Origin of the sequence: Myxococcus xanthus (assembly GCF_013116825.1) — a bacterium.
In the GTDB taxonomy this organism is placed as follows: domain Bacteria; phylum Myxococcota; class Myxococcia; order Myxococcales; family Myxococcaceae; genus Myxococcus; species Myxococcus xanthus_B.
This window is the reverse complement of sequence record NZ_JABFNS010000086.1, coordinates 1-40,963: the sequence shown is the minus strand read 5'-3', so window position 1 is coordinate 40,963 and position 40,963 is coordinate 1. Positions and strand designations below refer to the sequence as shown.

Below are 40,963 nucleotides of genomic sequence, written 5' to 3'. Positions count from 1 at the left end.
GGCCAGGGGGGCTCCAGGGGTTCGGGTGGCGGCCGTCCCGCGGTGGCGCAGGCTCCGGCGAAGGCCCCCGAGGCCTCCCCGCTTCCTCCGCGTCGCCCGTCGCCCAAGTGGTTCTGAGCGGCTGAGGCCAGGCGGCGGCTCCGGCCCGCCGTGAAGTCCAGGAAGGGAGCTCGCGCCACTGGGGCGGGCTCCCTTTCGCGTGTCAGTGGAGGACCATCAGCGCCATGGAGCCGAAGGCGAGCGCCATGGCCAGGATGCCCCAGCGGAACCACTTCTGCGTGAGCAGCAGGTAGTCGTCGAACGAGGCCCCGGTGTCGCCGAGCGCCTCGGCCATGGCCAGCTGCCGCGCCTGGATGGGGCGCAGCGTGAGCTGCCAGACGATGCCGCACAGCATGAAGCAGACCTGTCCCGCGGCGAGCGCCGGGTTCGTCCACAGGGGGATGTCCTGGAGGTGCGCGCGCAGCATGCCGGTGGCGGCGAGCGCGAAGACGCTGGGCACCAGCAGGTACTTGTCGGTGAACTGCACCAGCCGCAGGGCATAGACAATCACCCGGGGCTCGCGCGTCCTGTCCGCGAGCAACCGCCACACGGCCGTCACGACGATGTCGCCCAGGAACACCACGACGGCGATGAGGTGCAGGAGCTTCAGGACGTTGTGGACGTTCATGGGGCGGGTGCCGGACGTGGGATGAGCGCGAGCAGGTGCTGGGCGAGCACCGCCGCGTGCGGATCGCGGAGCAGCGACAGGTGGGTGCCAGGGACGGGGTAGGCCGAGCAGACCTGCTGCGTCAACTGGCTCCAGCCGAGCGTGCCGTCTTGGACGAGCGCGTCGAGCGCCGCCGTGCTGGGGCCACTGCGGTCCTCCGCGCGGAACACCGCCACGGGCACCGGTTGTCCACGGCGGGGCCGGTAGTTCAGGGCGTCATGGGCCCGCGCCACGTTGAGGATGCCCTGCACGTGGACGGGCTGCGCGCCTTCGGGGAGGACCGCCGCGGCCTGGAGCCGTGCGACGAAGAACTGGAGCCGCTCGGCTTCACCCATGGCGCGCACTTCGGGCAGGGCGAGGTCGATCTTCACGTTGAAGAACGCCTCCATGATGCCGGCGAGGTGGAGCATCCACTGCGCCGTGTCCCAGCCCTCGCCCTGCGGCCGGGTGACGTCGGGGAAGGGTGCCAGGGTGTCCAGCATGGCGACGACGCCCACCTCGCGCCCGCGGGCCTTGAGCTCCTGGGCCAGCTCGTAGGCGATGTGTCCGCCCATGGAGTGTCCACCGACGGAGTAGGGCCCTTCGGGCTGCATGGCCAGGATTGCGTCCGCGTACCACGCGGCGATGGCCTCCACCGTCTCGTGGGGCGGCACGTCGCCATCCAGGCCCTGGGGTTGGAGGCCGAACACGGCGACGCCTGCCAGGTGTCTGGCGAGGGACAACAGGTAGAACGGCGTCGAGCCTCCACCGGGGACCAGGTAGAGCACCGGCGTCTGGTTCGCGTTCGTCGCGCCGGCCATGAGCGCGTGGGCTTCGGGGGTGAGCGGCACCAGCGGAGAGGGGGCCGCGTTCTCGGTCCGGAGGACCGTCGTGAGCTGCGCGGGCGTCGGGTTCCTGAACAGGGACACCAGCGGAAGCGGGCGGCCCAGACGCTTCTCCACCGCGAGCTTCATCTTGAGCGCCAGCAGCGAGTGGCCGCCCAGGTCAAAGAAGCTGTCGTGGATGCCCACGGCGCGCACCCCGAGCACGTCCTCGAAGAGCCGGACCATCTCCAGCTCCAGGGCATCACGCGGCAGACCCTCCAGGGCGGTGACGCGTGCGTCGGCGAGCTCCATCGCGCTCAGCGCCCGCGTGTCGACCTTTCCGTTGGGTGCGAGCGGCAGCGCGTCCAGGAGGACGAACTGCCCAGGCACCATGTTCGCCGTGAGCTGCTGCTCGACGAAGCTCCGGAGCTCGGTGGGCTCGGGGGGCTGCGCGGACGCATGGGGCACCACGAAGGCCACCAGCCGGGCGTCTCCACCCGTGCCGCGCACCAGCGCGACGGCTTCACGCACCGCCGGGTGCCGGGCAATGGCGGCTTCGACCTCGCCCAGCTCGATGCGATGCCCACGCAGCTTCACCTGCCGGTCGGCGCGGCCCACGAACAGGAACGTGCCATCCGCCAGCCGGCGGACCACGTCACCCGTCTTGTACATGCGCAGCGTCGGGCCTCCGGGGAAGGCGTGTTCGATGAAGCGCGACTGCGTCAGCTCCGGGCGGTTGAGGTAGCCGCGCGCCAGGCCGGGCCCCGCGAGATAGAGCTCTCCGGGGACACCCTCCGGGACAGGGCGAAGCCTGCCATCCAGGATGAGCGCTTCCATCCGGTGGATGGGTAGGCCAATGGGCTCGGTCGGGCCGTGCGCGCCCACCTGTCCGGGCAGGCACCGGTGCGCCAGCGAGTCGATGGTCGCCTCGGTCGGTCCGTAGAGGTTCCACACCTCCGCCTTCGAACGGTTGAAGAGCGTGGCGACGGTCGCGGAGGGCAGGGGCTCTCCACCCACGCAGACGCGCCGGAGCGCCGGGAGGTTCGCGAAGCCGGGCTCCTCCACCAGGGCCGTCAGCAGCGAGGGCACCAGTTGGAGCACGGAGACGTCTCGCTCGCGCAGCACGCGGGCCAGGTGCTCCGTATCCGCGCCAAGGCCATGCGGCGCCAGCACCAGCCGGGCACCCACCATCAGCGGGGCGAACAGCTCCCAGACCGAGGCGTCGAAGCTGAGCGACGTGCGCTGGAGCACCCGGTCCTCGTGAGCCAGCGGCATGGCGTCGTCCATCCACGCCATGTGGTTGGCCAGCGCGGAATGCTCAATCAGCACGCCCTTGGGCTGCCCTGTCGAGCCGGAGGTGAACAGGCAGTACGCCAGCGCGCCGCTCCGTGGCTCGAACGACTCCAGCATGTCCTCCCCGAGCACCACCACGTCGGTCCCCGGAAACCGCGAGGTGAGGTGCGCTTGCGTGATGACCACCCGCGCGCCGCTGTCCTCGAGCATGAACGTCAGTCGCTCGCGGGGGTAGGCCGGGTCGAGCGGGACGTAGGCCGCGCCCGCCTTGAGGATGCCGAGCAGCCCCGCCATCATCCCCACGGAGCGTTCCACGGCGAGGGCCACCAGTGCTCCCGGCGTGACGCCGCGCTGGACCAGCGCCTGGGCAACGGCGTTCGCGCGAGCCTCCAGGGCCGCGTAGGTGACGGTGCCGTCCTCGGCCTCGACGGCGATGGCCGCCGGCGTCTTCGCCGCCTGGGCCGCGATGACCTCGTGCACGGCGGGCAGTGTCGGTGCCGCCTCCGGTGTGCGAGGCGTGAGCCGGGCACGCTCCTCGGCGCTCAGCAGGTCGACATCCACGACCTTCGACCGCGGTTCAGCGGCCAGCCGCGTGATGAAGCCCGTCAACTGGCGCACCATCGCCTGGATGCGCCAGGCGTCGAAGAGGTCGCGGTCGTATTCCAGCACGCCTTCGAAACCCTGGGCCGTCTCGGACAGCGTCAAGGTGAGGTCGAACTTGGCGGCGCCGCTGGGGATGGCCACCGGGGTGGCCTCCAGGCCCGGCAGCGCCATCTTCGCGGTGTGCGTCTGCTGGTACGCGAGCATCACCTGGAAGAGCGGACTGGTTCCGAGCACGCGCTCCGGCTTGAGCACCTCGACCAGCTTCTCGAACGGGACATCCTGGTGCTCATGGGCGTCGAGCACCTGGCGGCGGACGCGCTGGAGGAGCTCGAGGAACGTGGGCTCGCCGCCCAGGTCGATGCGCAGGGGCAGCGAGTTCACGAAGAACCCGATGAGCGGCTCCGTCTCCGCGATGCGGCGGCCCGCGAACGGTGAGCCGATGACCACGTCGTCCTGCCCGCTCACCCTGCCCAGGTAGGCGCCAAAGGCGGCGAGCCATGCCATGTAGGCCGTCACCCCTTGCTCACGGCAGAGCGAGGTGAGGGCCTGGGCCGCGTCGGGCGCCAACGACAACGGCTCGGTGGCACCCCGGTGACTCCGGACCGCGGGCCGGGGCCTGTCCGTAGGCAGGTCCAGGACGGCGGGCGCACCCGCGAGCGCCTTGCGCCAATGGCCGAGTTGATGCTCCCGCGCCTGGCCGTCGAGCCAGCTCCGCTGCCACGCCGCGTAGTCCGTGTACTGGATGGGGAGGGCCGGAAGCGCCAGGGGCTCGCCCCGGACCTCCGCGGCGTAGAGCGCGGAGAACTCACGCATCATCACGCCGAAGGACCAGCCGTCGGACACGATGTGGTGCATGGCCACAAGGAGCACGTGTTCGTCGTCCGCGCGCTTGAACAGGTGCACGCGCACCACGGGGCCCACGTCCAGCGCGAAGGGCCGGGCGGACTCCTCGACCAGTCGCTGGTCGAGGCTCGCCGCGCCAGCGTGGCGGAGGTCCTCTGTGGTCAGCGTGAGCACCGCGTCGGCCACCCGGGCCACCGGCAGACCGTCGACGAGCGGGAAGTTCGTCCGGAGGACCTCATGGCGCTCCAGCACGCGCTGGAGGCTCCGTCGCAACGCGGCCTCGTCCAGCGAACCGCGCAACGTGAACGCGATGGGGATGTTGTAGGCCGCGCTCTGTCCTTCGAGCTCGGCGAGGAATCGCAGTCGCTCCTGCGCGAACGAAAGGGGCCGGTCCCCGGGGCTCGTCAGCCGGACCAGCGGCGGAAGCTGGGGTGCGGCCTCCTTGGCGGCAATCACCGCCGCCAGTGCCGTCAGCGTCGGCTGCTCGAAGATGGCGGAGAGGGGCACGTCGACGCCGAACGTCCTGCGCACGCGGCTCATGACCTGCGCGGCCAGGAGCGAGTGCCCGCCCAAGTCGAAGAAGTTGTCCTCCGCGCCAATCGGACGGCGCTCCAGGAGCGACTCCCACAGCGACGCCAGCGTCTGCTCGGTGGGCGTACGCGGGGGCACGAAGCGCGTCTCGCTCGCGGACGCCTCGAAGCGCGGCGGCGGTAGACGCCGCTTGTCCACCTTGCCGCTGGACGACAACGGCAGCTCCTCCAGGCGGATGAACTGCGCGGGCACCATGAACTCCGGGAGCTTCTTCCGGGCGTACTCGCGGAGCGCGTGCACATCCACGGGCTGGGCCGAGACGACGTAGGCAATCAGGGCCTTCACGCCCCCCTGGGCGCCCGCGGAATGCACGTTGGCCACGGCCTTCGCCACACCGGGGTAGGAGGCGAGCACCGCTTCGATTTCACCCAGCTCGATGCGATAGCCACGGAGCTTGACCTGATGGTCGATGCGCCCGAGGTACTCGAGGTTGCCATCCTTGCGCCAGCGGACCAGGTCTCCGCTCCGGTACAGCCGTGCGTCGGGCTTGAACGGATGCGGGATGAACTTCTCGCGCGTGAGCTCCTCGCGGTTCAGGTAACCGCGGGCGACACCGACGCCTCCGATGTGCAGCTCACCCGGGACGCCAATGGGCAGCAGTGCGCCGTGGCGGTCCAGGACGTACCCCTCCAGGTTGAGGGCGGGGCGCCCGATGGGCGGAGCACCCGGGTCGTCCTGCCGGCAGTGGCCGAGCGTGCTGATGATGGACACCTCGGTGGGGCCATAGGCGTTGACGAACTGGACGCCGGGCCGCGCCCACGTGTGGACGACCTCTGGCGGAAGGGCCTCTCCCGCGGACGTCAGCATCCGAAGCGAGGGGTACTCGCGGTCGGTGGGGAGCGCCGCATACGACGTCGGAGGCAGCACCATGTGCGTGACGCCGTGAGCCAGCAGCACCTTGGCCAGTTCATCGCCCGCGAGCAGCGTGTCCGCGGGGGCCACCACGAGCCGGCCCCCGTTGGTCAGGGCCATGACGATTTCCCAGACCGAGACGTCGAACGAGATGGAGGAGAACTGGAGCATGACGCAGCTCGCGTCGGCGCCCAGCTCGTGCCGCTGCATCTCGATGACGTTCGCGAGCCCCCGGTGCTCCAGAATCACGCCCTTGGGTCTGCCCGTGGAGCCCGAGGTGTAGATGACGTAGGCGGCGTTCTCCATGCGAACGCCACTGTCGGGATTGCCGGTGGGCGCGGCCTCCGCGGGCTCGTCCAGCCAGAGCGTCCGCACCTGCGGCGCGCGCCACTTCTGCTCCGCCGCATGGGTGCTCACCATGAGCGCGGCGCCCGAGTCCTCCAGGATGCCGTCGAGCCGCTCCTTCGGGTACGAGAGGTCGAGCGGGACGTAGGCCGCTCCCGCCTTCCAGATGGCGAGCAGGCCGATGAGCATCTCGAACGACCGAGGCACGGCCAGGGCCACCAGCTTCTCCGGGCCGGCCCCCATCGCGATGAGCTGGTGCGCGGCGCGGTTGGCCCGGCGGTTCAGCTCGCCATACGTGAGCCGCTCTGACCCCAGTTCGAGCGCGATGGCATCCGGCGTTCGCTCCGCGTGTTCCTCGACGAACCGGTGGGCCGGGACGTGGCGGGTGGGCGCCACCACGCGCCCCTGGGTGAACGCGGCGACGACGCCGCGCTCCTGCTCGGGGAGGAGCGCGAGCTCGGACAACCGCTTCTCCGGATGCGCCACCGCGTCGGCGAAGAGCACCTGGAGGTGGGCGACCATCCGCTCGATGCGGTCCGCGTCGAAGAGGTCCGTGCTGTACTCGATGACGCCGGACAGCCCTTCGCGCGTGGGTTCGAAGCTCAAGGTGAGGTCGAACTTCGCGCTCTCGATCTCCAGGTCGATGGGCTCCAGCGCCAGCCCCGGAAGGCTCAGGTGGCCCTCCGGGGTGTTCTGCAGCATCAACATCACCTGGAACAGCGGGGCGTGGCTCAGGTTCCGCTCGACCCCGAGCGCCTCGACGATCTTCTCCAGGGGAACGTCCTGGTACGCGTAGGCCTCTAGCGCGGAGGCACGGACGCGCGCGACGAGCTCCTCGAAGGTCGGATTGGCGGACAGGTCGATGCGCAGTGGCAGCGTCCCGACGAAGAAGCCAATCAGGGACTCGAGCTCCGCGCGGTCGCGGTTGGCCACGGGCGTGCCGATGACGATGTCATCCTGCCCGGTGATGCGCGCCAGGTAGGCCGCGAAGCCGCCCATGAGGACCATGAAGCTGGTTCCACCCGTGCGCAGGCTCAGGGCCTCGATGGCCTCGCTCAGCGCCTTGCCCAGGGCGATGCGCTCGGTGGCTCCGCGCATGCTCGTCCGGGGAGGACGAGGCCGGTCCATGGGCAGGTCCAGCGCCGACGGCGCGCCATGAAGCTTCTTCCGCCAGTGGTCGAGCCGCTGCTCCAGCACCTCGCCCTGGAGGTGCCGCCGCTGCTGGTACGCGAAGTCCCGATAGTCGACGGGGAGCTCGGGCAGCGTCACCGGCTGGCCGGAGACACGTCCGGCATAGAGCTGGGAGAGCTCACGCACGAGCACGCTGATGGACCAGCCGTCACCGACGGTGTGATGCATCGTCGCGACGACGACGTGTGCCGCCTCGTCGAGCCGGAACAGCTTCGCGCGGAACAGCGGGCCGTTCGTCAGGTCGAACGGTCGCGTGGCCTCCTCCGAGATGAGCAGGCGGAGTGCCTCGGGAGAGGTCTCTCCCAGGGTGACCTGCTCGAACGGAACGTCCTGGTTCGCTCGCGGCTCTTGCCACACGTGGCCATCTCGCTCGACGAAGCGCATCCCGAGCACGGGGTGCCGCCGGACGATGTCGGACAGGCTTTCCTGGAAGGCGCTGACGTCCAATGTGCCTGTCAGCCGCAGCGCCATGGGCAGGTTGTAGGCCGCGGTGCCGGGGTAGAGCTGATCCAGGAACCAGAGCCGCTCCTGGGAGAATGACAGCGGAATGGCGGCGCCCTGGGGCGCCGGTTCAATCCGGGCAAGCGTCAGCGTCTGGCTTCCCCGGCGAGCATCGAGCACCCGGCTCAAGGCGGCGATGGTCGGATTCTCGAAGAGGTCGGAGACGCGGAAGGCAGCGTCCACGTCACCGCGAATCCGCGCGACGACCTGCATCGCGAGCAGCGAGTGCCCACCCAGTTGGAAGAAGTCCTGGTCCCGCCCGACGACGCCGCGTCCCAAGACCTGCTCAAAGGCCCGTGCCACGGTCGCCTCCGTGGGCGTGCGAGGCGGCTCCGACGGGCTCTCGGTCTGAGCTGGCGCGACGGGGGCGGGGAGCGCACGGCGCGCGACCTTGCCACTGGGCGTCCGGGGCAGCTCGGGCAACGGCACGAACAGCGCGGGAACCATGTACTCGGGCAGGTCCCTGGCGAGGAAGTCGGGCAGCTCGGCCAACCGCACCGTCTCCGGGACAACGTAGGCCACCAGTCGCTTCTCGCGCGTGGCGTCCCCGTCGACGATGACGACCGCATCGCGGACATCGGGGTGGGCACACAGGGCGCGCTCAATCTCGCCGGGCTCCACACGGAAGCCGCGAATCTTGACCTGGTCGTCCGCGCGGCCGAGGAACTCGATGCGCCCCTCCACCGTCAACTGGCCAAGGTCCCCGGTCCGGTACGCCCGCACAGGGGGAGACAGGGGCAGGTCGACGAAGCGCTCGGCGGTGAGGTCCGGCCGTGACAGGTAGCCGTCGGCGAGGCACGTGCCCGCCAGGTACAGCTCTCCGGGCACGCCCACCGGGACGGGACGCTGGTTCGCGTCGAGCACGTGGACCGCCGCGTTGGCGATGGGCCGCCCGATGGACGGCAGCCCAGGCCAATGCCGCGGGTCGCCCTCCAATTCGAGCGCCGTCACCACATGCGATTCGGTGGGGCCGTAGTGGTTGTGAAGGCGCTTGCCACCTTCCTGGAACCAGCGGCGGATGGGCTCGGTGATGCGGAGTTGGTCTCCCGCGGTGATGACTTCCGTGAGCCCCGGAACGCGATGCTCGGTGCGCAGCGCGGCCTGTGCCAGATGGTGGAGCGCTACGGCCGGCAGGAAGAGGCGTTGGACGCGCGCCGCATCGAGGAAGTCGGCCAACGCGTCTGGGTCGCGTCGCGTGCCTTCATCGATGAGGACCAACGTGCCACCCGAGCACCAGGTGGAGAAGGTCTCCTGGAACGACACGTCGAAGTTGAGCGGCGCGAACTGGAGCGTGCGCAGGGGGCGGGCGTGTTCGGTCTGCCACTCGATGAGGTTGACCAGTGCCCGGTGCGGCATGGCCACGCCCTTGGGCTTGCCCGTCGAGCCCGACGTGTAGAGGACGTAGGCCAGATGATGCGGCTCCACCCGGGGCCGCGGAGTCTTCGTGGCAGGCGCCTCCGCGTCATCCAGCAGGACCTGCGTCAGGCCCTGTGACGGGAGCAGCTCGCTGTACTTCTTCTCCGTGAGCAGGACGCGCGGCTTGGCGTCCTCCAGCATGTAGCGAAGGCGCTCAGGGGGGTACGTCGGATCGAGCGGCACATAGGCGCCACCGGCCTTGAGGACCGCGAGGAGGGCGACCTGCGCATGGATGGAGCGGTCCAGACAGATGGAAACCCGGACCCCTGGGCCCACGCCCCATGCGCCCAGCCGGTCGGCCAGGGCTTCCGCGGCCTCATGGAGCTGGCGGTAGGTCCGCGTCTCGCCCTGGTGCTCCAGCGCGACCACGTCAGGCGTCTTCTGGGCCTGACGCTCGAACAACTCGGGGAGGGTGCGGCCGGTGTACCTGCGCTCGGTGCGGTTGAGGTCGGCGTACAGACGCCGCTCCTCGTTGGACAAGAGCGGGAGCTCTGAGGTGTGGAGCTCGGGCTCCTCGGCGATGGCCTGGAGCAGCCGGCCGAGGTGCGCGGCCATCCGGTCAATCCGGTCCGCGTCGAAGAGGTCCGTGTCGTACTCGATGCTGCAGGCGAGCGCGCCCTCACGCGGCTCCACGAAGAAGGTGAGGTCGAACTTCGACGTCGAGCTCGCCGGCGCTTGAATCTCGGCGCGAACATCGGGGAGTTGGAGCTCGCCACCGCTCTGACCCTGGAGGACGAACATCACCTGGAACAGCGGGTTGTGCGCAAGTCCACGGGGCAGCTCGAGCGCGGCCACCAGCTTCTCGAAGGGCACGTCCTGGTGCGCGTAGGCATCGAGCGCCATCTTGCGGACGCGCAGCAACAGCTCGGAGAACGTCGGGTCTCCAGACAGGTCGACGCGGAGCGCGAGCGTGTTGAGGAAGTACCCGACCACACCCTCCGTTTCGTGCCGGTCGCGGTTGGCGACAGGCGAGCCAATCACCACGTCCTCCTGGCCGCTGATGCGCCCGAGGTACGCGGCGAAGGCGCCGAGCAGGGTCATGAACAGCGAGGCGCCCGAGCTCCGGGAGAGCGCTTCGAGCCGTTGGCCCAGTGGCGCTTCCAGCACGAAGCCATGGGTCTTCCCGTGGAACCGCTGCCGTTCCGGTCGCGGACGGTCGGTGGGAAGCGGAAGGACGGGCGGGGCGTCCTTCAAGGCGTCACGCCAGAAGGCAACGCTCTCGTCTAGACGTCCTGATTCCAGCCGCTGCCGCTGCCATGCGGCCCAGTCCGCGTAGCGAATGGGCAACGCGGGCAGGGCCGGCTCCGTGCCGCTCACCAGCGAGGCGTAAACGATGCAGAACTCGCGCAGCAGGACCCCGACGGACCAGGCGTCCGCGATGATGTGGTGCTGGTTGAGGACCAGGACGTGACTGTCGGGTGCGAGCCGGAAGTGCCGCGCACGGAAGAGCGGTCCGTCCGTCAGCGAGAACGGCGCGGCGACCTCCTCGGCGATGCGTGCGTCGAGGAGGGCAGGGGAGACGTCCTCACTTACGAGCACGGAGGCGGCAGGTGCCTGGACTCGCAGGACGGGCGTACCGCCACGGTCGTGGAAGGTGCTCCGGAGCGCCTCATGGCGTTCAACCAGGAGTTGGAGCGTCCTTGCGAGCGCGCTGCCATCGAGCGTCCCCTGGAGCCGGAGCACCAACGGGACGTTGTACGCCGCGCTGTCCCCTCCGAGCGCGTCGATGAACCACAGGCTCTCCTGGCCCGGAGCGACGGGCGTGTCTCCCGTCAGCTCCACGTGCGGGATGGGCTCGACCGCCGTGCCCTGTCCGGAGAGCGTCTCCGCGAACTGCGCGATGGTCCGGCGCTCGAAGATGGCTCGGACGGGAATGTCGACGCCAAAGGCCTCGCGGGTGCGCGCGATGACCTGCGTCGCCTTCAGTGAATGCCCACCGAGGTCGAAGAAGTCATCGTGGATGCCCACGCGCTCCTGGCCGAGCACAGCGCTCCAGATACCGGCGAGGATCTCCTCATGGGGCGTCCGGGGCGCGGCCGAAGCCACCTGAGGCTGGGCCTCCAGAGCACGTGCTTCGAGCGCCGCGGTGTCGACCTTCCCGTTGGGAGTCAGCGGAAGCCGGTCGATGACGATGACCCGGCCAGGAAGGATGGCCGTGGGGAGCTTCGTCGCAAGATACTGCGTGAGCACAGCCGCGTCGGGTTGAGGCACCACGTCGCTGGCCGCGAACGCAATCAGCCGAACGTCACCGTTCTGCCGCTGCGCCTCGCTCACCACGGCCGCCGCGGTCACGTCGGGATGGGCCGCCAGCGCGGCCTCGATTTCGCCAAGCTCCACCCGCACGCCGCGAATCTGGACCTGACGGTCCGCGCGGCCGTGGAACGCGATGGTTCCATCTGGGAGGAACCGGGCGAAGTCGCCGCTCGCGTACATGCGCGCTTCGGGCACGCCCGCGAACGGGTCGGGAATGAAGCGCTCCGCGTTCAGGTCCGGCCGGTTCAGGTAGCCCCGGGTGACGCCCGCGCCGCCGATGTAAAGCTCTCCGATGACTCCCGGAAGGACGGGACGCCGCTGGCGGTCGAGGATGTAGATGCGGGCATTGGCGACCGGCCGCCCGATGGAGGGCAGCCCTTGTCTGCCATCCGGCGCAACGGTTCCGGATGTCGCCACCACCGTCGTCTCGGTGGGGCCGTAGTTGTTGACGAACTGGAACGGAAGTCCCGCGGGCGGTGTGGCGTGGAGCCGGTCGCCGCCCGTGAGCACGAAGCGCAGCGCGCTTGGTGAAGGCCACGGCAAGGCCAGCACGGCCTCTGCGACCACCGTCGGCAGGAAGCTGATGGAGATCTGCTGCGCCACCAGCCAGTTCGCCAGGTCGGCGGGCACGCTGGACAGCTCGGGTGGGACGAGGTGCAGCGTGGCGCCCGCGGCGAGCGTCGGCCAGATTTCCCAGACGGCGGCGTCGAACGCGGTGCTGGCGAGCTGGGTCGTCCGGTCCTTCGCCGTGAGCCCGAACGCCTCCGTGTGCCAGGACACCAGGTTCATCAGGTTCCGGTGTGTGACCAGGACGCCCTTGGGCGCGCCGGTCGAACCCGAGGTGTAGATGACGTAGGCCAGGTCATCCAGCCGCACCGGCTCCTTCGCGGGGACGTCGGGCGTGTCCGTCGCGTTCAGGACTCGGGAGACGTCGAGCCGGGGAACACGCGTGTCCGCGATGGGGTCCGCACCCGTGTTGAGGATGGCGACTGGCGCCGCATCGCCCACGATGTAGGCCAACCGCTCAGCGGGATAGTTGGGGTCCAGGGGCAGGTAGGCCGCTCCCGCCTTGAGTACGCCCAGGAGCGCCACCACCATCTCCACGGACCTGCCAATACACACGCCGACGATGCGCTCCCGCCCAGCGCCCAACTGACGGAGGTGCCGTGCCACGCGTTCGGCGCGGCGGTCGAGTTCGCGGTAGCTGATGGATTGTCCGTCGGGGCCCACCACGGCGGTCGCTTCATGCGCGGCCCCGTCGAGCAGGGCCGTCACAGGGCGGGTGACGTCGTAGGCACGGGGATGCTGGCCCCACTCCGCCAGCACGCGCCGGGCGGCCTCGTCCATCAGGTCGATATCGCCGACCGTCTTCGCGCCCGGCAGCGACTCGAGCGCGGCTTCCAGCAACCGCGCGATGCGCTCGGCCATCGAACGGGAGAACGCGTCCGCCGCGTACATGACGCGCAGCTCCAGCGACTCGCCCGGGATGGCGACCAGCGCCAGTGGGTAACTGATGCGGTCGTGTGTGTTGACGGAGCTGATGGTGAGTCCGCTGCGCGGCAGGAGCGTCGAGGCGTCGAGGGGATAGTTCTCGAACACCAGGATGCTCTCGAAGAGCGGCCGGTCCTTCGGCGCGTCCGACCAGTGCTGGATGTCCGCCAGCGAGGCGTAGCTGTACGGCTCGACCGCGCCTTGCTCAGTCTGAAGCCCCGACAGGAACGTGGCGACCAGCGCCGTGCCGTCCAGCCGCGCTCGCAGGGGCAGGGTGTTGATGAAGAGCCCGACAATGGACTCGGAACCAGCAAGGTCGGCGGGGCGGCCAGAGACCGTCACACCGAAGATGACGTCGTCCGTGCCTGTCGCTCTCGCCAGGACCAGCGCCCATGCACCCTGGACCAGCGTGTTGAGCGTCAGCCGGTGCGCCTTCGCGAAGCCCGTGAGCCGCGCGGTCAGCTCGGGCGACAGTCGCTTTGTGACTTCCGGCTGCGTATCGCCCGCCGGTCCGCTGGTGTCCTGTCGATCGGTGAAGGGCAGTGGCGTGGGTTGCTTGAAGCCCTGGAGCCGCTCGCGCCAGAAGGACTCGGCGCGGGAGGGGTCCTGCTCCTGGAGCCAGGCGATGTAGTCGCGGTAGGGGCGCGCGGCTGGCGGCAGCGCCGCGACGCCCTCCTCGAAGGCACCGAGCACCTCGCGGAGGACGATGGAGAAGCACCACCCGTCCAGCAGCAGGTGGTGGTAGGTCCACACGAACAGGTGGCGCGCGTCGTCGAGCCGGATCAGCGCGCAGCGAATCAGGGGCGGCGTGCCCAGGTCGAAGCCCTGGAGCCGGTCCTCGCGCAGGAAGTCGTCAATCCACCGCTGCTGCGCGTTCGCCGGCACGTGTCGGATGTCCTCGATGCGCCAGGGGACTTCAGCCTCCACCGCGACGACCTGGAGCGGCTTCTCCAGACCTTCCCAGAGGAAGCCCGAGCGCAGGATGGGGTGCCGGGCGAGGACGTGCTGCCAGGCCTCCTTCCAACGGTCAATGGGCAGGTCCCCCCGGACCTCGCAGCTCAGTTGCTCCACGTACATGCCCGCGCCGGGCTCCATCAGCGCGTGGAAGAGCATGCCGTGCTGCATGGGGGCGAGCTCGTAGATGTCCTCGATCGACTCTTCTGACGTCATGGCGCTGTCCTGCCCCTCACCTTCCACCTGGCTCATCGCGGCTTCTTGGTCAGCGTGAGCACGCGCTTCAAATCCTTGGCACTCAGACGCGCCGCCGGGAAGTCAGACGCTACCCGGACCGCCGCGGCGGGCTCCGCGCGCTCGCGAATCATCGCTCGCACGTTGGCGTGGAACTCCACGTTCAGCCGCTCGATGGTCTCCTTGTGGAAGACCTTGGCGCCGAAGGTCCAGTCGAGGCGGAGGCGCTGACCCGCTTCGACCACGGCGTTGAGCTCGATGCGGTGGGGCCGGGCGGCGCCAGGCGCGTGCAGCAGGCCCAGTCCCTCCTTGGCGCGGCCTCGCACCACGCCCTGCGTTGGAACGGCGCCCATCTGTCCCAGGTAGTTGAAGACGATGCCCGCGTTCGGAATCGCGCCGAGCCTCGAACGAATCGACGCATCCGGCGACAGCGCACGGAGCACGCCGTAGCCGATGCCGCCACGAGGCGTCCGGCGCAGCGCGTCCTTCGCGCGGGCCAGCGTCTCACGCACGCCTTCCCGGGCGCCCACGTGCAGGCGGAGCGGGAAGAGCGCGGTGAACCAGCCCACCGTGCGGCTCAGGTCCACGTCCTCGAACAGGAACTCGCGTCCATGGCCTTCCAGGTCGATTCGGACGGTGCTGTTGCCGGACCAGCCCGTGAGCGTCCGGGCGAGCGCGGCAATCAGGGCCTCGTTGACCTTGACGTCGTACGCCGTCGGAACCTCATTCAGCAGCAGCTGGGTCTCCTCCGCCTCCAGCCACGTCACGAGCGTGCCCGCGTCGCTCACCGTGTCCGGGGCGTGGGGGTCGTTCAGCGGCAGGTCCTGCGAGTCGTCTCGCTGCGCCGTCGCAAGCCAGGCGTCGAGCTCGGCCCGGGCGTTGGGCGTCGCCGCATACGCTTCGAGCCGCTTCGCCCAGTGCTGGAAGGACGTCGTCTTCGGCGGGAGACCGACCTCCTGGCCATTCGACAACTGGCTGTACGCCGTCAGCAGGTCCTCGATGATGATGCCCCACGACACGGCGTCCACCACCAGGTGGTGGGCCACCAGCGCGAGCCGCGCGGAGTCCCCACCCAGCCGCAGCAGGGCGGCGCGCATGAGCGGGCCCTGCTCCAGGTCCAGGGACTCGTGGAGGTCGGCGAGCGCCTCTTCCACGTGCTCGCTCCCGTCCACGTCCAGCGTGTCCAGGGGAATGCCTGTCAGCGCCTCCTCTTCGGCGTGGAACTGGGTCCAGCTGTCACCGTCCTTGCGGTAGCGGAAGCGGAGCGCGTCGTGGTGGCGCTGCACCGCTTCGAGCGCGCCGCGAAGCGCGGCCAGGTCGATTCCTGGCTCCACGTCGAGCATCACCGCCATGTTGAAGTGCTGCGGCCCGGCGCGGTTCTGGTCGAAGAACCAACGCTGGATGGGGGTGAGGGGCGCGCTGCCCGTCACGAGCCCCTGCTCGGCGTTGATGACCTGGGTGCTGGAGGCCACGCGCGCCAGGTCGGCGATGGTCTGGTGTTCGAACAACTGGCGCGGACGCAGCCGCAGGCCCTGCTGGGTGGCGCGGGAGATGATCTGCAGCCCGAGGATGGAGTCACCGCCGAGCGCGAAGAAGTTGTCGTGGATGCCCACGGACTCCTTCTTCAAGACGGTGGCCCAGATGCTGGACAGGATTTGCTCCTCCCGCGTCCGCGCATCGGCGAAGGCGGCGGGCGCCTGGGCCTGCACGGGGTCCGGCAGCTTCTTGCGGTCCACCTTGCCGCTGGGCGTCAGCGGGAAGGTCTCCAGAACGACGAAGTGCGCCGGCACCATGTAGTTCGGAAGCAGGCCCATGGCATGGTCGCGCAGGGACTGAATCGTCAGCGACGTGCCCGGACGGCCCACGGCATATGCCGCGAGCTGCCCCTGGTGGACCGTGATGACCGACCGCTGTACCGCAGGGTGGCTGTCGACGACGGTTTCCACCTCACCCAGTTCAATGCGGTAGCCGCGCAGCTTCACCTGGTCATCGATGCGGCCCAGGAAGTCGATGCTGCCGTCGGCGCTCCAGCGCGTGAGGTCGCCCGTCCGGTAGAGCCGGGCGTTCGGAGCGTCGGAGTAGGGGTCCGGGATGAAGCGCGTCCGGGTGAGCTCGTCGAGACCGTGGTACCCGCGCGCGAGCGCCACACCACCCACGTACAGCTCGCCGGGAACCCCGATGGGGACCTGCCGCTGGTCGGCGTCGAGGATGCGCGCCACGAGCCCCGGCAGAGGCCGGCCGATGGACGGCACGCCCGTGTCGCCCTGCTTGAGCTCGGCGACCGTCGCGATGACCGTCGTCTCCGTCGGACCATACGCATTGATGAAGCGGCGGGTGTCCGTCACCCACTTCTTCACGAGCTCCGCGGGGAGCGCTTCTCCGGCCGTGATGAGCACGCGGAGATCGGGATAGGCCCCCTCCGGCAGCGTCGCGAGCGCGGAGGGTGACAGCACGACCTGAGTGATGTGCTTCTCCGTGAGCACCGTGGCCAGGGCCTCGCCCACGCGCGCGGTCTCATCCGTGGGCAGCACCAGCCGGGCGCCGCTGGCGAACGCCATCACGATGTCCCAGACGGAAACGTCGAAGGACAGCGACGCCGCCTGGAGGATGCGACTGTCCGGTCCGAGCCCGAAGAGCGGGACCGAGGCCACGGCGAGGTTCGCCGCGCCCCGGTGCTCCAGCACCGCGCCCTTTGGCTTCCCGGTGGAACCCGAGGTGTAGATGACGTAGGCGGCGGAGCCCGCGTCGGGGAACGGGAGGGTGGATGGCTCGGCGTGCTCCGGCAGGGGCTCATCCATCCACAACGTCTGGCCCTGGAAGCCCGGCCGCTCGCCGAGGGCGCGCTCCGTGAGCAGCACCTCCGCGCCCGAGTCGTCCAGCATGTGGCCCAGGCGCGCCTGGGGGTACTCCGGGTCGAGCGGGACATACGCGCCGCCGGCCTTCCACACGCCCAGGATGCAGGTGATGAAGTCCACCGACTTCGGCAGGCAGATGGCGGCCCGCTTCTCCCGTCCGAAGCCCAACGAAACCAGGTGCCGGGCAATGCGCGTCGCCCGCTGGTCGAGCTCGCCGTAGCTCAGGCGGACGTCGCGATGCTCCAGGGCAATGGCCTCAGGTGCGCGCGCGACCTGCGCCTGGAACAACTCCACCACCGAGCCGGGCGCGGGCGGGGCACTGGGGCCTTGCTCCCACTTCGCCACCTGGCTGGCTTCGCTCGCACCCAGGAGCGCGAACTCGGGCACCCGGCGCTCTGGCGCCTGCACCGCTTCGCGGAGCATGACGACGAGGTGCTCGGCCATCCGCTCGATGCGCTCGCGGTCGAACAGGTCCGCGCTGAACTCGAGCAGGCCGGAGAGGCCATCCGCGGACTCCTGCATGGACAGCGTCAGGTCGAACTTGGCGGTGACGCTGTCCAGGTCGAGCAACCGCACGTCGAGCCCATCCAGCGCGGGCGGTGAGAACGGCGCGTTCTGGAGCGCGAACATCACTTGGACCAGGGGCTGGCGGCTGAGGCTCCGCTCGGGCGCGACCACCTCCACCAGCTTCTCGAAGGGCACGTCCTGGTCCGCGTAGGCGTCCAGCGCCGTGCGCCGGACGCGCGACAGCAGTTCCAGGAAGCTGGGGTCGCCGGACAGGTCCATTCGGAGCGCGAGCGTGTTGACGAAGAATCCAATCAGGGGCTCCGTCGCCGCGCGATTCCGGTTCGCCACCGGCGAGCCGATGATGAGGTCCTTCTGGCCGCTCAGCCGTGACAGGTAGGCGGTGAAGGCCGCCAGCAGCGTCATGTACAGCGTGGCGCCTTCCCGGCGGCTCAGCTCCTTCAGGCGCGCGGTGAGGGAACGGTCCACGCCGAAGCGGACCACGCCTCCCCGGTACGTCGGCGTCTCCGGCCGGGGCCGGTCGCTGGGGAGGTTGAGCGACGAGGGCGCCCCCGCCAGACGCTGCTTGTGCGCTTCAATGGACTCCGCGAGCGCCCCGTCCCGGAGGAGCTGTCGCTGCCACAGCGCGAAGTCCGCGTATTGGACCTGGAGCGGCGGCAAGGCCAGCTCACGCTGCGAGCGCAGCGCGTTGTAACCGGCCGCGAGCTCACGCGCGAGGATGCCCACGGACCAGCCGTCCGAGACGACGTGGTGCATGGTCAGGACCAGCACATGGTCCGACTCCGAGATGCGGAAGAGGCGCATCCGCAGCAGCGGGCCCCGCTCGAGGTCGAACGGCCGGGAGACCTCCAAGCCCGCCTGGACCTGGATGATCTCGAGCAGCTCCGCCTCCGAAGCCCCGGCCGGGTGGACCAGCTCCTCCGTGGGCGGGAGCTCGGCCGTGACGTTCGTGGAGATGGCTTGGAAGGGCTGCGCGCCTTCCGCCGGGAAGCACGTGCGGAGCACTTCATGCCGCTGGACGATGGCGTCCAGGCTCTGCCGCAGGGCCTCGTGATGGAGGGGGCCTCGGAGCCGGAGCACCAGCGGGATGACGTAGATGGGTGCCCGCGTCTCCTCGATGCGGTCCACGATCCACAGCCGCTCCTGGGAGGAAGACAGCGGAATGCGCTCCGGGCGCTCCATGGGCCCGGTGAAGTCGACCGCGGCCGCTCCGGGGCGCTGGCGCTGCTGTTGGACGGCCGTCACGAGCCCCGCGACGGTGGGGCTCGCGAAGAAAGTGCGCAGCGGAATATCCACGCCCAGCACGGCACGAATCCTGGACACGACCTGCGTGGCCAGCAGCGAGTGGCCGCCCAGATCGAAGAAGCTGTCGTGCACGCCCACTCGCTCCGCGCCGAGCAGCTCGGCGAAGATGCTGGCCAGGATCTCCTCCTCGCCGTTGCGCGGCTCGACGTAGGCCGTCTCCAGGCCCTGTGAGACGGATGGAACGGGCAGGGCGCGCCGGTCGACCTTGCCGTTCTCGGTCAGGGGAATCCGGTCGACGACCATGATGCTCGCGGGCACCATGTACTCGGGAAGGCTCGCCTGCGTCCGCTTGCGCAGCTCGCTCTCCAGACGGCGATCCACCCGGCTTCGGAGCGGGTCATTGGCGCGGCGTGCCCCCACGACGACTTCCGGTGCACTGCCGAAGAGGGCCACGGGCCCGTGCTCCGACTGCGCGGCCGGGGTGAAGACCGCGTCGAAGGAGCCATCCACGCCGCCGCGGGACCAGTCCAAGGCGACGTTGAGGGACAGGGACTCCGCGAGTTGGTGGAGAGACTCGGGGTCGATGCCAGGATCGGGATCGCTCGCGGGCGTCGTGGCATCGCGGTCCAGCACTCGCCGACGGAGCTTCTCGAAGAACCCAGGCCGCGAGGACGCTCCATCCGTCACGCTCGCCAGGGCGTCCAAGGATGCCTCGACTCGCGCGTTCCGGATGCCACGCAGGCCGACACGCCGGGTGCCGTCCTGGGTCAGCCGGGCGCGGAGCTCGGGCAGGCTCACGTTGCCCGGGCCCCAGGCCACGTCGGGACCGGGGCTGGGCGGGGTGTCCAGATGGATGAGCACGTCGTAGCGGAAGCGCGTCAGCTCGTTCAGGCACGCGCCCCGCTTCGGGCGAATCTCCACGTGGGTGAGGCGGGGGATGCGCTGCTTGAGGGCCCAGAAGAAGTCCGGGGCGAGCACCAGCTCCTCTTCCGCCGCCATGCGCTGCGCCACGCGGGCCTTGAGCACCTGTGGGTCGAGCGTGCCGGACGCCTGCGCCAGGACGATGGACGCGTGGAAGGCCTCCAGCAGGCGGAAGTTCCGCACGTCACCCACAAAGATGACGCCGCCCGTGTCCAGCCGCTGCGAAGCCTTCTCCAGGGCCTGGGCGAGGTACTCCGCGCTCGGGAAGTACTGGACCACCGAGTTCAGCATCACCGCGTCGAAGCGCATGTCGCCGAAGTCGATGCCGTCCAACTGGTCCGCCGCGCAGTGGAAGAGCTTCGCGTGCTCGAGCCCTGCCGACTTCGCCGTGTTGCTCCGGAGCATGTTGACGACGACACCCGAGACGTCTGTGGCCCAGTAGGCCTCCGTGGACGGCGCAATCCGCGTGAGGAGCAGACCGGTGCCACAGCCGATCTCAAGCACGCGGCGGGGCTTCCGCACGAGAATCTGGTGGACCGTGTGGTCGACCCACTCCTTCATCGCCTCCGCGCTGAGCGGTGCGCCGGTGTAGCTGCTGTCCCAGCCCGCGATGTTGAAGCTGGGGTCCAGCTGCGGCTCGCTGGCGGAGCGTGCATAGAGGTCGTCGTAGAGCGCCTTCCACTCGCCCACGTGCGTGTCGCCGACGCCGCCGTCCGAATCCGAGGACAGGAGCGTCTCCGCGGCGTTGTCTCTGGGCACGACGTAGGCGGCGATGCGCCGGTCGTCCGCGCTCCGCTCATGCGTGGTGACGTAGGCATCAACCACCGCCGGGTGCGTGGCGAGCACCGACTGGATTTCACCCAGCTCGATTCGGAACCCGCGAATCTTCACCTGGTCGTCGATGCGCCCCAGGTACGTGAAGCCGCCATCCGGAAGACGGATGGCGAGGTCGCCCGAGCGGTAGAGCCGCTTGCCCGGCGAAGACGGGTCTTCGACGAAGCGCTGCGCGGTGAGCTCGGGGCGCTTCAGGTAGCCGCGCGCAACACCCGCGCCGCCGACGTACATCTCCCCCGGAACGCCGGGCGGTACGGGCTGGCCGTGCTCGTCGAGCAGGTGCAGCTCGAGGTCCGGGAGCGGGCATCCGATGGGGCTCGCGGCGGAGGTGAGGTCGGCCTCGGTCACCCGGTAGTACGTGACGTGCACCGTGGTCTCGGTGATGCCGTACATGTTGATGAGCTGCGTGCCGGCGTCCCCATACCGCTCGAACCAGGGGCGCACGGTCGCCGCGTCCAGCGCCTCGCCACCGAAGATGATCCACTTGAGGCTGCGGCCGCCCTTGCCATCGGCGATGGACGGCGCGCGCGTCAGCGCTCGGAACGCGGACGGCGTCTGGTTGAGGACCGTCACGCCCTCCCGAGCAATCAGCTCACCGAAGGCCTCGGGCGCGCGCGTCATCCAGTGGGGCACGACGACCAGGCGCCCGCCGTACAGCAGCGGCCCCCAGAGCTCCCAGACGGAGAAGTCGAACGCCGCGGAGTGGAACAGCGTCCAGACGTCATCCGGCCCGAAGCCGTAGAGCGGCTCCGACGTGGTGAACAGCCGGGTGGCGTTGGCATGAGTGACGATGACGCCCTTGGGGCGCCCCGTCGAACCAGAGGTGTAGATGACGTAGGCGGCGTTGTCCGGCGTGATGGCCGGCTCGGGATTCGGCGTGCGCCGGCCGCCCTGCCAGTCGAGCGCGTCCACGAAGACGGTGGGCACACGCTGGGTGGGCAGCTCGCCGGTGCGGCTGGACTCAGTCACCAGCGCGGTGACCTCCGCGTCCTCCAGAATCAACGCGAGCCGGTCCTTCGGACTGGCGGGGTCCAGCGGCACATAGGCGCCGCCGGCCTTGAGGACGCCGAGGATGGAGACGACCAGCTCCGCGCTGCGGTCGACGCAGATGCCCACCAGTGACTCGGGGCCCACGCCGTGTTCGCGCAGCGCATGCGCCAGGACATTCGCCCGGGCGTTGAGCTCGGCGTAGCTCAGGTGCGCCTCGCCAGACGTCAACGCGGTGGCATTCGGGCTGCGCTCGGCCTGGGCCTCGAACCAGCCGGTGAGGGTCTGGGCCGTGGTGATGGCCGGGGCGCCTACAACGCGCGCCTCATGCACGGGGGACGGGGCCTTGACCGCCAGGGACAACCGGGCCACGGGCTCATCTGGCGCGCGGACCATCTCCTCGACGAGCTTTTCGAAGTAGCCGCGCCACAGGGCGACGGTGTCGTCATTGAAGAGGGCGCGGTTGAAGCGGAGCACGCCGGAGAAGGCGCCTCGCGTCTCCCACATCTCCAACGTGAGGTCGAACTGCGACTCCTGGTCGCTGATGGGGAAGGGCTCGAGCTGCAGGTTGCCCCAGTGGACGCGGGCGTCCTCGTCGGGCGAGGCCCACAGCGCCATGGCGCCGCCGCCCTCGCGCGAGGCGTGGAGCGAGATGGACGCCTGGAAGAGGGGAGACACGCCAGGACGGCGCTCGATGTTCAGTCGCTCCACGAGCGATGCGAACGGGAAGTCCTGGTGCGCGAGCGCCTCGTGGACGACGGTGCGCATCCGGCCCAGCAGGGTCCGGGTGGACGGCGCACCGGAGAGGTCCGCGCGCAGCGCCACCGCGTTGGCGAAGTAGCCCACGACGTCATGGAAGGCGGAGCCGGGCCGGCCCGCCGTGGGCGAGCCAATCAGGATGTCCTCCTGACGCGCCAGGCGCCCCAGCAGGGCGGCATAGGCGGACACGAGCACGACGAAGGGCGTGGACTCGGCGCTCTGCGCGAGCGCCTTGATGCGGGCCGTCAGCTCCGCGGAGAGGCGGAACGGGCTCGCGCCACTCCGGTTCGCGGCGACCGCCGACCGGCTGCGGTCGGCGGGCAGCGCCAGGATGGGAAGCTCACCATCGAGCTTCTTCTGCCAGTAGTCCCAGTGGGCCCGCCCCGCGGCACCCGACATCGTCTCCGCCTGCTGCGCGACGAAGGCGGCGTAGCTGCCCGTGACGGGCGGCAGGGCCGGCTGCTCGCCGCGCGCGATGGCCTGATAGAGCTGATTGAACTCCTGCTGGAGGATGCCCGCGGACCACCCGTCGTAGACGATGTGGTGGACGGTCATCAGGAGGACGTGGTCCTCGGCCCCCAGGGAGAAGAGGTTCCCCCGGAGCAGCGGGCCGCGCTCCAGGGAGAACGGCTGACGGTAGGCGCGGGCCACCTCGGCCTGGAGCTGCTCGGCGCTCCAGCCCTGCGCGTCCACGTGGGTGAAGCTCGGCTCGAGGGCCGGGTGGCACGTCTGGACGAGCTGCCCTTCCGCGGTGGACGAGAACGTGGTGCGCAGGGACGCGTGGCGCTCGGCCAGCATTTGGAACGCGCGCTTGAGCGACGCCACATCCATCTGCGAGCGGATGCGCAGCGCGAAGGGCGTGTTGTAGGCCGCGCTCTCCGGGTCCTGCTGGTGCAGGAGCCATAGCGCCTTCTGGCCGGACGCGAGCGGTGAGAGGCGAGGGGCCGTTTTCCCGGACTTCGCCATGAGCTCCGCGAGCAGCTTGCGCTTCGCCTCGAGTGAGAGGCCCTTCATGTTGTCAGCCGGGGTGCTCATGCCGTCTCCCTCTCCTGCGCCGTCTGCGCGGCGAGCATGGCCTGGAGGATCGTGTCCAGCTCACCCTCCGACATGCTGTTCACCTGCTGCTCGATTTCGGCTTCCTCCGTCACCGGTTCCGGCGCGGGCGCAGCGGCGGCGGCCGCGGGCCCGTCGAACTTCGATGACAGGTTGGTGGCGACCTCCACCAGACTCCCGGCGCGCAGCAGCTCCAGCGCGGGAATCTCGATGCCGAGCGCCTCGCGGATGGTCCGCTGGACCTGCATCGACAGCAGCGAGTCCACGCCCAGCAGGGACAGGGGCTTCTGCGGCTCCACCCGCTCCATGGGAATCTGGAGAATGGTGGCGAGCCGTTCGACGAGGAACTTCTCCAGCTCCGGCTGCCGGGCCTCGGGGGCCAGTCCCGACAGATGTCCGCGCAGCTGGTCCGCCTCGCTCTGGGCGCCACCCTGGGCACTGCCCAGCAGGTGTGACGTCCTGGCGGACTTGCCCAGGTGTGGGGCGGCGCGGCCCAGCTTGGACCACTGCACGTCGAAGAGGCCCAGCTGCGGCGTGCGCAGGCGCAGCACCCGCTTGAGCGCGGTCAACACGGTGGCGGGCGCCATCGGGTTGAGGCCGAGCGATTCGAGGTAGGTTCGCACCGCTTCGTCCTGGGCCATGCCGAACTCACCCAGCACGCCCCAGTGGATGCTGATGGCCGCCAGCCCTCGCGCGGCCCGGTGCTCCGCGAGCGCGTCGAGGAAGCTGTTCGCCGCGACGTAGTTGCCCTGACGCGGGTTGCCAATCAGCGCGGCGACGGACGAGAACAGGACGAAGAGGTCCAGCGGCCGGTCCTGCGTCAGCTCGTGAAGAATCCACGCGCCGCCCGCCTTGGGAGACATGACGCGCTGGATGCGCTCGAGGTTCAGGTCGGGCATCGGCGCGTCGTCCAGCACGGCCGCTGTGTGCAGCACGCCCTTGAGCGGCGGGTGCGTGGCGTCGATGCGCGCGAACAGCGCCCGCATGTCGTCCATGCTGCTGACGTCCGCGGCGGCCGCGGTGACGCGAGCGCCGGCCGCCTCCAGGTCCTGGACCAACTGTTTGGCTTCCGGTGTGGAGGCCCCCTTGCGGCCGGTGAGCACGAGGTTCCGCGCCCCCTCCGCGACCATCCAACGGGCGAGCGCGAGGCCGAACCCACCGAAGCCGCCGGTGACGAGGTACGTGGCGTTCGCATCGAAGAGCGGCTCGTCCGCCGCCGGCGCGAGCGCGAGCGGCTCACCATCGGCGAACGTCAGCGTGAGCCGGGCCAGCCCCTGGTCCCGCGAATGCTCCGCCAGCCACGCCGATGCCTCCTCGGCGCGGGTGACGGGCCAGGACTCGGACGGCAGCGCCGGCAGGGTCTGGAATCGGCCGAGGACGGACTGGAGCCGCGTGGCGACCTCCTGGGGACGCTGGCGCAGCATGGCCGCGACGTCCACGCGAGCGCAGGCAGCGCCACGGGGCCAGGCGGTGGCGAACAGGCCCTCCGCCGGAGCGAGCGGGCCCGCATCGACGAAGCGGCCGAAGGCCCCGAGCACACTGGTGAGGGTGGGCTCCGCGTCGCAGGACGCGTTCACCAGCAGGTCCACGCCCGCGCCGTCCGTCCACTCCAGGATGTCTTCCGGGAGGGAAGGCGAGCGCTGGTCGAAGACGCGAACGCCCTCCGGCACCTGCCGCGTGTCGCCGTCCAGGATGATGGCAGTCCGGGCTCCCGCGGCGCGGCCGAGCTCGACCACAGCGGTCCCCACGCCCCCGGCGTCCCCGATGACGAGGAGCCGTTCGGAGCTCTGGATGTGGCCATGCACATGAAGCGCGTACTCCGCGCCGAGGAAGGGCAGCAGCCGTCCCTGGGACGTGCCGGCGCTGACGAAGTCCCGGTCCAGGCGCAGCACCACGTGCGTGCCCACCACGGGCGCTTCTTGCGCGACCAGTGCCTGCACCACCTGGCCGGACGTGAAGCCCGGGGTGGCCTCGCCCACCGCGACGACCACGCCGCCCACCTCCAGCGGCCAGTGCGTGTCGGACGCGCGCCGGCCTTGCACGGCCGCGGCGCGGGTCAGTGTCACGTGGGTGACCTTGATTTCGACCTCTCCGCGCGCCGGCTGTTTGCGCGTGGCGCGACGCGGTCGGCGCTCGGCGCCGTCGAGGGCGATTTCGAATACCTGCTCCACACCGGCCGGCGCGGGCGTTCCCTTCGTCTGGGCCTCCCACTCCGGAAGGGGCTTCGCGCTGAGGCGGCGGACGAAGCGGCGGGTGTCGCGCAGCGCGACCTCCTCCTCCTGCGTCTCCGCCAGCAGCTCACGCGCAAGCCGCTCGATCAGCTCCGGCTGCGACGCCGAGGCGCCCTTCGGCAGGTCGATGGAGCGGGTCCGCAGGTGTGGGAACTCCGCGGGGACGACGCGCGCGAAGCCAATCAGCGGCGTGGCGGACAGCGCGCCCAGACCGTCACCCGGGGCCGCGCGCTGTGCGTCGCGGGTGATGATGCGCAGCGACGCGCCATCGCCCGGCGCCAGGGCCAGCACCACGTCGAGCAGCGCCTGCACGTCGTTCGACTCGACTCCCGGACGCGCGTCCAGGCCGGTGAGGTAGGCAACGTGCTGGATGCGGACACGGCCCACGGCCTCCACGAGGGAACGGACGTCCTCCGCGTTCCCGGAACGAATCTGGAAGCGGTGGTTCGACTCGCGGACGAACGAATCGCCCCGCGTCACCAGGACCAGGTCCTGGATGCCGGTCCGCTGGAGTTCACGCGTGAGCTCGGCGCCGATTCCGCCCTGGTCGGCGAAGACGAGCCAGGTGCCCTGGCTCTTCGCGGGTGGCTCCTCGGCGGTGGCCTCGAAGGCGTGCGTGTACGTCCAGTCGTAGAACGCGGGCCTGGGCACGGACTCCTCACGGTCCGCGAGCGCGGCGCACTCGACGCCCGTCAGCTTCGCGGACACCCGTCCATCGCCGTCCAGCAGCGTGATGTCGCACTCGAGCTTGTGGGCCGTGCGCGCGCGAATCCGGGCATGGCACCACAGCGGCGCGTGGGCCGCGGGAGGGGTGGAGAGCTGGATGCTCCGGCAGCCCATGGGCAGGTAGAGCCGCGCGTCGTCCTCGGGAAGCCAGGACACCATGGCCTGGAGGCACGGGTCCAACCACACCGGGTCGAGCAGCATCTGCGAATCCGCGGTGATGCGCGCCACTTCCGCTTCGGGAAGGACAATCTCGGCCAGCAGTTCCTTCTCGTTGCGGCGCAGCGTGCGGATGCCGCGCAGGCTGGGGCCATACTCGAGCCCGCGCGTCGCGATCATCTGGTACAGCGCCTCGGTGTCGAGCGGCGCCTCGGCGTGGATGCCGAGCTCGCTCACCCGGACCTGGGTCTCCGGTGACGTGTGGACGTTCCGGCGGATGCGCGCGGTGGCGTGACGGGTCCACGCCGTGCGGTTGTCGCGCGGCCGGCTGTAGATGGTCACCGTCTGAGCCGCCTCGTCGTACGTGGTCCGGACGACGGGCTCGTCATGGCCGGTGACGACGAGCGCGTTCTCGAACCGCACCTCTTCCAGTGCATGCGGCTCGGAGAGGCCCATGGCGCGGCGAACGGCGAGCGCCAGCTCGACGTAGGTGGCGCCAGGGACGACGAGCGAACCCCGGACGCGGTGGTCCTGGAGGCACGGCAGGAAGCGCGCGTTGAGCCCGCGCTCCCAGGTGGGCAGCGGCGCGGAGACGCGGGAGCCGAGCAGCGAATGCTCGTCCGAACCCCGACGGTCCGTGAGGGCCTCCTCCGACTCGTGCCAGTGCTTCTCACGTTGCCAGGGGTAGGTGGGGAGCGGGGTGTAGCGCGAGCCCTGCGGATAGAGGCCGCTCCAGTCGATGGGAATGCCCGCGACGTAGAGCTCGGCCACGGCCTTGGTGAACGTCTTGAGCTCGGGCTCCTGCCGCCGGAGGGAGGTGAGGACGCGGCCCTCGACGCGGGCCTCCGCGCAGCACTCCTTGATGGACGCCAGCAGCACGGGGTGGGGGCCCAGCTCGATGAAGAGGCGGTAGCCGTCCTTCAGCATCTGCCCCGCGGCCTTCGCGAAGAGCGTGGGCTCGCGGATGTTGTCGCACCAGTATTCCGCGTCGTAGGCGATGCCTTCGATGCGCCCGCCCGTGACGGTGGAGTAGGTGGGCAGGTGCCCGGCGGAGGGCTTCAGCGCGGCCAGGCAGCGGCGCAGCTCGGGCTTCAGGCCCTCCATGGCGGGGCTGTGGTACGGCACCTCGACCTTCAGGATGCGCTGGAACACGCCGCGCGCCTCCAGCTCCGCGGCGATCTCCTCGATGGCCTTCGCGTCACCCGACAGCGTCACCGCGTTGGGGCCGTTGATGGCGGCGATGGACACCAGATCCTCACGCCCCCGGATGGCGGCGCGCGCGCCTTCCTCGGAGAGGCCCACGGCGGCCATCTTTCCCTGGCCCGCGGCCTTGGCCTGGATGCGGCTGCGCTCGTAGATGACGAGCATGGCCTGCTCCAGCGTGAAGCGGCCGGCGGCATAGGCCGACGCGACCTCGCCCGCGCTGTGGCCAATCACCGCCGCGGGCGTGATGCCCGCGCGCCGCCACATCTCCAGCAAGCCAATCTGGAGGAACGTGTTCGCGGGCTGCGCGATGTCCGTCCGCGCCATGTTGGAGGACTTCTCGTCCGCGAGCATCTGCTCCAGCAGCGACCAGCCCGCCAGCCGCTGGAAGAGGGCGTCGCAGCGGTCCAGGGTGGCGCGGAACAGCGCGTCCTGTGCGTAGAGCTCCCGACCCATGGCCCACCACTGGGGCCCCATGCCGGTGAACACGAAGACGGGCCGGGCATCCGCGGCCTGGAGCGTCCGGCCAGAGGCGCCCAGCTCGGCGGGGTTGCCCGACGCGAAGGACTCCAGCCGCGTCGTCAGGTCGGCCACGTCCTCCGTCGCCAGCAGCGCCAGCCGGTGCTCATGGTGGGCGCGCCGCGTGGCCGCGGAGAAGCAGATGTCCGGCAGCGAGGCCGACGCCGGCGCGGCGAGCATCTCCGCGTAGGACCGAGCCAGGGCGCGCAGGGCCTCGGGGCTGCGGGCGGAGAGGGGGAGGAGCAGCGGCGCCGGGGTTGCGTCGGCGCGGGCCAGCGGTACGGCGGACGGGGCCTGCTCGATGACGCAGTGGGCGTTGGTGCCGCCGTAGCCGAAGGAGTTGACGCCCATCCGCAGCGGCTCGTCCTTCCGGGGCGCGAGCGTCTCGAGCGCGCGCGGGATGCGGATGCCCAGCGTGTCGAAGGGAATGGCGGGGTTGAGGTTGCGCAGGTTGGCCTGCGGGGGCAACTGCCGGTGCTGCAGGCACAGGCTCGCCTTGATGAGACCGGCCACGCCGGCCGCGGCCTCCAGGTGCCCGATGTTGGCCTTGAGCGAGCCGACCCACGGACCCTGGCCGTCCTCGCGCTTGGAGACGGCGCCCAGGCCACCCAGCTCCGCCGGGTCACCCACGGCGGTGCCCGTGCCATGGGCCTCGAAGGCGTGGATTTCGGTGGGGTCCAACGCGGCGCTGGCGCACACGCGGCGAATCAGCGCTTCCTGCGCGCGAGAGCTCGGCGCCGTCATGGACTCGCTGTGCCCGTCCTGGTTGACGCCCGTTCCTCGAATGATGGCGTAGACGCGGTCCTGGTCTCGGACGGCGTCGGAGAGCCGCTTGAGCACCACGATGCCCGCGCCCTCGCCACGGCCGTAGCCGTCCGCGCGGGTATCAAAGCTCTTGGAGTACCCGTCCGCCGACAGGAACTTGCCCTTGCTCATGGCCACGAAGATCTCGGGCCGGAACATGACGTTGACGCCACCCGCCAGCGCCAGGGACGTGGTGCCGTTGCGCAGGTCCTGGCACGCCAGGTGGACGGCGACCATCGACGAGGAGCACGCCGTGTCCAGGGAGATGCTCGGCCCCTGGAAGTCGAACATGTACGACAGGCGGTTGGAGAGCACCGTCATCGTGGAGCCCACCGCCGTGTGCGGTCCGATGAGCTCGCGGTTCATCGGCCCCATGTGCGTGAGCATGCTGTCGAGCATGAACCCGCCCACGTAGACCCCCGTGGGGCTGCCCGCGAGCTTGTCCGCCGGAAGGCCCGCGTCCTCCAGGCTCTCCCACGCCACCTCCGCGAGCAGGCGCTGCTGTGGATCGAGCGTCGCCGCCTCCCGGGGCGAAATGGAGAAGAAGGCCGCGTCGAACGTGTCGATGGCCTCCTGCAGGAAGCCTCCCGCCCGCACGTACGTCTTGCCTGGCTTGTCGGGGTCCGGGTCGTAGTACCGGCGGTGGTCCCAGCGCTCCTTCGGGACTTCTACGATGGCGCAGCGGCCCTGGGTGAGCAGCTCCCAGAGGTGGCGTGGTGACTTCGCGCCCCCCGGAAAGCGGCAGCCGATGCCAATGATTGCGATGGGGTCATGCTCAATATTGGACACTGCGCTCATGTCTAAAACCTACGCCAATAGCGGATTGCTCGTAAAGCCAAGGTTGTATTCTTAACTCTCGAGATTGGTTGTGTATGAATGGGTTACAGCATGTGTCACAGCCGTGTGCCCTCTGAGACACGACGTCTCAGGTTGGTGAGAAACGGCCGAGGCCAGGTTTCTTCACTCAATTCCTGTTACGGATGTCGCGTAGGGCTCCCCTCTGGCATTGACGCCCGGGGACATCCTCTCAGGGCTGTCTGACACTTGTGACGCTCCGCCGTGTCCCTTGCGCCTTTACGAGCGCACGTCTTCCGTCATGAATCGGAATGCGGCCGGCGGGGGCGACTTCGGGCTGTTGCTCCGGATTCTCGACGCGCGAGACGTTTGTGTCGCCGCATGTCACAAGGACAGCGTCATCGCCAGATTGGATGGTTCATTCTCACTCGCTGAGACACCGGGAGTGATGTGAGGCATCCATGTCTACTTCACGCCCGTGGCGCTGGGGATGCCGCCCACGGCTGGCCCGGCTCCACCTGCCAGGCCACGGCGGCCTCCGCGGTGACTGAGCGCGGATGTTGACGAGTCAAACACCGGCGGCGCACCCGCTTTCCCGAGCCGCTTGACTCCTCTAGCGTGCCACTCCACCGATGCCAGCCGAAGTCACTGTTCAATCAACGCTGTTCGAATCCCTGGTCCGCGTGGCGCAACCCGATGCGAAGCTCCGGGCCGAGTTCCTGGCCGCGGGCTTCGACATGGACAAGCCCCGCGCCACCTATCCGGCGGCCGTGTTCGTCGGGTGTCAGGAGGCGACGGTGCGCGCCCGCTACAAGGGCATGGACCGTCAGTCGGCCTACCGGACCCTGGGGCGGGAGCTGGTGCGCAGCTACTTCGACACCCTGGTGGGCAAGGTGGTGGGAATTGCCCTCAAGGTGGCCGGGCCCGAGCGCGCCATGAAGCGCGTGGCGCTGAGCTTCAGCTCCGTCGTCTCCCCGGTGGACATCCAGGTGGAATCCCTGGGGCCGGCGGACTGGCGCGTCCGCTTCCGGGGCTACCCGTTCCCGGCGGAGGCCGCCGCGGGCACCTGTGAAGGTGCGCTGCGGCAGGCCGGCGCCACCGAGCCCCAGGCGAACGTGGAGCGCTACGCGCCGCCCGACGGCTTCGACCTGCGCATCCGCTGGAGCTGACCCGTCAGGGCGTGGACGGGCTCCCCAGCGCGACCGCGGATGCGACGGTGGGCTCCGTCACGTTGTCGGTGGACGTGCGGTCGATGAGCACGTTGAGCGGGTCGATGCCCACCTGGACGGGCTTCACGGGAACGGTGAAGGTGAACTCCGATTCGCCCTGCGTCACCCGGCGCTTCTCCAGGAAGATGGCCTCGCCGCGCTCGTCGAGCGCGCCCACGTCCATCCAGTCGTTGAAGTCCACCTCCGTCTGTTCGCCCTTCTCACCGGCGCGGTACTTCTTCGACTTCACCTTGAGGGTGACGTCCCACGTGCCCTGGTCGTTCTGCCGCACCTGCGCGGAGACGGCGCGGTTGTCGTAGAGGGTGATGTTCTCGAACAGGTCCTCGATGAGGTACTGGTACTCCGGCGGCGTCTCTTCCCGGAGGAAGTCCAGCAGATCGGAGGAGCCGGTGTACGGCGGGCCCTGGAAGCGGACCTTCTCCACGTAGCGGCGCAGGGCGCGGTTCACCCGCTCCTCGCCGATGAAGTCCTGCAGCGCGTACATGACGAGGCTGCCCTTCTGGTAGTGGATGTACATCTGCTGCTCCACCCGTGCCAGCGGCACCTCCTTCTTCGATTCGAACGCGCGGGCAGCGAGGTAGCGGTCCAGCTCGAACTTGAGGAAGCGCTTCATCTTCATCGGCCCGAAGCGGTGCTTCATCACCATCAGCGCGGCGTACTGCGACATCGTCTCCGAAGTCATCGTGGCGCCCTGCGCGCGCGCGCCCACCACCTGGTGCGCCCACCACTGGTGGGCAATCTCGTGCGCGGTGACGTAGTACGGGTAGTCCACGTCGTCGGCGCGTCCGTCCTCCACGCGGGCGATGAAGCCCAGCGCCTCCGAATACGGAATCGTATTGGGGAAGGCCTGGGCGAAGCTCGCGTAGCGGGGGAACTCCAGGATGCGGGCCTGCCGGTGCTGATACGGCCCGAAGTTCTCGCTGCAGTACTCCAGCGTGTCCTTCATGCCGCGCATCATCCGGTCCAGCGCGAAGGTGTGCGTGGGGTGGTGGTAGATCTCCAGCTTCACGTCGCGCCACGTGTCGCGCATCACCGCGTAGCGCGCGGACAGGACGGAGAAGAAGTTGAGGATGGGTTTGTCCATCCGGTAGTGGAAGAAGCGGCGGTTGCCCTCGGTCCACTCCTTCTCCAGGTAACCCGGGGCAATGGCAATCTGGTCCTTCGCCGTGCTCACCGTGGCCTCGAAGTCGATGAAGTCCGAGTCCTGGCGGAGGTAGTTGTCCTGCTTCGCTTTCGGGTCGTCACGGTCCGGCAGGCGCTCACGAGGCGGCAGGCCGTAGTCCTTGCGGTCCCGGTCGTCCGCCAGCTCCGCGTCCTTCAGGTAGCCCAGCACCGGCAGGTTCATGTTGTTGAAGAAGGTGCCGTTGCCCACGATGTCCGTGCGCGCCCCGCCGTGCTTGAAGCCCTTCGTGCCGAACTCCAGGTCGAACACGATGGCGGAGTCGGCGCCGGGCGCCAGCGGCGTGGGCAACTCGTAGATGAAGATGCCGAGCTCGGCGTCATGCATCGCGGGCTTCGTCACGCCCGCCAGGGACAGGCCGCGCACCCGGGCGTCGTCCGGCAGGCTGAGCATCACCTTGGAGATGGGCGCGTCGGTCTTGTTGCGGATGCGGTAGCTGCCCAGGGCCTCCAGGCGCAGTTCTTCCGGGTGGATGTGGAAGGTGACCTTCGCGGCGGTGATGCGTGGGTGGGGCAGGGCGGCGTAGGACGCGTACTCTTTTTCGTAGCGGGCCTGCTGCCGCTCCCGGTCCTTCCGCGTGATGTACGGGTTGAGGATGTGGGTGTTGTAGTAGATGAACGCGCCCGCCCCGATGAAGACGCAGAGCGACAGCGCCGCGGCCGCCGTCCACGCGCCCGTGCGCCGAGCCTTGGCTGCCGCCCAGCGCTGCTTCCAGCGCGCCTCCCGGCCTCGCACCGTGAGCAGGTAGCCCACCGCCACGAGCAGCGCCGCCAGCCCGTACCAGTAGACGCGGTGCCACACGAGCGCGGGGATGATGCTGCCGAAGCGGTTCAGGTCGGAGTAGCGGAGCGTGGGCTCGGAGCCGTAGCGGACCAGCAAGTCTTCCACGCCCATCAGGCCCAGCGCGGCCTGGAGGACGAAGTAGAGCACCATCACCAGGTACGCCAGGTACTTCTGATGGATGAGCACCTGCGCGAAGAAGGCCAGCACGCACAACAGCGCGTCATGCGGGAAGTCCAGCAGGAAGAGCTGTGTGGCGTAGAGGTTCCACTCGATGTCGACGTAGCCGCGAAGCACCTGGGAGAGCAGCGCGGAGAGCAGCGCCACGACCTTCAGTGAGAAGGCCACGAGCAGCAGCGCCCCCAGCTTCGCGCCATAGGTGACCCAGGATGGCGCGCGCGTGGCGTCCACGATGTCGGCCAGCCCCGCGTCGCGCTCCTTCCACACCAGCTCACCCGCATAGAAGGTGATGGTGATGAGCAGGAAGGGCTGGAACGTTCGCGTGGCCGTCTCCAGCACCTGCCACGTCACCGGCCAGGTGGCGGTTCCGTATATCTGCTTCGAGATGGAGATGCCCATGGTGCCCATGGCCAGCCCCGCCACGACGAAGGACCAGAACACCGGGGAGCGGAGGATGTCGCGGTATGCCAGCCAGGAGGTGGCGAAGGCCGTGCGCAGCCAGCTGCCCGTCGTGGGCGCCGCCAGGGTGGTGGGGATGGCGACCGGGGCGGGGGGCTCCTTCTCCTTGCGCGCACCGCGTCCCCGCTGCTCCTCCACGGTGGTGCGGAAGCGCAGGACGGCCAGCCCCAGGAGCGCGGCGCCCACCGCGCTCCACAGCAGCCGGTTGGCGAGCAGCAGCCCGGCGAAGGGGATGAGGTCCCGGTTGCGCTCGGCCGCCGTCCAGTAGCGGGTCGCGTTCTCGAAGGTGAGGAAGCCGAACGGGTCCAGCAGGGACGCCAGGTCCTGGTGCTGCACGTCGGACATGGCGGCGCTGAGCACCAGGTACCCCATCACCAGCACCACGACGCCCACGTACACGGGGGCCATGCGCCGCGTCAGGGCGGCCAGCGAGAAGAAGACGGCGCCGGCGAAGAAGAGCGTGGGCCAGACGCCGACGACGTAGGGCCACAGGTAGGACGTGAGCTGGAACGGAGCGAGCCGCTCGGCGTCCACCAGCCACACGCCCGCGGCGCCCACCAGCAGCCCGGGGATGATGGCCAGCATCAGCACCGCGCTGAAGAGGTACGCGCCCAGGAACCGGCCGAGCAGGTACGGGCCCTTCTTCACGTTCTTCGTGAAGATGAGCATCCACGTGTTGTGGCCGAAGTCCTGGTAGGCGGCCTGGCCGAAGACGGCGGCCACCATGAAGAGGCCGACGTAGGCCATGCCGGTGGTGAAGTTGAAGACGGTGTGCGGGCTGTTGACGTGGACCAGCTCCGGGCCCGACGCCACCGAAAACCCCTTGAACACGGCGCCAATCGCCAGCGTCATCATCGCGGCGGCGGCGGCCAGCATCAGGGCGTAGACCCAGGTGGAGATCATCTTCACCCGGCGCCGCAGTTCGAAGGTCAGGAGGGCGGTGAACATGGTGGTCCCTCAGGACTGCTTGGACGCCCGGGCGAGCGCGTGGAAGTACACGTCCTCCAGATCGGGGCTGGCGGGCTCGAAGCCCTCGGGCGGGGACTCCGCGTAGACGTGGACCAGGCGCTGCCCGGCCACGCGCCGCACGGCGATGACCTCCAACTGCTTCATGAGCGCGTCCAGCTCCTCCTGGTGGGTGACGAAGCGCTTCCACACGCGCTGGTGCAGGGACTCCACCAGCTTCAACGGGTGGCCGCTGGCCACGACGCTCCCCTGGGCGAGGATGGCCATGTTCTGACAGAGGTCCGCCACGTCGGAGACGATGTGCGTGGACAGCAGCACCACGACGTCGGCGCTGATCTCCGCCAGCAGGTTGTGGAAGCGGAAGCGCTCGGCGGGGTCGAGCCCGGCGGTGGGCTCGTCCACGATGAGCAGCTTGGGATTGCCGAGCAGCGCCTGGGCGATGCCGAAGCGCTGCTTCATCCCGCCGGAGAACCCACCGAGCCGCCGGTCTCGATGCTCCCAGAGGTTCGTCTTCTGGAGGAGCGCCTTCACCGTGTCATGGCGCGGGCCGCGCTGGGCCAGTCCCTTGAGCTGGGCCAGATGGTCCAGCATGTCCCAGGCCGTCACCTTGGGGTACACGCCAAAGTCCTGTGGGAGGTAACCCAGCACCTCGCGCAGCCGGTCCTTGTCCCGGCGCAGGTCGATGCCGTCGAAGGTCATGGTGCCCGCGTCCACGTCCTGCAGCGTGGCGATGCTGCGCATCAGCGTGGACTTTCCTGCACCGTTGGGCCCGAGCAGCCCGAACATGCCGCGCGGAATGGTGAGGCTGACACCCTGCAACGCGCGGGTGCCGTTGGGGTAGGTCTTCGACACGCCTTCCAGTCTGAGCTCCATGGCGGCGAACCTAGCCCAGTCCCCGGGACCGATGCGTGGAGCGCGTGGCGTCGTTACGATGTAGGCATGCCCCTTTCTCGCCGGATCTCCACCGCCTCCGCGGCCGTCGCCTTCCTCCTGGGGGCCTGCGGAGAGGGGGACCCGGTCATGCTGGAGGCGGTGGCCGCGAGCTGCTCGGGCGGTCCGGCGCAACACCTGGACCGGTTGCCGTCCGGCGCCATGGTGCTCAACGCCTACTTCCTGCAGGAAGAGGCCACCCGGGACGCGCGGCGGGGGGCAACGGAGTCCCCCGTGCTGGAAGAGGTGCTCGCCAAGGCCTCCGCGCTGGGCGTGCGCGCGCTGCGCACCAATGGACACAACGACGCGCTGTCGAAGGTGGGGGACACCGCCATCCAGGTGGCGCCGCTGGAGTACGACGAGGTGGCCCTGGTCGGCCTGGATTGGGTGCTCACCCGCGCCCGCTTCCATGGCGTTCGCCTGGTGCTGACGCTGGGGAACTACTGGGATGCGTATGGGGGCGCGCGCCAGTACGTGGAGTGGGCGGGCCTCCCCCGGCCCGTGGAAGGGGATGCCCGGTTCTTCACCGACCCGGTGGTGGTGGCGCACTTCAAGGCGCACGTGGCGCGGTTGCTCAACCGGGTGAACACGGTGGACGGCATCCGCTATGGCGACCACCCGGCCGTCCTGGCGTGGGAGCTGCTCAACGAGCCGCGGGGACGGGGGCTGGACAAGGAAGGGGCGCGGCTGCGCGCGTGGATTGATGACGTGGCGCGCGAGGTGAAGACACACGCGCCCGGCCACCTGGTGGGGACAGGGGAGGAGGGCTTCGAGCCGTCTCCCGACGGGTACGACCCTGGCTTCTGGTCCCGCTCCGGGTCGCCGGTGCTTCGCACGCCGGGGGCCAGCTTCACGCGGAACACGGCGTCCCCGTACATCGACTTCGCGTCGGTGCACTTCTATCCGGAGTCCTGGGGCCTGGGCGGCATCGACACGGCCGAGGCCGGCGCCCGGTGGATTCGGGAGCACGCCGCCATCGCCCGGAACCTGGGCAAGCCCTTGTTCGTGGGCGAACTGGGGCTGCGCAATGAAGGCACGTTCGACGTGTCGCAGCGGCGCGCGCTCTATCGCGGCTGGCTGGAGTGCATGCGGAAGGAAGGCGTCGGCGCGGGGGCGCTGTGGATGTTCTCCAACGACGCGCGACCGGAGGCCTGGGACGACTACACCTTCTATTACCGGGACGGCACGCAGCCGGGAGATCCGGTCAACCGGTACGCGGACCTGGTCATGGAGGCCGCCGCCGCGGAGCGTCCGGGGGCGGCGGTCTCCACGGGGCGCTGAGCGCGGGCGCTCCGGCTCAGACGGAGATGAGGCCCTTGCGGATGCCTTCGGTGACGGCCTCCACGCGGTTGGTGACCTCCAGCTTCCGGTAGATGTGCTCCAGGTGCGTGCGGATGGTGGCCTTGCTGAGGTCGAGCAGGCGCGCTGCCTCGCTGTTGGACACGCCCTTGGCGATGAGCTGGAGGATTTCGCGCTCGCGGTCCGACAGCGGCTTGAGCAGGGGCTCCTGGGGCAGGTCGCTGGCCGACGGCTCCGGCTGGGAGGGCGGCGCGGCCACGGGACCGGTCGGCACGGGGCTGGCGTCGGGCTCCACGCGGAAGTGACGGAGCAGCCGGCGGGCCAGGTTGGGCTGGATGACGGTGCCGCCCGCGCGGACCTCCTTGATGGCCTCGATGATCTTGTCCACCGGGGCGCCCTTGAGCAGGTAGCCGGAGGCGCCCGCCTTCACGGCCTCCAGCACTTTGTCCTCTTCGTCGAAGATGGTGAAGATGAGGATTTCAATCTTCGGGAAGCGCGCCTTCACCTCGCGCGTCACGTCGATGCCGCTCATGCGGGGCAGGCCCAGGTCGAGCAGCAGCACGTCCGGCATCAGCTTGGGCACTTCCTCCAGCGCGGCTTCACCGGAGAGCGCGGTGCCGATGATGTCCATCTCCGGGTGGTTCTCGAAGAGGCGGAGCTGGTTCTTGAGGATCTTCGTTTGATCCTCGACCACGAAGACGCGAATGGGCGGCGAATCGAGAGGCTGCGGGGCGTCCACGGGAGCTCCGGTCATGACGGGCGACAGGGAAGGGAGAATGCCACCTGGGCGCCAGCGCCGGGTGACGAGTCCACGATGAGCTGGCCACCGAGCTTCATGGCGCGCTCACGCATGTTCAACAGGCCGTAGTGGCCGCGCGGCGTCCGGGAAGGGTCGAAGCCCTTGCCGTCGTCGCGTACGACGAGGTTGACACGGTCCTCGCTGAAGTCGAGCCGCACCTGGACGCCCTTGGCCTCCGCGTGCTTCACCGCGTTGGACAGCGACTCCTGGAGGATGCGGAACAGCGCCAGCTGCGCGTCAGGGTCCAGCTTGCGCTGGAGCCCGGTGCGCTCGAAGCGGATGTCCAGGCCCGTGCGCTCGCGGAACGTCTTCGCGTAGTCCTCCAGGCCCTGCGCCAGCTCGAAGTCCTCGCGCATCATCCGCAGGCTGCGCCGCAGCTCCTCGATGGACTCCTCCGCGGTGAGCTTCAGCTCGCGGATCTCCTCGCGCAGGGCCTCCTCGCGCGCGAGGTTCAGGATGTACTCGGATTGGATGATCATCGACGACAGGGACGCGCCCAGGCCGTCGTGGATCTCCCGGGCCATCCGGTTGCGCTCCTCCACCACCGCCAGCTCCTTGAGGTCGCCCTGGAGCGACACGACCTCGCGGTGCGCGGCGGCCTCGCGCTCGTTCAGGTACACGAGCACGTAGACGATGATGAAGTTGAGCGCCAGGTACCAGAGCAGGGTCAGCAGCTCCACCGCCGTCACGGAGCGGTTGAGGAGCAGGTCCAGCCGGGTGGTGATGGGCAGCGCCAGCAGCGGCGGCAGGATCGCCAGCGGCTTGGGGAAGAGGATGGCGAAGAGCGTGGTGAAGAGCAGCTGCGTGGCCAGCAGCGGGCTCTGGAGACCGCCGCCGACGTGCGGCTTGGCGATGAGCACCACGCTGATGGTCACGTCCAGGCAGAGGGTGATGTACGTCACCCAGCGGCCGGCCTTGGGGTGGTCGATGACCAGGAGGTTGGCGACGCTGTAGAGCAGCATCGCGAAGTAGCCCACGAAGGAGAAGGGCCCGGTGAGGCCGAAGTAGCCGCTCCAGGCCGGCACCGCGAGGATGAGCAGGCCCAGCGTGAGGAACATCATCCGCGCGTAGAAGAGCGCGCGGGCCCTGGCCACGAAGCGGTCCTGCTCCCACGAGGCGGCGGCCTGCTCCGCCGACACGCTGTCCGTCAGCTTGCGGCGCTCCAGGACCTTCCGCACCCGGGCGCGCAGGTCGTTGGCAGGCGTCTCCTCGCTCAATGCGAGTTGGGAATCCATTCGTCCGGCAGTCTACGGGAGCAACCGGGGGGCCGGGAATCCCGGAGGTGGCCCGCCCCGCTTTCCGGGGGGGCGAGGGGGCAGGCCCTTCGCCGGGCGGAAGCACCGCGTTACTCCGCGGAAGCGTCACCCGCGCACGCCTGGCGGACCTCGGGCTTGTTCTTGAAGATGAAGTCCAGCCGGTCGATCTGCTCGCCCGTGCGCTCGTTGAAGAGCGGCGTGCCGCCCGCGTACATGCTGCCCTCCGGGTTGCCGTACGCGTCCAGCCCCTGCTTCTGGAGCCACGAGTCCACGCAGGCCTCCTGGGCCGCGCGCGCCGTGCCGCCGGAGCCCGCATCCCCGGCGCGCAGGGCCCCCTTGCTGGCGCCGGTGCGCGCGGCTTCGTCCGTCGCGGCGGAGGCGTCGGTGGGCCCCGGGGCCTCGCCCGACTTGCGGGTGCAGCCAGGCGCCAGGAAGAGGACAGCGGAAAAGACGAGCACGCCGGTCAGGTTTTTCATATGTCCTGGCAGGTGGGGGCCGCGCGGACGCGGGACGGTGGAGAGACACCTGCGCCCTTCTGCATGGTGGTACGCAGGCGGCCCCACCATATTCGTTTCCGACCGCGTGGAGCAGTCATCCGATGCATGGCCACGGTACAGACCATCACCCCCGAATTCCCCATGCGTCCCGGCTGGAGCGCGCGCGCGTGCTGCTGGTGGGGGCTGGCGGGCTCGGATGCCCGGCGTCACTGGCGCTGGCCCAGGCCGGTGTCGGGCACCTGACGCTGGCGGATCCGGACTGCGTGGACGTGACGAACCTGCCGCGCCAGCTCTGGCACCGGGGCCAGGACGTGGGCCGGAACAAGGCGGAGTCCGCGACGGCGGGCCTGGCGCGGGCCTTTCCCGGCCTGAGCACGGAGGCCATCCCCGAGCGCGTGGACGCGAGCAACGCGGAGGGGCTCTTCCGCGCGCACGACGCCGTCATCGACGCCACGGACGGCGTGGCCACCAAGTTCTTCCTGTCGGACGTGGCGGTGCTGACGGGCGTGCCGCTCATCTATGGCGGTGTGCTGCGCATGCAGGGCCAGGCGATGCGCGTGGACCCGGGGGGGCCGTGTCTGCGCTGCCTCTATGAAGCGCCGCCTCCGCCGGACGCCGTGCCCACGTGTGCCCAGGCGGGGGTGCTCGGCTCGCTGGCGGGGCTGGTGGGCGCGGTGCAGGCCCTGCTGGCGCTGGAGCTGCTGTCGGGCGCCGCGCGAGGTGGGCAGGGCGAGGCCACGCTGCACGTGCTGGATGCGGTGTCGATCCTGGGCCGGCGGACACGCGTGGCGCGGGCGCCGGACTGCGAAGGCTGTCGCGTCACGGCCATCCCCGCGTACCCTGAGTCTCCGGAGGCGTGCGCGACATGACGGCGAGGCTGGACATCACCCGCGAGGTCTGTCCGATGACCTACGTGCGGACGAAGCTGAAGTTGGAATCACTGGAGCCGGGCACGTTGCTGGAGGTGCTCCTTCGGGGCACCGAGCCGCTGAAGAACGTGCCTCGCAACGCGCGCGACGAGGGCCACGAGGTCGTGTCCCTGGACGCGCTCCCGGACGGGACGCACCGGCTGGTGCTCCGCAAGCAAGGCAGGTGAGTGAGTCATGGCGACCCTTCGTATTCCCACTCCGATGCGGGGCTTCACCGGCAATCAGGCGGAAGTCTCGGCCCCCGGCGCCACCGTGCATGAGGTGCTGAAGAACCTGGACGCGCGCCACCCGGGCATTGGTGGCCGGCTGTTCGACGAGCGCGGCGCGGTGCGGCGCTACGTCAACGTGTTCCTCAACGACGAGGACATCCGCGCGCTGAGCGGGTTGGACACGCCGGTGAAGGACGCTGACCGCATCACCCTCATCCCCGCCATGGCGGGGGGCTGACGGCCATGGCGCTGCGCGAAGATCAGATCCTGCGCTACTCCCGGCAGATCCTCCTGCGCGAGGTGGGCGGACGTGGCCAGGAGTCCCTGCTCGCGGGCACGGCGCGGCTGGATGGCATTGGCGCGTCGGGGCTGACGGCGGCGGCGTATCTGGTGGGAGGTGGCACGCCGGTGACGGGCGCGGGCTCGCTGACGCTGGGGCCCTGGGCGCCGGGCTTCCTGATGGGGCCTTCCGACGTGGGGCTGCCCGTGACGGAGGCGCTGGCCCGCGAGGTGCCCGCGCTGAACCCGGACGCGGGCGCGGTGGGGCCTGTCTCTTATAAA

Annotated in this window: 14 protein-coding genes and 1 pseudogene; 6 read left to right on the top strand and 9 right to left on the bottom strand. The window is 69.8% G+C overall.

From position 1 onward, the window contains the following. Positions 1-202: 202 nt before the first annotated feature. The 4 genes from HNV26_RS23520 to HNV26_RS23505 are packed head-to-tail and all read right to left on the bottom strand — an operon-like array spanning position 203 to position 29,692. Positions 203-667 (bottom strand): DUF2269 family protein, encoded by a 465-nt coding sequence (locus HNV26_RS23520; protein WP_141592659.1) that lies wholly within the window; start codon positions 665-667, stop codon positions 203-205. Beyond that, a complete protein-coding gene (locus HNV26_RS23515; protein WP_171443515.1) occupies positions 664-14,094 on the bottom strand; it encodes a non-ribosomal peptide synthetase in 13,431 nt (4,476 codons plus the stop codon). The genes HNV26_RS23520 and HNV26_RS23515 overlap by 4 nt, the downstream gene beginning before the upstream one ends. Then, complete coding sequence (locus HNV26_RS23510) at positions 14,091-23,237, bottom strand: non-ribosomal peptide synthetase (RefSeq protein WP_171443516.1); 9,147 nt, start codon at positions 23,235-23,237, stop codon at positions 14,091-14,093. The genes HNV26_RS23515 and HNV26_RS23510 overlap by 4 nt, the downstream gene beginning before the upstream one ends. Then, positions 23,234-29,692, bottom strand: a complete 6,459-nt coding sequence (locus tag HNV26_RS23505) for a type I polyketide synthase (protein ID WP_171443517.1) — start codon at positions 29,690-29,692, stop codon at positions 23,234-23,236. Before HNV26_RS23505 ends, HNV26_RS23510 begins: the two co-directional genes overlap by 4 nt. A gap of 629 nt (positions 29,693-30,321) precedes the next feature. Between HNV26_RS23505 and HNV26_RS23500 the strand changes: the two genes are divergently transcribed. After that, complete coding sequence (locus tag HNV26_RS23500) at positions 30,322-30,858, top strand: DUF2378 family protein (RefSeq protein WP_171443518.1); 537 nt, start codon at positions 30,322-30,324, stop codon at positions 30,856-30,858. Between the two features lie 4 nt (positions 30,859-30,862). Here the strand turns inward: HNV26_RS23500 and HNV26_RS23495 are convergent, their stop codons facing one another. Both HNV26_RS23495 and HNV26_RS23490 read right to left on the bottom strand, forming a co-directional pair. Further along, positions 30,863-34,465, bottom strand: coding sequence for an ABC transporter permease/M1 family aminopeptidase (locus tag HNV26_RS23495; protein WP_171452873.1), 3,603 nt, complete (start codon positions 34,463-34,465; stop codon positions 30,863-30,865). A gap of 9 nt (positions 34,466-34,474) precedes the next feature. Then, entirely contained in the window at positions 34,475-35,356 is an 882-nt protein-coding gene (locus HNV26_RS23490; RefSeq protein WP_171445428.1) for an ABC transporter ATP-binding protein, read from the bottom strand. A 66-nt stretch (positions 35,357-35,422) separates the two neighbouring features. On the opposite strand from HNV26_RS23490, the gene HNV26_RS23485 reads away from it, so the two are divergent. Next, positions 35,423-36,694, top strand: a complete 1,272-nt coding sequence (locus tag HNV26_RS23485; RefSeq protein ID WP_171445427.1) for a glycoside hydrolase 5 family protein — start codon at positions 35,423-35,425, stop codon at positions 36,692-36,694. Between the two features lie 16 nt (positions 36,695-36,710). Here HNV26_RS23485 and HNV26_RS23480 read toward each other — a convergent pair whose 3' ends face one another. The 3 genes from HNV26_RS23480 to HNV26_RS23470 all read right to left on the bottom strand — a co-directional run bounded on the left by HNV26_RS23480 (position 36,711) and on the right by HNV26_RS23470 (position 39,333). After that, the gene (locus tag HNV26_RS23480; RefSeq protein WP_171445426.1) at positions 36,711-37,466 is read right to left on the bottom strand and encodes a response regulator; all 756 of its coding nucleotides are present in this window, start codon (positions 37,464-37,466) and stop codon (positions 36,711-36,713) included. Next, entirely contained in the window at positions 37,463-38,746 is a 1,284-nt protein-coding gene (locus tag HNV26_RS23475; protein WP_090490527.1) for a sensor histidine kinase, read from the bottom strand. The genes HNV26_RS23480 and HNV26_RS23475 overlap by 4 nt, the downstream gene beginning before the upstream one ends. 110 nt (positions 38,747-38,856) lie before the next feature. Next, positions 38,857-39,333 carry a hypothetical protein gene (locus tag HNV26_RS23470; protein WP_171445425.1) on the bottom strand — a complete coding sequence of 159 codons (477 nt, stop codon included), beginning with the start codon at positions 39,331-39,333 and terminating at the stop codon, positions 38,857-38,859. Between the two features lie 32 nt (positions 39,334-39,365). Between HNV26_RS23470 and HNV26_RS23465 the strand changes: the two genes are divergently transcribed. The 4 genes and pseudogenes from HNV26_RS23465 to HNV26_RS23450 form a co-directional block, all read left to right on the top strand. Then, positions 39,366-40,133, top strand: coding sequence for a HesA/MoeB/ThiF family protein (locus HNV26_RS23465; RefSeq protein WP_171445424.1), 768 nt, complete (start codon positions 39,366-39,368; stop codon positions 40,131-40,133). Then, positions 40,121-40,360 (top strand): sulfurtransferase TusA family protein, encoded by a 240-nt coding sequence (locus HNV26_RS23460; protein WP_011554075.1) that lies wholly within the window; start codon positions 40,121-40,123, stop codon positions 40,358-40,360. The genes HNV26_RS23465 and HNV26_RS23460 overlap by 13 nt, the downstream gene beginning before the upstream one ends. A gap of 7 nt (positions 40,361-40,367) precedes the next feature. Beyond that, on the top strand, positions 40,368-40,640 hold the full coding sequence (locus HNV26_RS23455) for a MoaD/ThiS family protein (protein ID WP_171445423.1): 273 nt from the start codon (positions 40,368-40,370) through the stop codon (positions 40,638-40,640). Between the two features lie 5 nt (positions 40,641-40,645). Then, positions 40,646-40,963, top strand: a pseudogene (locus HNV26_RS23450) (ThiF family adenylyltransferase); the annotation flags it as partial.

Excerpts from the sequence above, each read along its gene's own strand:
- HNV26_RS23520 (WP_141592659.1), bottom strand. The coding sequence starts at position 667 with ATGAACGTCCACAACGTCCTGAAGCTCCTGCACCTCATCGCCGTCGTG.
- HNV26_RS23515 (WP_171443515.1), bottom strand. The coding sequence starts at position 14,094 with ATGAGCCAGGTGGAAGGTGAGGGGCAGGACAGCGCCATGACGTCAGAA.
- HNV26_RS23510 (WP_171443516.1), bottom strand. The coding sequence starts at position 23,237 with ATGAGCACCCCGGCTGACAACATGAAGGGCCTCTCACTCGAGGCGAAG.
- HNV26_RS23505 (WP_171443517.1), bottom strand. The coding sequence starts at position 29,692 with ATGAGCGCAGTGTCCAATATTGAGCATGACCCCATCGCAATCATTGGC.
- HNV26_RS23500 (WP_171443518.1), top strand. The coding sequence starts at position 30,322 with ATGCCAGCCGAAGTCACTGTTCAATCAACGCTGTTCGAATCCCTGGTC.
- HNV26_RS23495 (WP_171452873.1), bottom strand. The coding sequence starts at position 34,465 with ATGTTCACCGCCCTCCTGACCTTCGAACTGCGGCGCCGGGTGAAGATG.
- HNV26_RS23490 (WP_171445428.1), bottom strand. The coding sequence starts at position 35,356 with ATGGAGCTCAGACTGGAAGGCGTGTCGAAGACCTACCCCAACGGCACC.
- HNV26_RS23485 (WP_171445427.1), top strand. The coding sequence starts at position 35,423 with ATGCCCCTTTCTCGCCGGATCTCCACCGCCTCCGCGGCCGTCGCCTTC.
- HNV26_RS23480 (WP_171445426.1), bottom strand. The coding sequence starts at position 37,466 with ATGACCGGAGCTCCCGTGGACGCCCCGCAGCCTCTCGATTCGCCGCCC.
- HNV26_RS23475 (WP_090490527.1), bottom strand. The coding sequence starts at position 38,746 with ATGGATTCCCAACTCGCATTGAGCGAGGAGACGCCTGCCAACGACCTG.
- HNV26_RS23470 (WP_171445425.1), bottom strand. The coding sequence starts at position 39,333 with ATGGTGGGGCCGCCTGCGTACCACCATGCAGAAGGGCGCAGGTGTCTC.
- HNV26_RS23465 (WP_171445424.1), top strand. The coding sequence starts at position 39,366 with ATGCATGGCCACGGTACAGACCATCACCCCCGAATTCCCCATGCGTCC.
- HNV26_RS23455 (WP_171445423.1), top strand. The coding sequence starts at position 40,368 with ATGGCGACCCTTCGTATTCCCACTCCGATGCGGGGCTTCACCGGCAAT.